Genomic DNA, 55,763 nt, shown 5'->3' with positions numbered 1-55,763 from the left:
TATCGAGAAACAGGAATTCGAAACGGCTGCTCAGCTGAGGGACCGCATTCGCGAACTCGAGCTGCAGCGGTCGCAGCGTTAAGGGAGGTTACGGGTCATGTCGGATTTTTCTTTTACGGAACATGCGCTCAGCAGTTGGATGAAAGCGGACGGAGACGAGTCCGATATTGTCATCAGCAGCCGGGTGAGAATTGCGCGCAACCTCAGAACATTCCCGTTTCCGCTTGTCGCCAATGAAGAGCAGGCCGAGCAGGTTCGCAACCGGGTCGTGGAAGCGGCCGGGCAGGCTTCGGAGGAGCTGGGACTGCTGTATCCGATCCGGCTCGACGAATTAAACGAAATCGAACGGCAGGTGCTGGTAGAAAAGCATTTGGTAAGCCCGACGCTTGCCAACGAATCGCAGGAAGCGGCGGTCGTCCTAAGCGAGGACGAATCGCTCAGTATCATGGTGAACGAAGAAGACCATATCCGGATCCAGTGCCTTTACTCCGGCTTCCAAGTCAAGCGGGCCTGGGAAAGGGCTACGCGGGTAGACGATGCGCTGGAAGCCCATATCGATTATGCTTTCGACGACCGGCGCGGCTATTTGACCAGCTGTCCGACCAACGTGGGTACGGGACTGCGGGCTTCGGTCATGATTCATCTGCCCGCCCTCGTGATGACACACCAGATCGGACGGGTTCTGAATGCCATTTCCCAGGTGGGACTTACCGTACGGGGCATCTATGGAGAAGGCAGTGAAGCCCAGGGGAACCTGTTCCAAATCTCCAATCAGATTACGCTGGGTCAAAGCGAGAACGAGATTGTGGACAACCTGGAAGGAATCGCGGCCCAGATTATCGAATATGAACGTCAGGCACGCAGCAAGCTTGTCGCCGAATCGAAGATTCGCCTCTATGACCGCGTAATGCGTTCGTACGGGATTCTGACCCATGCGGCGATCATCGACGGCAAAGAGGCGGCCCAACGGCTGTCCGATTTGCGGCTGGGGGTCGACCTGGGATGGATCGACAAGCTGACGACTACGCTGCTGAATGAACTTACGATTTTGACCCAGCCGAATTTCCTTCAGAAAACGTTCGGTGCTACAATGAATACAGCAGAGAAAGACATGTACCGGGCGCAGTTGATCCGGGACAGGCTGGTTAAAAACAAGGAATAACACCCCGTTCGGCGGCCGGATGCAGGTCCGGTCGTAAGGTTACTACTTTGTGGAGGTGCTTTGCATATGATGTTTGGCAGATTTACGGAACGCGCGCAAAAAGTTCTCGCTCTTGCTCAAGAAGAAGCGGTGAGACTCGGACATAACAATATCGGAACCGAGCATATCCTGCTGGGTTTGATTCGCGAAGGCGAAGGCATCGCAGCCAAAGCGTTGATCGGACTTGGCCTGGGTCTGGAACAGATCCAAAACGAGGTCGAGACGCTCATCGGACGGGGCCAAGAACAACCGACGAATATCGCCTATACCCCGCGCGCCAAAAAGGTCATCGAACTCTCGATGGACGAAGCGCGTAAACTCGGGCATACCTACGTGGGGACCGAGCATATCCTGCTTGGCCTGATTCGCGAAGGCGAAGGTGTGGCGGCTCGCGTACTGAACAACCTCGGGATCAGCCTGAACAAGGCCCGCCAGCAGGTTCTTCAGCTGCTGGGCAGCAGCGAAGCCGTTTCGAGCCATCACGGAACGCCTGCCAACGTCAGCACGCCAACGCTGGACAGCCTGGCGCGCGACTTGACGGCTTACGCCAAAGACGGCAACATCGATCCGGTTATCGGCCGCAGCAAAGAGATCGAACGCGTGATTCAGGTGCTCAGCCGCCGGACCAAAAACAATCCGGTTCTGATCGGCGAACCCGGCGTCGGCAAGACGGCGATCGCCGAAGGCCTCGCACAGAAGATCATCAACAACGAAATTCCGGAAACGCTGCGCGAAAAGCGCGTCATGACGCTCGATATGGGTTCGGTCGTGGCAGGTACCAAATACCGCGGCGAATTCGAAGACCGTCTCAAAAAAATCATGGACGAGATTCGCCAGGCAGGCAATGTCATTCTGTTTATCGACGAGCTGCATACGCTGATCGGCGCGGGCGGGGCGGAAGGCGCAATCGATGCGTCCAACATCCTCAAGCCGTCGCTGGCACGCGGAGAACTGCAGTGCATCGGAGCGACAACCCTGGACGAATACCGCAAATATATCGAGAAGGATGCCGCGCTTGAGCGCCGGTTCCAGCCGATCAAGGTAGAACCGCCTTCCGTGGACGAAGCCATTCAGATCCTGCACGGTCTGCGCGACCGCTACGAAGCGCATCACCGGGTGAAGATTACGGACGAAGCGATCGAACAGGCCGTCAAGCTGTCGGACCGTTATATCACGGACCGTTTCCTGCCGGACAAAGCGATCGATCTAATCGACGAAGCGGGTTCCAAAGTCCGCCTGAATTCGTATACGGTACCGCCAAACCTGAAGCAGCTGGAGAATCGTCTGGACGATATCCGCAAAGAAAAAGACTCGGCGGTTCAAAGCCAGGAATTCGAAAAAGCGGCCGCCCTGCGCGATACCGAGCAGAAGATTCGCGAAGAGCTGGAAATGACGCGCAACCAGTGGAAAGAGAAACAAGGACGTACCGATTCCGAAGTGACGCCCGAAGATATTGCGGACGTGGTCGGAAGCTGGACGGGCATTCCGGTCAACAAGCTCAAAGAAGAAGAGACCGACCGTCTGCTGAACATGGAAAACCTGCTGCATGAACGCGTAATCGGTCAGGAAGAAGCGGTTGTCGCCGTCAGCCGAGCCATTCGCCGCGCGCGTGCGGGGCTCAAAGATCCGAAGCGTCCGATGGGCTCCTTCATTTTCCTCGGTCCTACGGGCGTAGGTAAAACGGAGCTGGCCCGCGCGCTGGCCGAATCGATGTTCGGCGACGAGAACGCGGTCATCCGGATCGATATGTCCGAGTATATGGAGAAGCATTCGACTTCGCGTCTGGTCGGAGCGCCTCCGGGATACGTCGGTTATGAAGAAGGCGGTCAGCTCACCGAGAAAGTCCGCCGCAAGCCTTACTCTGTAGTGCTGCTGGACGAGATCGAAAAAGCGCATCCGGAAGTATTCAACATTCTGCTGCAGGTGCTGGAAGACGGACGCTTGACCGATTCCAAAGGCCGCGTGGTCGATTTCCGGAATACGCTGATCATTCTGACGTCCAATGTCGGCGCGGATGCGATTCGCCGCAACTCGACGCTCGGCTTCACGGCCGCGGTCGACAGCGGAGCGGAATATAAGAGCATGAAAGGCAAAGTCATGGAAGAACTCAAGAAAAGTTTCCGTCCCGAGTTCCTGAACCGGATCGACGAAACGATCGTCTTCCATTCGCTCGACGAGAAGCATATCGCCGAAATCGTAACTTTGATGTCGGAAGAGCTGCGTAAACGTCTCAACGAGTATGGCGTGAACTTCAAGCTCACGGACGAAGCCAAAGCTTTCCTGGCGAAGGAAGGTTATGATCCGGCTTACGGTGCCCGTCCGCTGCGCCGGGCGATCCAAAAGCATATCGAGGACCGTTTGTCCGAAGAACTGCTGACCGGAACGGTGGCTAAAGGCGATTACCTGCTGATCGACGAGAAAGACGGGGCTCTGTCTGTCGATAAAGCCGAAGAGCCGGCGGTATCGATCGAAAAGCCGGAATAAACAACACCCAAACTGTATAGAAGGCCCGGGCCGGGCAATGCTTCGCGCTTTTCCGGTCTGCCGGCCGCCCCTAGCCGGGCCGCGGAATTTCGTTTCCGCCGGTCCGGCTTTTTTCGCTTGACCCGCCGTTTTGCGGATGGAATGACCCTTACTTTTAACCGCAATAAATGATAAACTTTTAAGGAAGAGCTTTCCGTATTTGCCGGAGGCGAACGGACGGTTTCGGACTGCCGGAGAGCCGGTGAGAGAGGAGACCCATGGCCAAGACGAAAACCAAGTTTTATTGCACCGAGTGCGGCTACGAGTCGACCAAATGGTACGGAAAATGCCCCGGCTGCCAATCGTGGAACTCCATGGTGGAGGAAACGGTCAGCAATGTGAAAACCCAGGGAATGGGCGGCATGAATTCTTCCCTGCTGCAGGGAACGCAAAAACCCCAATCCATTGTCGATATCGAAGGCGGACAGGAACCGCGGGTAGATACGAAGATCGGGGAATTGAACCGGGTGCTCGGCGGAGGCATGGTGCCGGGTTCGCTGATTCTGGTCGGCGGGGACCCCGGGATCGGCAAATCGACGCTGCTGCTGCAGACGTCGCATTCGCTGGCCGCTTCGGGCCTGAAAGTGCTGTATATTTCCGGGGAAGAATCGGTCAAGCAGACCAAACTTCGTGCGGAGCGGTTGGGCGCTTTGTCGCCCCAGCTGTACGTGCTGTGCGAAAGCAATATGGAGCAGGTGGAGCTTGCGATCGAACAGATTGCTCCGGATTTTCTTGTGATCGATTCCATTCAGACGGTGTACCAGCCGGATGTGACGAGCGCGCCGGGCAGCGTCTCGCAGGTGCGGGAGTGTACGGCCCGCTTTATGCGGATCGCCAAGAACGGCGGCATCGCCACCGTGCTCGTCGGCCACGTGACCAAAGAAGGCGCGATCGCCGGACCGCGCATGCTGGAACATATGGTGGACTGCGTCCTGTATTTTGAAGGAGAACGCCATCATACCTACCGGATTTTGCGTGCGGTCAAAAACCGTTTCGGTTCGACGAACGAAATGGGCATTTTCGAAATGCGCGAAGAAGGGCTCGACGAAGTCACGAACCCGTCGGAACTGTTCCTGTCCGAGCGGGCCATGGGCGTGTCCGGCACGACCGTCGTCGCCAGTATGGAAGGGACAAGGCCGGTATTGGTCGAACTGCAGGCGCTGGTGGCCACGACGCATTTCCCTTCGCCCCGTCGAATGGGGACCGGCATCGATTACAATCGCTTGAACCTGATCATTGCCGTATTGGAAAAACGCATGGGCTTGTACATGCAGACGCAGGACGCTTACGTCAATGTGGCGGGCGGCGTACGACTGGACGAACCGGCGGTTGACCTGGCCGTAGCGGTCTGTCTCGCGTCGAGCGTTCAAGACAAGCCGACGCGCCCCTATGACGTCGTGTTCGGCGAGATCGGGCTCACCGGCGAAGTTCGGGCGGTATCGCGGGCGGAACAGCGCGTCAAGGAAGCGCTGAAACTCGGTTTTAAACGGGTCATTATGCCCACAAAGAGTTTAAAAGGTTGGAAGCATCCGAAAGGGATCGAACTGATTGGTGTCGAGACCGTTTCACAGGCGCTCAAAGCGGCGCTAGAGTAGGGCGTTAACCGGGAGTTGACGCAAGGGGAGGCAGGCAATGAAAGAATCGGAATCCGCAAAAATGAACGAACTGCTCAAACTCGTCGCGCCGGGAGCTCCTTTCCGGGACGGGCTTGAGAATGTGCTGCGCGCCAAGACCGGTGCTCTGCTCGTCGTCGGTTACAGTCCCGAAGTGATGGAAGTCGTCGACGGAGGATTCTCCATCAACTGCGATTTTTCGCCGAACTATTTGTACGAGCTGGCGAAGATGGACGGGGCGATAATTTTGAGCGAAGACCTCAAACGTATCCTGTATGCCAACACGCAGCTGATTCCGGACTCCGCCATATCGTCGTCGGAGACGGGAATCCGCCACCGGACAGCAGAACGCGTAGCCAAGCAGACGGGTAAGCTGGTCGTATCCATCTCGCAGCGCCGCAATATCATCACGCTGTATCTCGGCAATTTGCGTTATACGCTCAAAGAGATCGGCGTCATTCTCACCAAAGCCAACCAGGCGATCCAGACGCTGGAGCGGTACAAAGCCGTATTGACCCAGGCACTGACCAATCTGACCGCTTCGGAGTTCGAGGAACTGGTTACGCTGGCGGAAGTGGTCGGCGTCATTCGCCGCGTCGAAATGGTGCTGCGCATCAAGACGGAAATCCAACGTTATGTCAGCGAGCTCGGTAATGAAGGCCGCCTGATTTCCATGCAGATGGAAGAGCTGGTCGGCAATACCGAACGCGAAGTTCTGCTGCTGCTCAAAGACTACACGGCCCAGCCCGGCGACGAAAAAGCCAAAGAGATTCTGGCGTCGCTTCGCCGTTCGACCGACGATGAACTGCTGGATACGGCGCATATTGTGCGGCTGCTCGGCTACTCCGCTTCGCTGTCGGTCAGCGACGAGATGCTGATTCCGCGCGGTTACCGCGTATTGAGCAAGATTCCGCGTCTGCCCAATGTCATTGTGCATAATTTGACCGAACACTTCGGCAAATTGGCGGATGTAATGCGGGCGGAACTGGAAGAACTGGATGAAGTGGACGGCATCGGAGGAGCTCGCGCCCGTACGATCAAGGAAGGGCTGCGCCGTCTGCAGGATCAGGTGTTTATCGAACGCCAGGTTTAGGTTTAACGGCCGCGGCGTAAAAAGAGGCGTCTTCCCGCGGGAAGGCGCTTTTTTGATCTGTGTGCCGGCAAGTTTTCAAGAGCGATTGTAGTTTTCAATGTCTGCCGAGGGTATACTAAAGAGACGCGGGAATAGCGAAACGGGTATAAAGGCGGGTGTAGACGAATGGAGCGAAACTTGAGCGTAATCGTGGTTGCGGCCGGACGCGGCTCTCGTATGGGTACCAAAGAAAGCAAACAGTTCCTCGAGCTGGATGGACGTCCGCTGTTTCTTCGGGCGATCGAGGCGTTTGGACGTTTCGGCGCGACTGCCGAAATCATTGTGGTTACCGGGGAAGCCGATGTCGAGCGCTGCCGCCGTTATATCGAGGAGGCGGACTGTCCGCTTGTGAAAACGGTAGTGGCCGGAGGGAAGGAGCGCCAGCAATCTGTCCATGAAGGGCTTAAGGCGGTTTCCTGCCCCTGGGTCATGGTCCACGACGGCGTACGGCCGTTTGTCCGGGAGCCGGACATCGAAGCCTGCTACGACGAGATGCGGCGCAGTGGAGCGGCTGTGCTGGCCGTCCCGGTCAAAGATACGATCAAGACTGTCGGAAACGGCGGCCTGATCGTCGATACGCCCGACCGCAGTCTGCTGTGGGCGATTCAGACTCCGCAGGGGTTCCGCACGGAAGAGCTGCTGCGCGCGCATGAGCGCGCAGCGGCCGAAGGATTTCTCGGGACCGACGATTCGATGCTGGTCGAGCGTCAGGGAATCCGGGTAACCGTCGCCCGTGGGGATTATACGAATATCAAGATTACGACGCCCGAAGATCTGGATTACGCGGAGTTTTTGCTTCGGGCGAAGCCGAAGGAGAGAACATGATGATCAGAGTAGGACAAGGATACGACGTGCATCAGCTGGTGGAGGGAAGACCCTGCATCATCGGAGGCGTGACCATTCCGCATGAAAAAGGCCTGCTCGGGCATTCCGACGCCGACGTGCTGCTGCACACGATCAGCGATGCGGTTTTGGGGGCGCTTGCGCTGGGCGATATCGGCCGTCATTTTCCCGATACCGATCCGGAGTTCAAAGACGCCGACAGTCTGAAGCTGCTGCAGCACGTCTGGAAAATGGCGGAAGAACGCGGGTACGTGCTCGGCAATGTGGATGCGACAATCATTGCGCAGCAGCCGAAGATGGCGCCTTATATCCCGCAGATGGTTACCGTAATCGCGGGTGCGTTGGGTGCGGAGGAATCGCAGGTCAATGTAAAAGCGACGACCACCGAATGGCTCGGTTTCACCGGACGGGGCGAAGGCATCGCGGCACAGGCCATTGTCTGCTTGACGAAGGGTATGCTATCATCTTGAAAGAATTTTAGAAACGATACGGGAGGCACACAATCATGAGTCAGGAAATACGTGTACGCTATGCACCGAGCCCTACGGGCCATCTGCATATCGGCAATGCCAGAACGGCACTGTTCAACTATTTGTTCGCGCGCAGCCAAGGCGGCAAGTTCATCGTGCGGATCGAAGATACGGACGTCAAACGCAATGTGGCGGGCGGCGAAGAAAGCCAGCTCAACTACATGAAATGGCTCGGGATCGACTGGGACGAAAGTATCGACGTCGGCGGAGAGTACGGACCTTACCGCCAGACGGAGCGCCTCGACATTTACAAGAAATACTGGCAGGAGCTGCTCGATAAAGGTTTGGCCTATTTGTGCTACTGCACCGAAGACGAGTTGGAAAAAGAGCGCGAAGAACAGATGGCGGCCGGGCAAACCCCTCGTTATTCCGGCAAGCACCGCGATCTGACGCCGGAGCAGCGCGAAGCTTTTGCGGCGGAAGGCCGCGTGCCAAGCGTGCGTTTCCGCGTGCCGGAGAACAAGACGTACACGTTCGACGATATGGTCAAAGGCGAGATTTCCTTTACTACCGAAGACACGGGCGATTTCGTTATCGTGAAGCGGGACGGCATCCCGACGTACAACTTCGCCGTTGTGCTCGACGACCATCTCATGAAGATCAGCCACGTGCTGCGCGGCGAAGACCATATCTCCAACACTCCTCGCCAGCTTATGATCTACGAAGCGCTGGGCTTCGAGCCGCCGCGCTTCGGCCATATGACGCTGATCGTGGGCGACGACCACAAGAAGCTCAGCAAACGCAACGAGTCGATCATCCAGTTCATTTCGCAGTATGAAGAACTGGGTTATCTGCCGGAAGCGCTGTTCAACTTCATTGCGCTGCTCGGCTGGTCTCCGGAAGGCGAAGAAGAAATCTTTACGCGCGAAGAACTGATTTCGATTTTTGATGCCAAACGGTTGTCCAAAAGCCCTGCGGTGTTCGATCCGAACAAACTGGCGCACATCGACAACCATTACATCAAAAACGCCGATGCAAAGCGGATTGCCGACCTGGCGATTCCCCACTTGCAAAAAGCGGGCCTGCTGCCGGATACGCTCGATGCCGACCGTAGGGACTGGGCGGAACGGCTCGTGGAGCTGTATCGCGAGCAGATGAACGCCGCTTCCGATATCGTGGCGCTGTCCGAAATGTTCTTCCGCGACGAAGTGGAATTCGGCGATGAAGAACGCGAAGTGCTGGCCGACGAGAAGGCGCCGGTTGCGCTGTCCGCTTTCCTGGCCAAAGTCGAAGCTTCGGACGAGTTCTCGCCGGAACGCATGGCCGCGCTGATCAAGGAAGTGCAGAAGGAGAACGGCATCAAGGGCAAGCAGCTGTTCATGCCGATCCGCGTCGCGCTGACCGGGCAAATGCACGGGCGCGACCTGAACCGGACGATCTACCTGCTCGGCAAAGAACGGGTGATCGGACGCTTGAAGGCGCAGACGGTTTGAACCCCGCACGATTCGGATTGTCAGACCGCGCCGATTCGTTTATAATGGCTAAACAACATCTATCCAACTACGTCTTTAATCGAATATTTCTATAGCGAAGAACAGGAGAAGTACGTCGTACGCCGAATCCCCCAGAGAGGACGGCCGCGAACGGATGCCGGGTCGGCATCCGTTTGCAGGCTGGGAGCCGTCCGGGTTCGGCAGACGGAAATGCGCCTGGGAGCTGCGGATTCGAAGCCCGGCCCTCTCGAGGGAGGTCGGGGTCTAGAGTCCGCCGGCCGGTCCCCGTTACGGGCTTTGAACGAGATGGACGCCGATTGAAGGTTGTCCAAGCAGAGTGGAACCGCGGTCTAACGCCTCTGCAGCATAATGCTGCCGGGGCGTTTTTATTTTGGGCAATGGAAGCGAGGAAGCGTGATGTTCAAATCGGTCAAGTCCGATATCCGTGCGGTATTCGACAACGATCCGGCGGCGAGAAGTATGTTTGAAGTCGTTTTTACCTATTCGGGATTGCATGCGATTTGGGCTCACCGGATCGCGCACAAGCTGTACAAGTGGCGGCGTTTCACTTTGGCGAGAATCGTATCGCAGACCGGCCGCTTTTTCACGGGAATCGAGATTCATCCGGGTGCGACAATCGGACGCCGGCTGTTTATCGACCACGGGATGGGCATCGTAATCGGTGAGACCTGCGAGATCGGCGACGATGTGGTCATCTATCAGGGGGTCACGCTCGGAGGAACAGGGAAAGAAAAAGGAAAAAGGCATCCGACCATAGGCAATAACGTCGTCATCGGCTCGGGTGCGAAAGTGCTCGGTTCCATCACCGTCGGCGATCAGAGCAATATCGGTTCGAACTCCGTCGTGCTCAAGGAAGTGCCGACGAACAGCACGGTGGTGGGGATACCCGGTCAGATCGTACGCCAGCACGGCCGCAAGGTCGACAGGCTCAGCCATCAGATGCCCGATCCTTCGCACGATGCGCTCTGCGAGCTGCGCCGCCAGGTGGCGCAGCTGCAGCAGGAGCTCAGAGAGGTCCGCCGGGATGCGTCGTATGTAGAGCCGCCCCGTGCGGCAGGCCGCGGAGACAGCCAGCAGTAAGCAACGAGAACGAGAGAGGAAAGTGGACAAATGACCCTGCAAATTTATAATACGATGACGAGAGAAAAAGAAAAATTCGTGCCGGTGGAGCAAGGCAAAGTGAATATGTACGTGTGCGGTCCGACCGTATACGACTATATCCATATCGGAAACGCCCGGCCGGTGATTTTTTTCGACGTGGTACGCGCTTATTTGGAAGATCGGGGATACGCCGTCAATTACGTGGTTAACTTCACCGATGTGGACGACAAGCTGATCCGCAAAGCCGAAGCCTTGAATACGACGGTTCCCGAAGTAGCGGAGAAGTTTATCGCGGCGTATTACGAAGATCTCGAAGGACTCGGCGTCGAAAAAGCGACCCTGAATCCCCGTGTAACGGAGAATATGGACGATATCATCGCTTTTATCGGCGAATTGGTCGACACGGGCCATGCCTACCCGAGCGGCGGCGATGTGTATTTCCGTACCTCGAGTTTCGAAGAATACGGCAAACTGTCGCGTCAGAACCTGGAACAGCTGCAGTTCGGCATCCGGATCGAAGTCGACGCGCGCAAAGAAAACCAGGAAGACTTCGTGCTCTGGAAAGGCGTAAAGCCGGGCGAAATCTCCTGGGAAAGTCCGTGGGGAGAAGGGCGTCCGGGCTGGCATATCGAATGCTCCGCGATGGCCCGTCGTTATCTCGGCGACACGCTCGATATCCACGGAGGCGGCCAGGATCTTCAATTCCCGCACCATGAATGCGAGATTGCCCAATCCGAATGCCTGACCGGCCACCCGCTGTCCAACTACTGGATGCACAACGGCTACGTCAATATCGATAATGAAAAAATGTCCAAGTCGCTCGGCAACGGCATTACGGTGCAGGATCTGCGCAGCCGCTACAAAAAAGAAGCTCTCCGGTACTTCGTCTTGTCCACGCATTACCGGAACCCGCTCAACTTCAGCCAAGACAACATGGATCAGGCCCTGAACAGCGTCGAACGGATCGAAAATGCCGTCGGCGCCATCCATCATCGTCTGGGAGCGGCAACGGCCGGCAGCCGAAGGGTGACGGATGCGCTGCGGACGAAGCTTGATGCCGTATTGAACGATTTTTACGCGAAGATGGACGATGACTTCAATACGCCGGACGCGGTGACTTCCATGTTCGAATGGGTAAACGAAGCAAACCGCGTACTGCGGGAAGATATCGCTTATCAAGCCGATCTGGAAGCGCTGCTCGAAGTCTTTGCGAAGATGAACGGCGTACTGCGTATTGCGGCCGAGCCGGGAACCGGACTGCTGGACGAAGAAGTCGAGCAGCTGATCGCCGAGCGCACCGAAGCCCGCAAAGCGAAGAATTGGACTCGTTCCGACGAAATCCGCGACCTGCTGGCCGAGCGGGGCATTGCCTTGGAAGATACGCCGCAGGGCATGAGATGGCGGAGAAAATAAAATGACCGGACACGATAAGACGGAAGAGACGGGCGGAACGCCGGAAACGAATTGGAACGCCGGGCAGCCGGGCGGAATGCTGTTCGATTTCCCTCCTTCGAGGACGCCGGGGCTGCTGCCTCCGATCGTACTCGCTTATATCGGCGATGCCGTATTTGAAGTGGCGATTCGGCAGTATCTGATCGGTCATGCGAATCTGCGTCCGCACCATCTTCACCGCGAAGCGACCAAGCTCGTCTCGGCCGGCGCGCAGGCGCGGATGCTGTTTCGAATCGAAGGAGAACTGACGGAAGAGGAAGCGGATATCGTCCGGCGCGGCCGCAATGCCAAGTCGGGATCTATTCCCAAAAACGCCGACGCGCTTGAATACCGGCATGCGACAGCGCTTGAAAGCCTCGCCGGATACCTGTATTACAGCGGCCGCACGGGCCGTCTGCAGCAACTGATCCGTCTGGGCATCGAACTCGGCGAAGAAGCAAGCTCGGCCGGATCCACGGATAAGCCGGATTCACTTTCTTCGGCGGAACCGCCCGAACGGAAATGAACACAAAACCAACCAAGCGGCGGCCGAACGCCGCCGGCGGAAAGGAACAACCCATATGGAAGAAGAATTGATTGCCGGCAAGCACTCGGTCGTCGAGGCGCTTAAAGCCGGCCGCAGTATCAACAAGATCTGGATCGCGGAGGGAACGCAGCAAAAGCAGATGCAGCCGATCCTGACGGAAGCCAAATCGCGCGGAATCATCGTACAAACAGCCGACAAACGCAAACTCGACACGCTTGTGCCGGGAATCCAGCATCAGGGGGTTGTCGCCCAGGCCGCTCCTTACGTCTACGCGGAGGTCGAAGACCTGCTCGCGGCTGCGGCAGCCAAAGGCGAAGACCCGTTTCTGCTTATCCTGGACGAGATCGAAGATCCCCACAACCTGGGCTCGATTCTGCGTACGGCCGACTGCACGGGCGTACACGGCGTCATTATTCCGAAGCGCCGTTCGGCGCAGGTTAACGCAACCGTCTCGAAAACGAGTGCGGGCGCGGCGGAATACGTGCCGGTCGCACGGGTGACGAATCTTGTCCAGACGATGGAAAAGCTCAAAGAAGCCGGTGTGTGGATCGCCGGTACCGACGTGCGGGCCGAAGGCGAGATCTACGAGACGGACGTGTTCAAAGGACCGCTTGCGATCGTGATCGGCAACGAAGGGGAAGGCATGGGGCGGCTCGTCCGAGAGAAATGCGATGTGCTCATCAAACTTCCGATGCAGGGACGCATCAATTCGCTGAACGCTTCCGTTGCCGCAGGCGTCGTCATGTACGAAGTGCTGCGCCAGCGCGGCGGCAGAAAGTAGCGTGAACCATGGCCGATTTGCGGGACGTACTTCTGGTGGACGGCTACAACATGATCGGAGCCTGGCCCGACCTGGCTCCGCTGTCGCAAATCGACATGAACGAGGCCCGCGACCGCCTGCTCGAACGTTTGGCCGATTATCAGGCTTACACGGGGCGAAGGGTCATTGTGGTGTTCGATGCTTACCGGGTGCCGGGCAAAGGCAGGTCGCTTGAGCAGAGCCGGGTCGAGATTTACTTCACGCGGGAAAAGGAAACGGCGGACGAAGCGGTGGAGCGTTTTGCCGGGCAGTTCCGCAGAAAGCGGCGCGACGTTTATGTGGCTACGAGCGATTTTGTCGAGCAGAGCGTCGCTTTTGCGCAGGGCGCGCTACGGGTCCCCGCCTTGGAACTTCTGGTCGAAGTCGAACAGAGCGAGAAAGAAATCGGGAAAAGAATCGCGGAACAGGCTCAAAAAGAAAGCCGCAATACGATCGACGGCAAGCTTACCCCCGAGCAGCTGAGGTTGTTCGAGCGCTGGCGGCGGCAGTGAACGAAGCGCTGCGCGCCGCAAAAGTAAGCGTTTTTTTACAACTCCGTGTACAAAAAGGAATTATCCGGCACAGGGCCCCTCTTTTGGTCGTTCTGCGGTTGACGGTGTAAGGTGACATAATATATACTGAGGCTAACTTTTAAGACAGGCTCGAAACTTGCGCCGCGGCCGGAGGGATTGCTGGTGAGTGTAGATCTCAAAGACGTCACAGTTTCATCTTACGATTTCCAATGCGATGAAGAAGTCGTGGAAGCGGTTCGTGCCGGAGATAGTGAGGCACTGGAGTATCTGATCCACAAGTACCGGAATTTCGTGCGCGCGAAGGCCAGATCTTATTTCCTGATCGGAGCCGACCGCGAAGATATCATCCAAGAAGGCATGATCGGTCTGTACAAGGCCATACGCGATTTCCGCGGGGACAGACTCGCTTCGTTCAAGGCTTTCGCCGAGATCTGCATTACGCGTCAGATCATTACGGCGATCAAGACGGCGACTCGGCAGAAGCATATTCCGCTGAATTCTTACGTTTCTCTCGACAAACCGATTTATGAAGAAGATTCGGACCGTACGCTGCTTGACGTCATTTGCGTGTCCCAGGTATGCGATCCGGAAGAACTGGTTATCAATCGCGAAGAGTTTACCGGTCTTGAGAACAAGATGTCGGAGATCTTGAGCGAGCTTGAACGCCAGGTTCTGATGCTGTACCTGGACGGGCGTTCGTACCAGGAAATCGCCGTCGACCTGCGCAGACACGTGAAATCGATCGACAATGCGCTGCAGCGGGTGAAGCGGAAACTGGAACGGTATTTGGAAGTTCGGGATCAGATGTGACGGGAACAGGCAGGGATCTACATAAACAACAGGACTGCCCGCCAAACGGGCGGAACGCAAAGACTCCGTGAGCGGAGTCTTTTTTTGCGGAAAAGAAGAACGAAACCCCTTCAAGCTTTTCGTTGACAGCCAATACCAGCTATGCTAAAGTGTTTTAGGTAGGCCTAAAATCATGATTTTAGGCTCAATACGAGTTCTTCTTGATTGAAGGATATCTTCGGGAGGTGTAAATCTATGCGGGTTATTATCACGTTGGCGTGCACGGAGTGCAAACAGCGCAATTATACAACGATGAAAAACAAACGTAATCACCCTGACCGCATGGAGATGAAGAAGTATTGCAAGTACTGCAACTCGCAAACTCCTCATCGCGAAACCAGATAGTCTGTTGGAGGTGTCATGGGCGTGAAAAAAAGCTTCAAGTCTATGTTTTCCTTTTTCTCCGAAAGCTGGGCTGAACTTAAAAAGGTTCGCTGGCCCAATCGCAAAGAACTGACCAATTACACGCTTGTTGTTTTGGGAACGATTGTTGTGATGGCTGTATTCTTTTGGGTAATCGACATCGGACTCTCCTATGCGATTGAAGCGATAATTTAAGGAAGGGCCTGTAGGTGGCTTGATATGGAAAAAAGATGGTACGTCGTTCATACCTATTCCGGGTATGAGAACAAAGTCAAAGCCAATTTGGAAAAACGCGTAGAATCGATGGGCATGGAAGACAAGATTTTCCGGGTTCTTGTTCCTATGGAAGAAGAAGTGGTCGACAAAGACGGCAAGAAAAAAACCGTCATGCGTAAGGTCTATCCGGGATATGTCTTGGTGGAAATGATCCAGACCGATGACTCGTGGTATGTTGTCCGCAACACGCCGGGTGTCACGGGATTTGTAGGTTCGACGGGTTCCGGTTCCAAGCCGACAGCCCTGCTTCCGGAAGAGGTAGAACAAATTCTGAAGCACATGGGCATGTCCGAACCGAAACCGAAGATCGAATTCGATCTGAAGGAATCCGTGCGTATCAAAGTTGGTCCTTTTGCGAACTTTGTCGGAACAGTGGAAGAAATTCTGCTCGAGAAAAGCAAGCTCAAGGTTCACGTCAACATGTTCGGGCGGGAAACGCCGCTTGAGCTGGATTACACGCAAGTCGAGAAGATTTAACTAAGCGCAAGGAGGTGTTTCTCAATGGCAAAGAAAGTCATTAAAATGGTGAAACTTCAAATTCCTGCAGGCAAAGCTAACCCGGCGCCTCCGGTAGGTCCAGCACTGGGCCAAGCAGGTGTGAACATCATGGCATTCTGTAAAGAATTCAATGCTCGCACAGCTGACCAAGCAGGTCTGATCATTCCGGTCGAGATCTCCGTATTTGAAGACCGTTCTTTCACTTTCATCACGAAAACTCCGCCGGCTGCAGTTCTGCTGCGTGTCGCTGCGAAGATCGAGAAGGGTTCGGGCGAACCGAACAAAAAGAAAGTGGCTACCGTTAACCGCGATACTGTTCGTCAAATCGCCGAACAAAAAATGCCTGACCTTAACGCAGCGAGCGTAGAGTCCGCTATGCGTATGGTCGAAGGTACTGCCCGCAGCATGGGTATCACGATTCAAGACTAGTTCTTGATGCATCGTTCCAAAGCCGAGCCCCAAGGAAGTGCGGCATATGTGGGAGGGTAACCCGCTAACACCACAAAGGAGGAATACACAATGGCTAAACACGGTAAGAAATACGTAGAAGCTGCTAAGCTGTTCGACAGCGAAACAGTTTATGAACCAGCCGAAGCTGTGAGTCTTGTCAAAAAGACGGCAACAGCTAAATTCGACGAAACTGTCGAAGCGGCAGTGCGTTTGGGCGTAGACCCACGTAAGCAAGACCAAGCCGTTCGCGGCGTCGTTGTCCTGCCACACGGCACAGGCAAAACGCAGCGCGTACTGGTATTTGCAAAAGGCGAAAAAGCAAAGGAAGCGGAAGCTGCCGGAGCTGACTTCGTAGGCGATCAGGACATGATCAACAAGATCCAACAAGGTTGGTTCGAGTTCGACGTCTGCGTAGCAACGCCTGACATGATGAGCGAAGTCGGTAAACTGGGTCGTCTGCTCGGTGGTAAAGGCCTCATGCCTAACCCTAAAGCAGGTACAGTTACTTTCGACGTTACCAAGGCTGTGCAAGAAATCAAAGCCGGTAAAATCGAATACCGTCTGGACAAAGCGGGCCAAATCCATGCACCGATCGGCAAAGCGTCGTTCAGTGAGGATCAGTTGAACGAAAACTTGAAAGCACTGATGGAGGCGCTCAACCGCGCTAAACCTGCTGCTGCCAAGGGCGTTTACCTGAAAGGCGTAGCCGTGTCCGCAACGATGGGACCGAGCGTTCGCGTTAACACAACTTCTTACAAATAAAAAAAGTGTTGACTCCGGTCGGCATTTTCGATACATTGTAGAAGCTGTTTCATTCCGTTACTCGTAACGGTCTGGTAAATTTGAATATGCTTACCGTAGACAGTAGGTGCTTTCGGGCTTAATTTCCTACCGAGGTGTGTGATAGAATGTCAGCTCTGCTGATTTCAGTCAAGCCTTCGTACTTCTGCGGAGGCTTTTCTTATTGCATGCGCCGCACGTTAAGTTTGACTTGAATGTGGCAAAAGTGGGAGCGGCCGGCTCGTCCGCAGCGGCGGTCCGGCGTTTCACTCGAATTCAACAGGAGGTGTACGATTTGGCTAACGCAAAAGTGATTCAAACGAAACAAGAAGCGGTAGACGTAATCGCCGGAAAACTGCGCGAAAGCGTATCGACCGTCGTTGTCGACTATCGTGGTCTGAACGTTTCTCAAGTTACCGAGCTGCGTAAGCAGCTGCGCGAAGCGGGCATCGAGTTCCAAGTTCTCAAAAACTCGCTGGTTCGCCGTGCGACTGCAGCTGCCGAACTGAGCGAGCTCGACGCAGTCCTTACAGGACCTACGGCGATCGCTTTCGGAACGGAAGACGTAGTAACTCCAGCCAAGATCCTGAACGACTTCGCAAAAGCGAACGAAGCTCTGGAACTTAAAGGCGGAGTTGTAGAAGGCCGTGTAGTGGGTGCCGACGAACTGAAAGCACTGGCTTCCCTTCCTTCCCGCGAAGGTTTGCTGTCCATGCTCCTCAGCGTGCTCCAAGCTCCAGTGCGCAACTTCGCGCTGGCAGTCAAAGCCGTTGCAGACAAAGACGAGCAGCAATCCGCGTAACAAGCTCCGAGAATCGCATAGGCGTACCGAAAAGATCGCATAGGCGTGCCGAAGCGAATCTTGAGGTCGAATGGAGCGGACGAAGTCTGAAACGTTCGTGCGTGCCGAAGCGATTGGAGGAACCGAATATTCGGGTTTGCTTGGATATTCGACGTTTTTACCCAGATTCAAAACCGACAGCCTTAACCGGCTGATCCCACATACCCTAACGGAGGTTCAATCATGAGTAACGAGCAAATCCTTGAAGCCATCAAAGGCATGACTGTATTGGAACTGAACGACCTGGTTAAAGCAATCGAAGAAGAATTCGGCGTAACTGCAGCAGCTCCAGTAGCAGCAGCAGGCGGCGCAGTAGCAGCAGAAGCTGAGCAAACTGAATTCGACGTTATCCTGACAGGCGCTGGCGCTTCGAAGATCAACGTTATCAAAGTTGTTCGCGAAATCACAGGTCTCGGCCTGAAAGAAGCAAAAGAAGTTGTAGACAACGCTCCAAAAGCAATCAAAGAAAAAGTATCCAAAGAAGAAGCAGAAGCAGTTCAAGCGAAACTGTCTGAAGCTGGCGCTTCCGTAGAAGTTAAGTAATTTCTTTTCAAATTAGCATTACACAGGGCAGACCCTCGAAGTTATCCTGCTTCGGGGGTCTGTTCTCGTATTTAAGCCTCGGACCAACGGCAAAGGGGTGGAAACAGTTGTCGGATCATTATTACGCCAACCGTCCTTCTGCGGCACATGACCGCAAGACGGTCGAAGTCGATCTGCGCGGCAGAAAAGTTCGACTCGTTACCGACGCAGGAGTGTTTTCCAAAAACGGCCTGGACTACGGAAGCCGTGTGCTGATCGAAGCGCTGGAGTTCCCGGCAGGCGCGGGCGTTTTGGACGTGGGATGTGGTTACGGACCGATCGGAATTGCCGCCGGAATCATGGGAGCCTCAAGTGTCGTAATGCTGGATGTCAACGAGAGAGCCGTAGAGCTTGCGCGTGAGAATGCGGCGGCCAACGGCCTGCTGCAGATCCAAGCGATGCAGAGCGATCTGCTGGAAGCAGTGGCGGAAAAGCGTTTCGATATCATCATCAGCAATCCTCCGATTCGAGCCGGCAAGGAAACGGTGCACCGGCTGTTCGAACAGGCTTTTTCCTGTTTGAAAGCAAACGGTTCGTTGTGGATCGTCATTCAAAAAAAGCAGGGTGCCGCATCGGCAAAAGCCAAGCTGGAAACGATGTTCGAACGGGTAGAGGAAATCACGAAAGACAAAGGGTACCGGATCTATAAAGCGTCCAAAGGAAGCGGAGCGGGGAATTGAAATTTTTCGCGGAAAAACGAAGAAGGTATTGACCTGCCCGGAACACCGTGTTATAGTTACAAAATGTCAGTATAGAATGCCCTACGTGGCTTTAGCATATTAAAACGTTGAGAGGCTCCGCAAAACAGCAAAGGAAGCGCGGTTTTGTTTGGGGCTTACTATTTTGATGTGCCGAGGTGCGTATATGGACATTTCTGAAGACAGCGTGAAAGACACGCAGCGACGTTTCAGTATCCAGCATTGATTCATTTGATCCGGCCATGCGACGCTCTTTTTTCGAATAAACTCGATAAGGGCTTTTCTGCATGTAAGGGGCGTGCCCGTTTTGAGTTCATTATACGTGATTCAAAGTGTGGGCCGCAATGGAATTTTTAAACTCGGCATTTTCATCCAAAAAGTGCCTAAAGTTGAGTAGACATTGAGGGGTGAGTATAGTTGACGGGACATCTTGTTCGATATGGTCGACGCACTCGGCGGAGTTATTCGCGAATTCATGAGGTGCTCGAAGTTCCGAATCTGATCGAGATTCAGCAGAAATCTTACGGTTGGTTTCTTGAGGAAGGACTTCGGGAAATGTTTCATGACATTTCGCCGATCCAGGACTTCACCGGAAATCTGATTCTGGAATTTATCGATTACAGCCTCGGGGAACCGAAATACACGACGGACGATGCCAAAGAGCGTGACGTGACGTACGCGGCGCCGCTTCGTGTGAAAGTCCGCCTGATTAACAAGGAAACGGGCGAAGTCAAAGAGCAGGAAGTGTTTATGGGTGACTTCCCGCTGATGACCGAAACCGGTACGTTTATCATAAACGGTGCGGAACGGGTTATTGTCAGTCAGTTGGTTCGCTCTCCAAGCGTCTACTTCAATAATAAAGTGGACAAAAACGGAAAGAAAACATACAGCGCGACTGTAATCCCGAACCGCGGCGCTTGGCTCGAGCTCGAGACGGACGCCAAAGACATCATCTACGTCCGGATCGACCGCACACGCAAAATTCCGGTAACGGTACTGCTGCGTGCACTCGGTTTTGGCAGCGATGCCGAAATCCTGGATCTGCTCGGCAACGACGAGTACATCCGCAATACGCTCGACAAAGACAATACGGACTCGACAGAGAAAGCGCTGATCGAGATCTACGAACGCCTGCGTCCGGGCGAACCGCCTACGCTGGATAACGCGAGAAGCCTGCTTATCGCGCGTTTCTTCGATCCGAAGAGATACGATCTGGCAAGCGTAGGCCGCTATAAAATGAACAAAAAGCTTCATATCAAAAACCGCTTGTTCAACCAAAAACTTGCCGAAACGCTGATCGATACCGTAACGGGTGAAATCATCGCGGAAGCGGGACAGATGGTAGACCGTCGTCTGCTTGACGAAATTCTGCCGTATCTGGAAGGCGAACACAGCGTGAAAACTTATCATGTCGCGGGCGGCGTTCTCGACGCCAACGATATTCCGATGCAATCGATCGAAGTGTTCTCTCCGATCGAAGACGGAAAAGTCGTTAAAGTCATCGCCAACGGCTTGATCGACAAAGGCGTCAAAAACATTACCCCGGCCGACATCATTGCATCGATCAGCTACTTTATCGATCTGCTGCACGGTATCGGCGATACCGACGATATCGACCATCTGGGCAACCGTCGTCTGCGTTCCGTCGGCGAACTGCTGCAGAACCAGTTCCGTATCGGTTTGTCCCGCATGGAGCGCGTCGTACGCGAACGGATGTCGATTCAGGATTCGAACGTGATCACGCCGCAGGCTTTGATCAACATTCGTCCCGTTATCGCATCGATCAAGGAATTCTTCGGCAGTTCGCAGCTCTCCCAGTTCATGGACCAGACGAACCCTCTGGCTGAACTGACGCACAAACGCCGTCTGTCCGCACTCGGACCCGGCGGTCTGACACGCGAACGCGCCGGTTTCGAAGTTCGAGACGTTCACGCCAGTCACTACGGCCGGATGTGTCCGATCGAAACTCCGGAAGGACCGAACATCGGTCTGATCAACTCCTTGTCCACGTTCGCGCGGATCAACGAGTACGGATTTATCGAAGCGCCTTACCGCCGCGTCGATCCGAAGACCAACAAAGTAACGGAACATATCGATTACCTGACAGCAGACGAAGAAGACAACTATGTGGTCGCACAGGCAAACGCCCAACTGACCGAAGATGATGCCTTCGCCGACGATATGGTTATCGTTCGTTACAACAAACAGGCCGACAATATCCTGCCGATGCCGAGCGATCGCGTCGACTACATGGACGTTTCGCCGAAACAGGTCGTATCCGTCGCGACGGCGCTCATTCCGTTCCTCGAGAACGATGACTCCAACCGCGCACTGATGGGATCGAACATGCAGCGTCAGGCCGTTCCTTTGCTGATTCCGAAAGCGCCGCTCGTCGGCACCGGCATGGAACACAAATCGGCCAAAGACTCCGGTGTATGTATCGTAGCCAAGCATGACGGTTACATCGAACGTTCGACCGCCAGCGAAATCACGCTGCGCCGCGTCGAAATGGTTGACGGCCAGGAAGTCAAAGGCGACCTGGTTACTCATAAATTACACAAATTCATGCGTTCCAACCAAGGAACGTGCATCAACCAACGTCCGATCGTACGTGCGGGCGACATCGTGAAAAAAGGCGACATCCTGGCGGACGGCCCTTCGACCGAAATGGGCGAATTGGCTCTGGGCCGCAACGTTGTCGTAGCCTTCATGACTTGGGAAGGTTACAACTACGAGGATGCGATCCTGCTGAGCGAGAAGCTCGTTAAGGAAGACGTATATACTTCGATCCATATCGAAGAATACGAATCCGATGCGCGCGATACGAAGCTCGGACCGGAAGAAATCACGCGCGACATCCCGAATGTCGGCGAAGAAGCGCTGAAGAACCTCGACGATCGCGGCATTATCCGCATCGGCGCGGAAATCGCTGCCGGCGATATCCTCGTAGGCAAAGTAACGCCGAAAGGCGTGACGGAGCTGACGGCGGAAGAACGCCTGCTGCATGCGATCTTCGGTGAAAAAGCACGCGAAGTGCGCGACACTTCCCTGAGAGTGCCTCACGGTACGGACGGCATTGTCGTGGACGTCAAAGTCTTTACCCGCGAAAACGGAGATGAGCTGCCTCCGGGCGTTAACCAGCTCGTACGTGTTTATATCGCGCAGAAACGGAAAATCTCCCAAGGCGACAAGATGGCCGGACGTCACGGTAACAAGGGTGTCGTATCGCGCATCATGCCTGAAGAAGATATGCCGTTCCTGCCGGACGGCACGCCGGTTCAGATCGTACTGAACCCGCTGGGCGTACCTTCGCGGATGAACATTGGACAGATCTTGGAAGTCCACCTGGGCATGGCGGCGCAGCGTCTCGGTATCCACGTAGCCACTCCGGTATTCGACGGAGCGAACGAGTATGACGTATTCGATACGATGGAAGAAGCCGGCATGCAGCGCAACGGCAAAACGATTTTGTATGACGGACGTACCGGCGAGCGTTTCGAACGCGAAGTTACGGTCGGCGTTATGCATATGATCAAGCTGGCGCACATGGTCGACGACAAAATCCACGCCCGTTCCACGGGTCCTTACTCGCTCGTTACGCAGCAGCCGTTGGGCGGTAAAGCCCAGTTCGGCGGACAGCGCTTCGGGGAAATGGAAGTATGGGCACTGGAAGCCTACGGCGCGGCCTATACGCTGCAGGAAATCCTGACAGTCAAGTCCGATGACGTGGTGGGCCGCGTGAAGACGTACGAATCTATCGTTAAAGGCGAGAACGTACCGGAACCTGGTGTGCCGGAAGCCTTTAAGGTTTTGATCAAAGAACTGCAAAGCTTGGGCATGGACGTCAAAATCCTTGGCGAAGACGAGCAGGAGATCGAAATGAAAGAACTGGACGACGAGGAAGAACCGACTGGCGGCGACAAACTGGGCCTCAATCTGGAAGGTTCGGAAGTCGGCGCGGAACAATAAGTTTTAAAAATCAGGAACCGCATATAGGGAGGGTTGCTCCTTGTTGGATGTAAACAACTTCGAGTTTATCAAGATCGGGCTCGCTTCGCCGGACAAGATTCGTTCTTGGTCCCGCGGCGAGGTGAAGAAGCCGGAAACGATCAACTATCGTACGCTCAAACCGGAGAAAGAAGGTCTGTTCTGCGAAAAGATCTTCGGACCGACCAAAGACTGGGAATGCCACTGCGGCAAGTACAAACGGGTACGTTATAAAGGCGTCGTCTGCGATCGCTGCGGCGTTGAAGTTACCCGCGCGAAAGTACGCCGCGAGCGGATGGGCCATATCGAGCTCGCCGCTCCGGTTTCCCACATCTGGTACTTCAAAGGGATTCCGAGCCGTATGGGCCTGGCGCTGGATATGTCGCCGCGCTCGCTCGAAGAAGTCATTTACTTCGCTTCTTATGTCGTAACCGATCCGGGCGAAACGCCGCTGGAAAGAAAACAGCTCCTGTCCGAAAAAGAATACCGCAGCTACCGTGAAAAATACGGCTACGGATTCCATGCCGGAATGGGTGCCGAAGCGGTAAAAAAACTCCTTCAGGATATGGATATCGACAAAGAACTGGAGTTCCTCAAAGAGGAGCTTCGCACGACGCAGGGGCAGCGCAGAAGCCGGGCGATCAAACGTCTGGAAGTCATCGAAGCTTTCAAAAGCTCGGGTAACAACCCGGACTGGATGATTCTCGATGTGCTTCCGGTCATTCCGCCGGAACTGCGTCCGATGGTACAGCTGGACGGCGGCCGCTTCGCGACCTCCGACCTTAACGATCTGTACCGCCGCGTCATCAACCGGAACAACCGTCTGAAAAGACTGCTCGATCTGGGCGCTCCGGACATTATCGTACAGAACGAAAAGCGCATGCTGCAGGAAGCGGTAGATGCCTTGATCGACAACGGCCGTCGCGGTCGTCCCGTCACCGGTCCGGGTAACCGCCCGCTCAAATCCCTCAGCCATATGCTTAAAGGCAAACAAGGACGTTTCCGCCAGAACTTGCTCGGTAAACGGGTCGATTACTCCGGCCGTTCGGTTATCGTCGTAGGTCCTAACCTGAAGATGTACCAATGCGGTCTTCCGAAGGAAATGGCGCTGGAATTGTTCAAACCTTTCGTTATGAAAGAACTGGTCAATAAAGGTCTTGCCCATAACATCAAGAGTGCAAAGCGCAAAGTCGAACGCGTGAGTGCCGAAGTATGGGACGTTCTTGAAGAAGTGATCAAGGAGCATCCGGTTCTCTTGAACCGTGCCCCTACGCTTCACCGTCTCGGTATTCAGGCATTCGAACCGATTCTGGTCGAAGGCAAAGCGATTCGTCTTCACCCGCTCGTATGTACGGCTTACAACGCCGACTTCGACGGCGACCAGATGGCCGTGCACGTTCCGCTGTCTGCGGAAGCACAGGCGGAAGCCCGCATTCTGATGCTAGCATCCGGCAACATCCTGAACCCGAAAGACGGCAAGCCTGTCGTTACTCCTTCGCAGGATATGGTTCTCGGTGTGTATTACCTGACCATGGATAATAATCAAGCCATGGGTGCAGGCATGATCCTGCGGAACGTCAACGAAGCCGTGTCCGCTTATCAGCGCGGCACAGCCGAGCTGCATGCTCGCGTAGCGATTCCGGTCAAAGCTCTCAACAAAACGAGCTTTACCGACAAACAGCAGGGCGCAATGCTGATTACGACGATCGGCCGGATTATCTTCAACGAGATTTTCCCGGCAAGTTTCCCGTATATCAACGATGCGACCCGCGCCAACCTGTTCGACGGCGTGGCAGAAGACTTCTTTATCTATGAAAAAGGGGAAAATGTCACCGACCGCATCATGAATGCTCCGCAAACAAAAGGGATCGGCAAAGAGTATTTGGGCGAAATCATCGGACGCTGCTTCGAGGTTTACCAAACGACTCAAACTTCGATGATCCTCGACGAAATCAAACAGCTCGGGTTTACGTATTCGACTCGTTCGGGCGTAACCGTAGCCGTTTCCGATGTTGTCGTACCACCGGAGAAAAAAGCGCTGATGGAAGAGTCGGACAAGAAAGTCGCGGTTATTACCAACCAGTATCGCCGCGGTTTGATTACCAACGAAGAACGGTATGACCGGGTTATCGAAATCTGGTCGCACGCCAAAGATCAAATCAGTGATATCCTGATGAAATCGATGGACCGTTATAACTCCATTATGCTCATGGTCGATTCCAAAGCACGGGGCAACAAATCGCAGATCACCCAGTTGGGCGGTATGCGTGGACTGATGGCCAACCCATCGGGTCGGATCATCGAGCTCCCGATCAAGTCCAACTTCCGCGAAGGCCTTACGGTCCTCGAATACTTCCTGTCCACGCACGGTGCGCGTAAAGGTCTGGCCGATACCGCGCTTCGTACCGCCGACTCGGGTTACCTGACCCGTCGTCTGGTTGACGTGGCCCAGGACGTAATCGTCCGCGAAGATGACTGCGGCACGGATAAAGGCTTCAGCGTAAGCCGGATCCAAGATGGCAAAGAAGTCATCGAAGATCTGTACGACCGTATTGAAGGCCGCTACTGCTTCGAGACCGTTCGTCATCCGCAAACCAAAGAAATCATTGCAACCCGCAACGAATTGATCACTTCCGACAAAGCGGAAGAAATCATCAAAGCGGGTGTTGAAAAACTGCAAATCCGTTCCGTACTCAGCTGCCGCGCCCGTCATGGCGTATGCAAAAAGTGCTACGGACGAAACCTGGCGACAGGCAAACACGTCGAAATCGGCGAAGCGGTCGGCATTATTGCGGCTCAATCGATCGGTGAACCGGGAACCCAGCTTACCATGCGTACGTTCCACACCGGCGGCGTTGCCGGCGATGACATCACGCAGGGTCTGCCGCGTATCCAGGAGTTGTTCGAGGCCCGTAACCCTAAGGGTCAGGCCACGATCAGCGAAATCGACGGCGTCGTGAAAGAAATCCGCGAAGCGAAAGACCGTCGCGAGATCGAAATTCAGGGCGAAGCCGAAAGCAAAACGTATCTGGTTACCTACGGTTCCCGTCTGCGCGTACGCGAAGGTGTGACTGTAGAAGCCGGCGACGAGCTGACGGACGGTTCGATCGATCCAAAAGAAATGCTGCGCATCAAGGGAATCCGCGGCGTGCAGAACTATATCCTTCAGGAAGTTCAGCGCGTATACCGGAACCAGGGCGTAGAAATCAACGACAAGCACGTCGAAGTCATGATTCGTCAGATGCTGCGCAAGATCCGCATCGTCGATGCAGGCGAAACGACACTGCTGCCGGGATCGTTCGTGGAAATCCACGAGTACGAAAAAGCAAACAAAGAAGCGATGCTGAACGGCAAGGATCCGGCTGTAGCCAAACCGATCCTGCTCGGTATTACCAAAGCGTCCCTGGAGACCGATTCTTTCCTGTCGGCCGCATCGTTCCAGGAAACGACACGCGTACTTACCGACGCTGCGATCAAAGGCAAGGTCGACCAACTGCTCGGCTTGAAAGAAAACGTGCTGATCGGTAAACTGATTCCTGCCGGTACCGGCATGAGTCGTTATCGCAACGTGCGTTTCGAAGATCCGGAAGGTACAAAAAGCGGGGAAAAGTCTCTTGAACCCGTGACTACCGAGTAACATTGGAGGAGAGAATCGGGGCGGAAGGGAAGAGTGATCTTCCCTCAAGTCCCGAAATTCTTTGCTTGACATAAAGCTCCGCCAAATGCTAATATAGCAAAGGTGCGTGAGCGGGTAGTACTGATCCTGTCTTTTGGAGGATATGCCGAATGTCTAATGATAAAGGACTCCAGGATGCTCATGTTAGAATCGGTACCAAGCAGACTGTGCGAGCGGTCGAACTTGGAGAAGCTTCCGAAGTTTATGTAGCCATGGACGCAGAGCAGCGGATGATCGCAAAGATCACATCGTTGTGCAGCAAGACCGGCGTGAAAATTACCGAAGTGGAAACGATGCGAGAGCTCGGCAAAGCTTGCGGGATTGAAGTCGGGGCGGCGATGGTTGCGGTTCTGAAGTGAGAAAGCCATAACGATGTAAGAACGTTTTTGTTTCGGGAGCGTCAAGCGGTCGAGACAAGAACTTTCATTTGTTCTTTTATGAACCGCCTGGGTCTGTGGACTTGGAAAACCGGTTTGTAACAAGGATGTTTACCAATATAGGAAGGGGGTGGCAATGACAATGCCAACTATTAACCAACTCGTCCGTAAAGGACGTCAAGCGAAAGTCGTGAAGTCGAAATCCCCAGCTCTGCAAAAGGGTTTCAACGCACTCAAACGTGAAGAAACGAACCTGAGCGCCCCGCAAAAACGCGGTGTCTGCACTCGTGTAGGTACGATGACTCCACGTAAACCAAACTCCGCGCTTCGTAAGTATGCCCGTGTTCGTTTGACGAACCGTATCGAGGTGACTGCTTACATTCCGGGTATCGGACACAACCTGCAAGAACACAGCGTCGTGCTGGTTCGCGGAGGTCGCGTAAAGGACTTGGCGGGTGTACGTTACCATATCGTTCGCGGTGCTCTTGATACTGCAGGCGTAAACGGACGTATGCAAGCCCGTTCGAAATACGGCGCTAAGCGTCCAAAAGAAAAGAAAAACTAATTTGAGCGCCTGAGGGCGTTCAACTATCGGAGAAAGGGGGATATCCATGCCACGCAAAGGTCCAGTTACCAAAAGAGACGTACTGCCGGATCCGGTGTACAACAGCAAACTGGTTACTCGTTTGATCAACCGCATTATGATCGACGGTAAACGCGGTGTAGCTCAAAACATCCTTTATAACTCGTTCAAATTGATTCAAGAACGTACGGGCAACGACCCGATGGAAGTCTTTGAAGCTGCAATCAAGAACATCATGCCGGTTCTCGAAGTTAAAGCCCGTCGTGTAGGCGGCGCCAACTATCAAGTGCCGATCGAAGTCAAGCCAGAAAGACGGACGGCTCTCGGTCTCCGTTGGCTCGTCAACTACTCCCGCAACCGCGGCGAGAAGACGATGGAAGAGCGTTTGGCGGCTGAAATCATCGATGCATCGAACAACACAGGCGCATCCGTGAAGAAACGCGAAGACACGCACAAAATGGCTGAAGCGAACAAAGCGTTTGCTCACTACCGCTGGTAGGATTTCGGCTTAGCAACCAAAACTGATTTTGAAGGGAGAATCCCATTCATGGCAAGAGAGTTCTCCTTGAAAAATACACGTAACATCGGGATCATGGCGCATATTGACGCTGGTAAAACGACGACTACGGAACGGATTCTGTTCTACACGGGCATCACGCACAAAATCGGTGAAGTACACGATGGCGCAGCGACGATGGACTGGATGGAACAGGAGCAGGAGCGCGGAATCACGATTACTTCCGCCGCTACGACCGCTCAATGGCACGGTTACCGCGTCAATATCATTGATACCCCGGGACACGTCGACTTCACGGTTGAAGTCGAACGTTCCCTTCGTGTATTGGACGGGGCAGTAGGCGTATTCAGTGCCAAAGAAGGTGTCGAGCCTCAGTCGGAAACCGTATGGAGACAGGCTGACCGTTACGGCGTTCCTCGGATCGCGTACGTCAACAAAATGGACATTATCGGTGCGGACTTCCTGAACGTTGTCAAAGATATGGGTGAGCGTCTCCAAGCCAACGCGGTAGCGATCCAGCTGCCAATCGGTGCGGAAAACGACTTCACGGGTATCATTGACCTCGTCGAGCAAAAAGCTCACATGTACAAAGACGATCTCGGTCAGAACATCGACGTTGTCGACATTCCGGAAGAATATCTGGCTCAAGTCGAAGAACTTCGCGCGATCCTGATTGAGAAAGTTTCGGAACTGGACGAAGATTTGACAATGAAATACCTGGAAGGCGAAGAAATCTCGGTTGACGAGATCAAAGCCGCTCTGCGTAAAGGCGTTGTCGATGTTAAGATTTTCCCGGTTATCTGCGGATCTTCTTACAAAAACAAAGGTATTCAGCTTATGCTGGACGCTGTTGTTGACTATCTTCCAGCTCCAATCGATGTACCTGCGATTCAAGGTACGCTTGAAGACGGTACGGAAGCGATTCGTCATTCTTCGGATGAAGAGCCGTTCTCCGCGCTTGCTTTCAAGATCATGACAGACCCTTACGTGGGTAAACTGACGTTCTTCCGTGTATACTCCGGTACGCTTCAATCCGGTTCGTATGTACTGAATGCATCGAAAGGCAAACGTGAGCGGATCGGTCGTATCCTGCAAATGCATGCCAACAGCCGTCAAGAAATCAGCGTTGTATACTCCGGTGACATCGCTGCAGCCGTTGGTTTGAAAGATACGGGTACAGGTGATACACTGTGTGATGAGAAGAACCCGGTCATTCTCGAGTCGATGAACTTCCCGGATCCCGTTATCGAGATCGCCGTGGAACCGAAAACCAAAGCCGACCAAGATAAATTGGGCGTCGCTCTTGGTAAATTGACAGAAGAAGATCCGACCCTTCGTGCCCACACGGACGAAGAAACCGGCCAGACGATTCTGGCAGGTATGGGTGAACTCCACCTTGATATCATTATCGACCGGATGCGTCGGGAATTTAAGGTAGAAACCAACGTGGGTAAACCACAGGTTGCTTACCGCGAAACTTTCCGTCAAGCAGCCCGCGTAGAAGGCAAGTTCGTTCGTCAATCCGGCGGCCGTGGTCAATACGGTCACGTATGGGTTGAATTCGAGCCGCTGGAACCGGGTACAGGCAGCCAATTCGAAAGCAAGGTAGTCGGCGGTTCGGTTCCTCGTGAATACGTACAGCCAGCACTTGCCGGTATCGAAGAACAGATGAAGAGCGGCGTTATCGCGGGCTTCCCGCTGGTAGACGTTAAAGCGACAATCGTCGACGGCTCTTATCACGATGTCGATTCCAACGAAATGGCGTTCAAAATTGCCGGTTCGATGGCACTCAAAGCAGCGAAGGAAAAGTGTAACCCTGTCCTGCTTGAGCCAATCATGAAAGTCGAAGTAACGGTTCCCGAGGAGTACATGGGCGACGTTATGGGTATGCTGAGTTCCCGCCGCGGCCGTATCGAAGGTATGGATTCCCGCAGTGGCGCTCAAATCATCCGTGCGAAGGTGCCTCTCTCCGAAATGTTCGGTTACTCGACGACTCTGCGCTCCGGTACGCAAGGACGCGGCGTGTTCTCGATGGAACTTTCTCATTATGAAGAAGTGCCTAAGACAATCGCCGAAGAAATCGTATCGAAGAACAAAGCAGGGGAGTAATCCTCGTTTTCACCGCCGGTCGACGGACTCTTTCGGGAATTCGTCTTCCGGATTCAGTTTAACCCAAATAATCTTTCTACATTAAGGAGGAACTGTTTCAAATGGCAAAAGCTAAATTTGAACGTAATAAGCCGCACGTCAATATCGGTACTATCGGTCACGTCGACCATGGTAAAACGACTCTGACTGCCGCAATCACGACTGTACTGTCCAAAACCTACGGCGGTGCCGCTGTAGCCTTCGACCAAATTGACAAGGCTCCGGAAGAAAGAGAACGTGGTATCACGATCTCGACGGCTCACGTTGAATACGAAACTCCAGCTCGTCACTACGCACACGTAGACTGCCCAGGACACGCCGACTATGTTAAAAACATGATCACCGGCGCTGCCCAAATGGACGGAGCGATCCTGGTTGTATCCGCAGCTGACGGCCCTATGCCGCAAACTCGCGAACACATCCTTCTCTCCCGTCAAGTAGGCGTTCCTTACATCGTCGTATTCCTGAACAAATGCGACATGGTTGAAGACGAAGAGCTGTTGGAACTGGTTGAAATGGAAGTACGTGACCTGTTGAGCGAATATGACTTCCCAGGCGACGACACTCCAATCATCCAAGGTTCCGCTCGTGAAGCGCTGCAAAACCCTGATGGCGAATGGGCTCAGAAGATCGTTGAAATGTTCAACATCATCGACGAGTACATCCCGACTCCAGAGCGCGACACTGAGAAGCCTTTCCTGATGCCAGTCGAGGACGTGTTCTCGATCACTGGCCGTGGTACGGTAGCAACAGGCCGTATCGAACGCGGTACAGTTAAGATCGGCGACGAAATCGAAATCGTTGGTATTGCTGAAGAATCCAAAAAATCGGTTGTTACGGGCGTAGAAATGTTCCGTAAACTGATGGATTCCGCTCAAGCCGGCGACAACATTGGCGCCCTGCTGCGCGGTGTAGACCGTCAGCAAATCGAGCGTGGACAAGTTCTGTCGAAACCAGGTTCGGTTAAACCGCACACTGAGTTCACAGCTCAAATCTACGTTCTGACTAAAGAAGAAGGTGGCCGTCACAAGCCTTTCTTCACAGGATACCGTCCTCAGTTCTACTTCCGTACAACTGACGTAACGGGCATCATCAACCTGCCAGAAGGTACGGAAATGGTAATGCCGGGCGACAACATCACAGTTACGGTTTCCCTGATCGCTCCGATCGCTATCGAAGAAGGAACTAAGTTCTCCATTCGTGAAGGCGGCCGTACAGTAGGCGCCGGTGCCGTAGCAACAATCCAAAAATAATACGGTGAAAAACCGTTTATAAAGCAACAGTGTACTGGAACGAGCAACATTGTACTGTAAACGAAAGCGCGAAAGCGGGGCGATTATCCCGGTGTCGGGATAATCGCTCCGCTTTATTTTTGTGTAATTTTAAAAAAGTATTGCATTGTCGCGACTTCTTTTATATAATAATGAATGTTGTTCTGCGACGTTGCGATGATGCGAGAGGTTACCGACACACCCGGCTCCTTTGCCATAGTAAGTGTGAGCGGAAAATTTTCGCGGAGTATGTCCGATACCAAATTGGGCGATAGAAGGAGGGAATTTGAAATGGCAAAGCAAAAAATCCGTATCCGTTTGAAAGCATATGATCACAGAGTTCTGGATCAATCTGCAGAAAAAATTGTTGAAACAGCAAAACGTTCGGGTGCCGGTGTTTCCGGACCGATCCCGCTGCCAACTGAAAAACAAATCATTACCGTTCTTCGTGCGGTGCACAAGTACAAGGATTCGCGTGAACAGTTCGAACAGCGCACACACAAGCGTCTGATCGACATCGTGAACCCAACTCCACAAACCGTGGACGCTTTGATGCGTCTGGACCTGCCGTCCGGTGTGGATATCGAAATCAAACTGTAAGACTCCTGAATAAGGACATAAATGAAAAGAGGTGTCAACATGACTGGTATCTTAGGGAAAAAACTGGGTATGACCCAAGTGTTCACCGCTGAAGGTAACGTCGTTCCGGTAACGGTTATCGAAGCAGGCCCATGTGTGGTTCTGCAGAAGAAAGACCTGGAAAATGACGGTTATGAAGCGGTACAAATCGGTTTCGCGGACAAGAAAGCTAGCCGTTCCAACAAACCGGAGGCAGGCCACGCCAAAAAGGCTGATACTGCACCTAAGCGCTACATTCGCGAACTTCGCGGTGTTGACCTCGGAAGTTACGAGGTTGGACAAGTGCTTAAAGCGGACGTGTTTGCCGAAGGGCAATTCGTTGACGTAAGCGGCGTATCCAAAGGTAAAGGTTTTGCCGGCGTTATCAAACGTTGGGGACAAAGCCGCGGACCAATGGCGCACGGCTCGCGTTACCACCGCAGACCGGGTTCGATGGGTTCCATCCAGGCTAACCGTGTACCGAAAGGCAAACGCCTGCCAGGACACATGGGCCATGACTCGATCACTGTTCAAAACCTCGAAATCGTAAGAGTCGATACGGAACGCAACGTACTGCTGGTTAAAGGCTCCATTCCGGGTCCTAAAAACGGCTTCGTAAAAGTTCGTGCATCGATCAAGAAATAATAAACCTTTAGAAGAAAGGAGGAACATGAAATGCCTAAAGTAGCAGTCTACAATATCGAAGGCAGCCAGGTCGGCGAGATCGAACTGAGCGATTCGGTATTCGGTATTAACCCTAACGGACACGTGCTTCACCAAGCGGTTGTGATGCAGCAAGCATCGCTGCGCTCCGGTACGCACAAAGTCAAAGGACGTTCGGAAGTTCGTGGCGGCGGTCGTAAACCTTGGAAACAAAAAGGTACAGGACGCGCTCGTCAAGGCTCTATCCGTTCTCCACAGTGGAGAGGCGGCGGTATCGTCTTCGGACCGACTCCGCGCAGCTACTCCTACAAACTGCCTAAAAAAGTTCGTCGTCTGGCGATCAAATCGGCACTGTCTTCGAAAGTGATCGCGAACGAAATCATCGTTCTGGATACACTGAACCTGAGTTCGCCGAAGACAAAAGAATTCGCGGGAATCCTGAGCAAATTGAACGTAGACCGTAAAGCCCTCGTAGTGGCTCCGGAATACGACAACAATGTAGCTTTGTCCGCACGTAACATCCCGGGCGTGAAATTCGTCCAGGCTGATGGCATCAATGTTCTTGACGTTCTTGTGCATGATAAACTTATCATCACTAAGGACGCAGTTCAAAAGGTAGAGGAGGTATTCGCATAATGAAAGATCCTCGCGACCTTATCAAACGTCCGATCATCACGGAACGTACGGCTGAAGCAATGAGCCAGTCTAAATATGTGTTTGAAGTTCAAATGAACGCAAACAAAACGGAAGTGAAAAAAGCGGTAGAATCGATCTTCGGCGTGAAAGTGTCGAAAGTCAACGTTCTGCGTGTTCCGGCTAAGCCGAAACGCTACGGCCGTCACTCCGGTTATACGAGCGAATGGAAAAAAGCGATCGTAACGCTGACTCCTGACAGCAAATCGCTCGAATTCTTTGAATCTGCAGAGTAAGGAGGGAAACTAACGTGCCAATCAAAAAGTACAAACCTACATCCCCGGCTCGACGCGCGATGAGCGTATCGACTTTCGAAGAATTGACAACGAATCAGCCGGAGAAATCGTTGCTCGCGCCGCTCTTCAAAAAAGCGGGTCGCAACAACCAAGGTAAAATTACGGTTCGCCATCACGGCGGCGGACACAAACGTAAATACCGGATCATCGACTTCAAACGTACCAAGGACGGAATTCCTGGTCACGTTGCTACAATCGAGTACGATCCAAACCGGACTTCGAACATCGCACTGATCAACTATGCGGACGGCGAGAAACGCTACATCATCGCGCCTAAAGGTCTGAAAGTCGGCGATACGATCTACTCCGGCCCTGAAGCCGACATCAAGATCGGTAACGCACTCCCACTGGAAAACATTCCGGTAGGTACAGTTATCCACAACATCGAGCTTAAACCTGGCAAAGGCGGCCAAATGGTCCGCGCAGCCGGCACAGAAGCTCAGCTGCTGGGTAAAGAAGAGCGTTACGTATCGATCCGCCTGTCTTCGGGCGAAGTTCGTCGCGTTCTGAAAGTTTGCCGCGCTACAATCGGTTCGGTAGGCAACCAGGATCACGAGCTCGTGAAGATCGGTAAAGCAGGACGTAACCGCTGGTTGGGCAACCGCCCTCAAGTCCGCGGCGTAGTCATGAACCCTAACGATCACCCACACGGTGGTGGTGAAGGTCGCGCTCCAATCGGACGGAAATCCCCGCTGTCGCCATGGGGCAAACCGACGCTTGGTTACAAAACACGCAAGAAAAACAAATCTTCGGATCAATACATCATCCGTCGCCGCACGAAGTAATGCGCTTATCCCGCATTGCTTCGCCGGCTAGGATTATGGAACAAGCCAGCTGAAGGGAGGACTACAATCGATGACACGCAGTCTCAAAAAAGGCCCTTTCATTGACGGATACCTGCTCAAAAAGGTAGAAGTACTGAACGAAGCCAGCAAAAAGGCCGTTATCAAAACTTGGTCCCGACGCTCTACGATCTTCCCACAATTCATCGGACACACTTTCGCCGTTTATGACGGACGCAAGCACGTGCCGGTATACGTGACGGAAGACATGGTCGGACACAAACTGGGTGAGTTCGCGCCGACGCGCACTTACAAAGGCCACACCGACGACGACAAGAAAACAAGACGCTAAAACGGACATCATTAAAGTCCGAAGGGAGGTTATGATAGCATGGAAGCACAAGCGCATTTGAAATATTCCCGCATTTCTCCACGTAAAGCGCAACTGGTCGCTGACCTGATTCGCGGCAAACACGTGGGTGAAGCTATCGCAATTCTGCGCCACACTCCGAAAGCGGCATCCCCGCTCATGGAGAAGCTGCTGAACTCGGCGATTGCCAACGCAGAACATAATCATTCGCTGGACGTCAGCAAATTGGTTATCTCGCAAGTTTACGTCAACCAAGGACCGACTCTGAAACGTTTCCGCCCTCGGGCAATGGGACGCGCAAGCCGGATCAATAAACGCACCAGCCATATCACTTTGGCTGTATCCGAAAAGTAAGGAGGGACAACTGTGGGACAAAAAGTAAATCCGGTCGGACTCCGCGTAGGGATCATCCGTGACTGGGAATCCAAATGGTACGCCGGTAAAGACTTCGGCACACTGCTGATGGAAGACGTGAGAATTCGCGAATACCTGAAAGCTAAACTTAAAGAATCCGCTGTCTCCAAGATCGAGATCGAAAGAGCGGCTAACCGCGTAAACGTGACGATCCACACTGCTAAACCGGGTATGGTAATCGGACGTGGCGGCGCAGAAGTTGAAGTACTGCGCGGAGAGATCACTAAGATCTCGAACGGCAAAAAAGTACACATCAACATTGCGGAAATCAAGAACCAAGAACTCGACGCTATTCTGGTTGCAGAAAGCATCGCACAACAGCTGGAACGTCGCGTATCGTTCCGCCGTGCTTTGAAACAATCGATGCAACGTACAATGCGTTCGGGCGCTAAAGGAATCAAAACTGCGGTTAGCGGACGTCTCGGCGGCGCGGAAATCGCTCGTTCGGAAGGCTACAGCGAAGGAACTGTTCCACTTCATACCCTGCGTGCCGACATCGATTACGGTACAGCTGAAGCGCACACGACTTATGGTCGTATCGGCGTTAAAGTATGGATCTATCGTGGAGAGATTCTTCCGCCAGCTAAGAAACAAGCTGCTCAGGAAGGAGGCAACTAATCATGTTGGTACCTAAACGTGTAAAACACCGTAAACAGCAACGCGGCAGTCTGGCCGGGCGTGCTAAAGGCGGTACTGAATTGAACTTCGGCGAATTCGGCCTGCAGGCGACTGAACCTTCTTGGATCACGAACCGTCAGATCGAAGCTGCTCGTATCGCCATGACCCGTTACATCAAACGGGGCGGTAAAGTCTGGATTAAGATTTTCCCTGACAAGCCGATTACTCAAAAGCCTCTCGAGGTTCGGATGGGTAGCGGTAAAGGTAACGTTGAGAAATGGGTAGCGGTTGTAAAACCGGGCAAGATCATGTTCGAACTTGCTGGCGTATCCGAAGAAATCGCTCGTGAAGCGATGCGTCTTGCTTCTCACAAACTGCCTGTCAAAACCAAGTTTGTGAAACGTGAAGAAGTGGGTGGTGAAGCAAATGAAGGCTAAGGAACTGCGTGACCTGACTACTGCCGAAATCGAACAGAAGGTCTCCGGATTTAAAGAAGAACTCTTTAATCTGCGCTTTCAGCTCGCTACCGGTCAGCTCGATAACCCGACTCGCATCAGCGTTGTCCGCAAGGAAATCGCTCGTGCCAAAACGGTTCTGCGTCAAAGAGAACTCGGGATCACTTCGTAATTCTTTTTAACCCTCCGGGTATAGACCCGTTATTCAGGAAGGAGGCTAACCATGACCGAACAACGCAACTCGCGTAAAGTGTTGGTGGGTAAAGTCGTAAGCGACAAAATGGACAAGACGATCGTCGTTGTTGTAGAAACTTACAAAAAACACGAACTCTATCATAAACGTATCAAATCGACTAAGAAGTTCAAAGCGCATGATGAGAACAACGAAGCTAAAATCGGCGATACGGTAAGAATCGTTGAAACGCGTCCGTTGTCGAAAGACAAGCGCTGGAGACTGGCTGCAATCACTGAAAAAGCAATCATCATCTAATGAACGATAAGCTCGTCCGAAAGGAGGAAATATAAATGATTCAACCATTTACACGTTTGGCTGTAGCCGATAACTCCGGTGCGAAGGAACTGATGTGTATCCGCGTCCTCGGCGGTACGGGACGTCGTACGGCTAACATCGGCGACCTGATCGTTTGCTCGGTAAAACAAGCAACACCAGGAGGCGTTGTCAAAAAAGGCGACGTAGTTAAAGCGGTAGTTGTTCGCACGAAGCGTTCGGTACGTCGTAAAGACGGATCGTACATCGCATTCGACGAAAACGCAGCAGTTGTGGTAAAAGACGATCGCGGCCCGCGCGGCACGCGTATCTTCGGACCAGTAGCCCGTGAACTTCGTGACAAGGACTTCATGAAAATCGTTTCCTTGGCCCCGGAAGTTATCTAATATAATGCACGATTTTCTTAGCGGCCTGCCGGCCGGTAAGTCATAGGAGGTGTACCTGATGGCAAGAGTTAAAAAAGTTCTGGAATCCCATAACAACAAACTTCACGTGAAAAAAGACGATGTCGTTATCGTGATCAGCGGTAAAGACAAAGGCAAAAAAGCGCGTGTAATCGCCGCTTATCCTCGTGAAAACCGCGTGTTGGTCGAAGGCGTGAACATGGTGAAGAAACACCAGAAGCCAAGCCAAACGAACCCGCAAGGCGGAATCGTGGAACAAGAAGCTTCGATCCACGTATCGAACGTGATGCACGTTGATCCTAAAGACGGTGGCAAAGTAACCCGCGTAGGTTACAAGACACTGGATAACGGTAAAAAAGTGCGCGTTGCGAAACGGTCCGGAGAAATCATCGAATAATATCATTTTTATGGAAAGGAGGTTCATCTTTCATGGTAACAAGACTGAAAGAACGTTATTTGAACGAAAGCACTCCTGCTCTCATGCAGAAGTTCAACTACACAACGGTAATGCAGGTTCCTAAGCTGGAGAAAGTTGTCATCAACATGGGTGTCGGCGAGGCCGTATCCAACTCCAAGATCCTTGACACTGCCGTAGCTGAACTTGAGCAGATCGCAGGTCAAAAGCCTGTAATCACTCGTGCCAAAAAATCGATCGCAGGTTTCAAACTGCGTGAAGATATGCCGATCGGAACAAAAGTTACACTGCGCGGCGAGCGCATGTACCAGTTCCTCGACAAATTGTTCAACGTTGCGCTTCCACGCGTACGTGACTTCCAAGGTGTATCCAACAAAGCCTTCGACGGCCGCGGTAACTACACACTGGGTCTGAAAGAACAGTTGATTTTCCCTGAAATCCAATACGATCAAGTGGACAAAGTCCGCGGTATGGATATCGTCATCGTAACTACGGCGAAAACGGACGAAGAAGGCCGCGAGCTGCTCGCAGGTCTCGGAATGCCTTTCGCAAAATAATATCGGCCAGTATCTAGGGCCATGATCCATGACCCTGTTCTTCCGAAACTATCCAGGAGGTGTCAGGCTAAAGTGGCAAAAACTTCGATGAAAGTTAAACAGCAACGTACACCTAAATTCAAAGTGCGTGCTTACACGCGCTGCGAACGTTGCGGTCGTCCACACTCGGTGTTACAAAAGTTCAAGATCTGCCGTATTTGCTTCCGCGAATTGGCTCATAAAGGCCAGATTCCTGGCGTTAAAAAAGCAAGCTGGTAATTACCGCATAACAAGGAAGGAGGTTCACATATTATGACTATGTCCGATCCGATTGCAGATATGCTGACACGCATTCGCAATGCGAACGTGGTACGTCACGAGAAAGTCGAAATGCCGGCTTCCGCGATGAAAAAGCAAATTGCCGAGATCCTCAAACGCGAAGGTTTTATCCGCGACGCGGAATTCGTACAGGATAACAAACAAGGCATGATTCGTATTTTCCTGAAATACGGTCAAAACAACGAACGCGTCATTACTGGTCTGAAAAGAATCAGTAAGCCTGGTCTGCGCGTGTACACGAAGAGCAACGAAGTTCCTCGCGTACTGGGCGGCCTGGGTATCGCGATTATCTCCACATCTAAGGGAGTTATGACCGACAAAGAAGCTCGTCAAGCGAAAGCTGGCGGCGAAGTAATCTGCTACGTTTGGTAATTACGTCAGAACACAAGGAGGTGCAACACATATGTCGCGTATTGGTCGCAAACCAATCGAAGTACCGGGCGGCGTTGAAGTAACGCTGAACAACACGGCGATTACGGTCAAAGGTCCTAAAGGTACTCTCACTCGTGAACTTCATAGAGATATGAAAGTAACGGTGGAAGCCAACACAATTACGGTAGAACGTCCTTCCGACAACAAAGAGCACCGTTCCCTTCACGGAACGACCCGCAGCGTTGTCAGCAACATGGTAAGTGGTGTAACGGAAGGATTCTCCAAGTCGCTTGAACTGGTCGGGGTCGGATACCGTGCCAGCAAGTCCGGAGAGAAGATCGTCCTGAACGTAGGCTACTCCCACCCGGTTGAAATCACGCCGGAATCGGGAATCGAGTTCGAAGTTCCTTCGAACACGAAAATCATCGTTCGCGGAATTGACAAAGAGCGCGTAGGCGCTTATGCTGCTCAAATCCGTAAAGTACGTGAGCCTGAGCCGTATAAAGGCAAAGGTATCAAGTACGAAGGCGAACGCATCATCCGTAAAGAAGGTAAAGCCGGCAAGAAGAAATAAGCCGACGCCTTTCGAAATACCCTTAGCTTGTTCATGTGAAGCTGCTTAAATAAGCAGATCGGGAAGGAGTGAAAGTACTCATGATTACCAAAGGTGATAAAAATAAAGCTCGCTTGAAAAGACACTTGCGTGTACGCAAGAAAATTCAAGGTACGGTTGAGCGCCCTCGTCTGAACGTATACCGTTCGGAAAAACACATCTATGCCCAACTGATCGACGACGTGAACGGTGTAACCATCGTTTCTGCATCGACTATGGACAAAGAGCTGAAGAGCGAAATCACAAACGGCGGCAACGTTGAAGCTGCTGCTAAGGTTGGCACACTGGTTGCAAACCGTGCCAAGGAAAAAGGTCATGCCGTTGTCGTCTTCGACCGCGGAGGATACCTCTACCATGGACGGATTCAAGCACTGGCCGACGCAGCCCGCGAAGCCGGACTGGAATTCTAAAACGAAAAAAGGAGGTTAACCACTTGCGTGTAGATATGAGCACTGTAGGAGAACTGACGGAACGCGTTGTACACATCAACCGCGTTGCTAAAGTTGTAAAGGGCGGTCGCCGTTTCAGCTTTAGTGCACTGGTTGTCGTAGGCGACGGCCAAGGCAACGTTGGAGCAGGAATTGGCAAAGCCGGAGAAGTTCCGGATGCGATCCGTAAAGGTATCGAAGATGCCAAGAAAAACCTGATTCACGTTCCTCTCGTCGGAACAACAATTACTCACCTGGTCACAGGTAAATTCGGAGCGGGCAGCGTACTGCTGAAACCAGCATCCGAAGGTACCGGCGTCATCGCTGGCGGTCCTGTACGTGCAGTACTGGAACTGGCAGGCGTAGGCGACATCTTGACAAAATCCCTGGGTTCTTCGAACTCCATGAACATGGTCAACGCGACTTTGGAAGGATTGTCCCGTTTGAAGCGTGCCGAAGATGTGGCAAAGCTTCGCGGAAAATCCGTCGAAGAACTGAGAGGCTAAGGAGGGAACAACAATGGCTAAATTGGAAATTACCCTCGTACGCAGCCTGATCGGACGTCCGAAAAACCAACGCGCGACCGTTAACACGCTGGGACTGCGTAAAATGCATCAAGTCGTCGTTCAAAACGACAACGCCGCGATGCGTGGTATGGTTAACCAAGTCAAGCACTTGGTTTCCGTAAAAGAAATCGAAGCTTAATTCCATCGCTCCGCAAGGAGCGAATCAATAGAATGAATCAAGGAGGTGCAACGAACGATGAAGTTACATGAGCTTTCTCCTGCTCCAGGTTCCACAAAAGAGCGGAAACGCATCGGTCGCGGTACGAGTAGCGGTACGGGTAAAACAGCCGGACGCGGTCACAAAGGCCAAAACTCCCGTTCCGGCGGTGGTGTTCGTCCAGGTTTCGAAGGCGGTCAGAACCCACTGTATCGTCGTTTGCCGAAACGCGGATTTGTTAATCCGACCCGTAAAGAATATGCCATCGTGAACATCGAAGAACTGAACAACTTTGCAGAAAATACCGAAGTCACTCCTGAGCTGCTGAAGGAACAAGGTATCGTTAAAGATACCAAGAGCGGTATCAAGATCCTCGGCAATGGCGATGTGACGGTGAAGTTGACTGTCAAAGCAAACAAGTTCTCTCAATCTGCGGTGGAGAAAATCGAGGCTGCCGGCGGTAAAACCGAGGTGATCTAATGTTCAACACCCTGAAGAATATATGGCGGGTCGACGACCTCCGTAAACGTCTCCTGTTTACGCTGATGGTTCTGGTGATCTACCGTATCGGTACGTTCATCCCGGTTCCGGGAGTAAACACGGACGTGCTTCAGTCGGCTAACGAAGCCGGCAGCCAGTTGATGGGACTGCTTAACACCTTCTCCGGAGGGGCGCTCATGCAGTTCTCGATCTTTGCGCTCAGCATCTACCCGTACGTTACGGCATCGATCATCGTACAGCTGCTGTCGATGGATGTCATTCCGAAATTCACCGAGTGGTCTAAACAAGGTGAACACGGGAAGAAAAAGCTAGCGCAGATTACTCGATACGGCACCATAGTTCTGGGTTTGGTTCAGGCGTTCGCCACAGCAATCGGCTTCAACCGCATTTATAATGCGGAAATGATTCCGAATGCTACGACCGTCGATTATATTCTGATTGCGATTGTCCTGACTGCGGGTACATCCCTCCTGATGTGGATGGGTGAACAGATCACGGAAAAGGGCATTGGCAACGGGATTTCGATTCTCATTTTTGCCGGGATTGTCGCAAACATTCCAGGTTACATCTCGACAACGGCTCAATCCGATTTCATTGTGGACGGTCAAACGTTCCTTAACGTAATGAAAACCGTGATTATCGCTCTCGTCTTGATCCTGATCATTGTCGGTGTTATCTTTATTCAGCAGGGGATCCGGAAAGTTCCGGTCCAATATGCGAAGCGGGTAGTCGGCAATAAAATGTACGGCGGTCAAAACACTCACATTCCGTTGAAAGTTAACGCTGCGGGTGTCATTCCGGTCATCTTCGCCGTATCCCTGCTGCAGTTCCCGGTTATCCTTGCAAACTTCTGGGCAGGCTATGCCTGGGCAGAGTGGGTGCAAGCAAACCTGAACTACAGTCAGCCGCTTGGCATGGTCCTCTATGCGGTCATGATCATCGGCTTCACGTTCTTCTACACCTTCGTGCAGATCAATCCGCAGCAGATGGCGGAGAACATGAAGAAAAACGGCGGATATATCCCTGGGGTTCGCCCGGGTAAAGCAACCGAGAAGTACATCACTCGCGTGATGTCGCGTCTCACCGTTACCGGTGCGGTATTCCTCACAGTCATTTCTCTGCTGCCGATCGCGTTCGGTTCGCTCTCCGGTCTTCCCCAATCGGTTCAAATCGGCGGCACTTCGCTGCTGATCGTTGTCGGGGTTGCGCTGGATACGATGAAAACGATCGAAAGCCAACTGATTAAACGGCATTATAAAGGTTTTATCAATAAATAGCTCAGGTTCCGGACGGGTCCGACTCCATGCGCTCGCCCGGCGCCTTTTGTGCGGTTAGGCATGGGTAAGACGTAAGGAGTGGACATGACGTGAACATTCTATTCATGGGGCCTCCCGGGGCAGGTAAAGGAACACAGGCGCAGGTCATTGTCGATGCATTTGGGCTTCCACACATTTCGACAGGCGATGCATTTCGTCTGGCGATCAAAGAAGGAACTCCGATTGGTGTCAAAGCCAAAGAATACATCGACCAGGGACTGCTCGTACCGGATGACGTAACGAACGGTATCGTCCGCGAACGGCTGAGCCAGCCGGATTGCGAAAAAGGTTTCTTGCTCGACGGATTTCCGAGAACTCTGCTGCAGGCCGAAGCTTTGGATACACTTTTGCTCGAGTCTGGCCGTAAGCTTGATCATGTTATCAACCTGAATGTCGATCCGGAGAAGCTTCTTGTCCGGATTACGGGTCGTCGGATCTGCAGAACTTGCGGAACGACTTATCATGTGATCTTCAACCCGCCAAAGCAGGAAGGCGTGTGTGACAAAGACGGCGGTGAGCTTTACCAACGTCCGGATGACAATGAAGAGAGCGTACGCACGCGGCTTGAGGAATATGCAAGCAAAACGGCGCCTCTGATCGATTACTATGCAAACAAAGGCTTGCTGCGGCAGATCGACGGAGACCAGGAGATCGGTACGGTATCGGAAGGTATCCTATCCGTACTGCGAGGTTAACTGTAATGATCATTTGCAAGTCCGAAACGGAGCTCGGCTTTATGAGAGAAGCGGGACGGATTGTGGCTGAGACTCACCGTGTGTTGGCAAAAGCGATCAAGCCGGGCGTTACGACGGCCGAACTTGATGCGCTGGCCGACACAACCATCCGCAGCCAGGATGCGGTGCCGTCTTTCAAGGGCTATAATGGTTTTCCGGCCAGCATATGTGCGTCGGTCAACGACCAGCTGGTTCACGGATTCCCCAGCGAGCGCAAGCTTCGGGAAGGCGATATCGTCACCCTCGATATCGGCGCGCAGTACCGCGGTTATCACGGCGATTCCGCCTGGACCTACCCGGTAGGGCGAATTTCCGATCAAGCCCAGCGGCTGCTGGACGTTACGGAAGGCTCCCTGTACGCAGGACTGGCGCTTATTAAGCCGGATGTGCGTCTGTTTACCATTTCGCATGCGATTCAGCGATACATCGAAGCATCCGGAATGTCGGTTGTTCGCGAATTCTCGGGTCACGGCATCGGCCGGAACCTGCATGAAGAACCGAATATACCGAACTACGGCATCGAAGGTCGCGGTCCCCAACTGAAACCCGGTATGGTGCTGGCTATCGAACCGATGGTCAACCTCGGCGGAAGACAAGTTCGGACGCTCGAGGATCAATGGACAGTCGTGACGGTCGACGGCTCGCTGTGTGCTCATTTCGAGCATACGGTGGCGGTCACCTCGAACGGATTGGAAATTTTCACAAAATTGAGCGCGTAGGTGATAAACTTGAAAAAGGAACATCCCCTGCAGATCGGTCAACTCGTGAAGATCCGGAAAGGCCGCGATGCGGGGCAGGCGGCGGTGGTTGTAAGGCTGGACGAAGAACAAGGGATTTGGATTGCGGACGGATACAAACGCAAGTTTGACCGCCCGAAGAAAAAAAACCGGCTTCATCTCGAGCCCCAGGCCACGATCAGCAGCGAAGTCGTAAACAGTTTGCAGGAGAGCGGCAGGGTTACGAATGCGAAGCTGCGTCATGCAGTTAACGTATTTCTGGAATCCGACGCACACAATGTTAAGCAGAAAGGAGAATGATTATGGCCAAGGAAGATGTCATTGAAATCGAAGGCGTGGTTATCGAACCACTGCCGAATGCGATGTTCAAGGTGGAACTCGAGAACGGTCATCAAATTCTCGCTCACGTTTCCGGAAAGCTGCGCATGCACTTTATCCGTATTCTGACGGGAGATAAAGTGGTCGTACAGTTATCGCCTTACGATCTGACTCGCGGCCGTATCACTTACCGTAAATAAGGATACGTCGCTTTTTGGATATACAACGTTCTGGTGCAGGGAACGCTTCCGGTCAGGCCGGCACGTTCCGGCACGATCAAACCGAATGCTTTTGAGGAGGTAATAATCATGAAGGTTAGACCGTCGGTCAAACCAATGTGCGAGAAATGCAAAGTCATTCGTCGCAAAGGGAATGTCATGGTAATCTGCGAAAATCCGAAACACAAACAAAAACAAGGATAAATTAGAAGGGGGTGTAGCGTAATGGCTCGTATTGCTGGTGTGGATTTACCACGTGACAAACGCGTTGAGATCGCCTTGACTTATATTTTTGGAATCGGTAGAACGACTTCCCAAAAACTCCTGAGCCAAACAGGAATCAGCTCCGAGACTCGTGTTCGCGATCTGACTGAGGATGAGGTAGGCAAGCTGCGTGAAGCGATTGACGCTGATGTAAAAGTAGAGGGCGATCTTCGCCGCGAAGTTTCTCTGAACATCAAACGTTTGATCGAGATCGGTTCTTACCGCGGTATCCGTCATCGTCGTGGGTTGCCCGTTCGTGGACAACGTACGAAGACGAATGCCCGTACTCGTAAAGGCCCTCGTCGTACCGTAGCGAACAAGAAGAAGTAAGAAAGGGGGATAACTGACAATGGCTAAACCGAAAAAAGTCGTACGTACGAAACGTCGCGACCGTAAAAATATCGAATCCGGCGTGGCACACATTCGTTCCACGTTTAACAATACGATTGTCACGATTACGGATCCGCACGGAAACGCGATCTCCTGGGCAAGCTCCGGCGGTCTCGGTTTCAGAGGTTCCCGTAAATCGACTCCATTCGCTGCTCAGCTCGCTGCCGAAACAGCTGCTAAAGCTGCAATGGAGCACGGCCTGAAAACCGTTGAAGTTATGGTTAAAGGTCCTGGCGCAGGCCGGGAAGCGGCTATCCGCTCCCTGCAAGCTACGGGTCTGGAAATCAACCTGATCAAGGACGTAACACCGGTTCCTCACAACGGATGCCGTCCTCCTAAGCGTCGCCGCGTATAGTATTCATAAGCATTGTGCATTCAGTATGCTTGGTTTCACGGAAGCGACGTTTTGAAGGAGGGGTATTGTAGTGATAGAAATCGAAAAGCCGAAAATCGAGACCGTCGAGATCAACGACGGAGGCACGTACGGTAAGTTTGTCGTTGAGCCTCTGGAACGTGGATACGGTACGACGCTTGGAAACTCGCTTCGTCGCATCCTGCTGTCGTCGCTTCCCGGCGCAGCGGTCAATTCGGTTCAAATCGACGGCGTTTTGCACGAGTTCTCGACGATCCCCGGCGTTACGGAAGACGTAACGGAAATCATTCTGAATCTGAAGGCTTTGTCGCTGAAGATTCATTCCGATGAAGAAAAGGTACTGGAAATCGACGCGGAAGGCGAAGGCCTGGTAACGGCTGGAGACATCCGCGCCGATAGTGATGTGGAGATCCTGAATCCGGATCTTCATATCGCCACTCTGGCACCGGGATCGAGATTGCATGTGCGCATCTTCGCAGGCCGCGGCCGCGGATATGTTCAATCCGTCAAAAACAAACGTGACGATCAGCCGATCGGTGTGATTCCGATCGATTCGATCTACACCCCGATTTCCCGCGTGAACTACGCGGTTGAAAATACGCGGGTCGGACAAGTCACAAACTACGACAAGCTTACTTTGGAAGTCTGGACCGATGGCAGCATTCGTCCAGAAGAAGCAGTAAGCCTTGGCGCCAAAATTTTGACCGAGCACGTGCTGCTCTTCGTAGGTCTGACCGACGAAGCCCGCGACGCGGAGATCATGGTCGAAAAAGAAGAAGACAAAAAAGAGAAGGTATTGGAAATGACGATCGAAGAACTCGATCTTTCCGTACGCTCTTACAACTGTCTGAAACGTGCCGGTATCAATACGGTACAAGAGCTGACCACGAAATCGGAAGAAGACATGATGAAAGTCCGCAACCTGGGCCGCAAGTCTTTGGAAGAAGTTCAAGAGAAGCTCGAAGAGCTGGGCCTCGGTCTTCGTCAAGAAGACTAAGAACGAAGAGCATGATGTAGAAGGAGGGAAAACAATGGCATACCAAAAGTTGGGACGTAACTCCAGCGCTCGTAAAGCACTGCTTCGCGACCTGGTAACCGACCTGTTCCTGTACGAGCGCATCGAAACAACGGAAGCGAAAGCAAAAGAAGCTCGCTCCGTTGCCGAGAAACTGATTACCCTTTCCAAACGCGGAGACCTGCATGCACGCCGTCAAGTGGCTGCATACGTTCGTCGCGAAACGATCGACGGTGAACAGGATGCAATCCAAAAACTGTTCGCAGATCTGGCACCGCGCTACGCGGACCGTCCGGGCGGATACACGCGTATCCTTAAACTGGGACCACGCCGCGGAGACGCAGCGCCTATGGTTTACCTGGAACTGGTTGACCGCGCCTAGTTAGCAGCCGGTTAAACCGTTTATGGCAGGGGTAACCCTGCCTGCGGGATTCCGAGAAACGTATGCCGCCTGTCCAAGGCGGCAGAGCCGTTTCTTTTTTTTTGAACTTCGAAGAGATATGGAGGCGATTCCTTGCGCAATTTGTGCATGACCGTCGCCTACGACGGCACGAATTACAATGGATTTCAGACGCAGCCGATCGGGAGCACCGTTCAGGACGAGCTGGAAGCATCTATCTTGTCTCTGACGGGCGACAAGCCCAAGATCATTGCTTCGGGCCGTACGGACGCCGGTGTGCATGCCTATGCCCAAGTATTCAACTTTCATACGACTTCGCAGATCCCCGCGGATCGCTGGCCGCTCGCGCTTAATGCCCGACTGCCGCAGGATATCGTCGTGACCCGCTCTTGGGAAGTTTCGCCGGAATTCAATTCCCGCCATGCGGCTAAGCGCAAAACGTATCGCTATACGATTAACGCCAACCGTCATCCGGACGTATTCCAGCGGCATATGCAGTTTCATCATCCGGCTCCCCGGCTTGATATCGGGGCAATGGAAGAAGCGCTGCAGCATCTGGTAGGCACGTACGACTTCACGTCGTTCGCCTCCACGCAATCCCAGAAAACGGATCACGTACGGACGCTGCTCGAAGCGCATATCGAGGTGGATGTCAGCACCTGCCGGCCGGGAACGGTCGACCAGGGATTCATTCATATTTTCCTGACCGGTACCGGGTTTTTGCAGCATATGGTTCGCATTATTACGGGGACGCTGCTTCAAGTGGGGGAAGGCAAGCGTAAACCCGATGAAATGAAAAACATTTTGCTGGCTTGCGACCGTGCGGCGGCAGGACCGACCGCGGTGGGGAAAGGCCTCGCGCTGTGGAATGTCGATTACGGCGATCTGCTGCCCGAGTAGCCGAAAGTTCTTTTGAGAATCGTTTCAAAATCTATTGCAGTTTGAACAAGGATCATGTAGAATAAAAGTTGTGTTTTCTTGAAGGCTTCCCACGGCCCCCAATCAAGAAAAACGCGTAGAATCAACCGATTTAACTTTTACTATCCATGATCGCAAACATACATCGTTCCGGCAGCCCCGGATCTTAGCCCGGCGGCATGGAACGTTTTGACACCGAAAATGAATTTATTGCAAAGATTAGAAGGAGGAACTTATTCATGCGTACTACCTACATGGCTAAGCCGAGCGAAGTTGAGCGCAACTGGCATATCATCGACGCCGAAGGCAAAACGCTGGGCCGTCTGGCCAGCGAAGCGGCCGCCCTCATCCGCGGCAAGCACAAAGTCCAATTCACTCCACACGTTGACGGCGGCGATTTCGTTGTTGTAATCAATGTAGAGAAGATTCACCTGACAGGCAACAAACTGCAGGACAAGAAGTACTATCGTCACTCGATGCACCCGGGCGGTCTGAAAGTAACAAGCGCGGGCGAAATGATCAAAAACAAACCTGAACGGATCCTGGAACTCGCCGTAGCCGGCATGCTTCCTAAGACTCGTATGGGCGACAGAATGAAACTCAGACTCAAAGCGTATGCCGGAGCAGAGCATCCACATGCAGCCCAAAAACCGGAAGTTTACGAACTTCGCGGCTAAATAAAAGGAGGACCCTTTCATGGCAACTGTACAATACTATGGGACTGGTCGTCGTAAACATTCGGTAGCACGTGTTCGTCTCGTACCGGGTGAAGGACGCATCGTCATCAACAAACGTGAAATCGACGAATACTTCGGTCTGGAGACGCTCAAACTGATCGTCAACCAACCGCTGAACCTGACTGAAACGGTTGGCAAGTACGATGTAATCGTACTCGCACACGGCGGCGGCACTTCGGGCCAAGCCGGCGCGATCCGTCACGGTATCTCGCGTGCTCTGCTCAAAGCAGATCCTGAGCTGCGCGGTTCGCTGAAAAAAGCGGGCTTCCTGACTCGTGACCCACGTATGAAAGAACGCAAAAAGTACGGTCTCAAAGCCGCACGTCGCGCTCCACAGTTCTCGAAACGTTAAGAGATTTCTCTTATTACCAAAACAGCCTGCTTCCGATATCGGAGGCAGGCTGTTTTTTTGTTTTCCTGAGTGCTTACAATTCGAATTTGGCGATCGTTTTTTCAAGACTGGAGCTGCTCTGTTCGAGATGTTTGGTAGTGTCCGAGATCGCTTTGGAAGCTTCCCACTACTGGAGCGCCAACTGCTGCAGAGAGTCGCTGTAATCGGAAGCCGCTTTGGAAGTTCGGGAAATCTCCTGAATGGAAGAAGAGACTTCTTCGGAACCGGCGAGAATTTCTTCGGCAGAAGCCGAGAGTTCCTCCATGTGAAGAGCGATTTCGTTGAAACGGACGACGTTATGTTCAAACAACTGGCCGACCCGGGTCGAAAGCTCGCTGCTTTTCTTTATCTCGGCACTTTCTTCATTCATGCGTTCTCCGATCGTCGAGGTTTCCTGGCCGATCTTGGTCAGCAGCCCGGCAACATGGGAAGCGGAGGTCGAAGACAATCCGGCAAGCTTGCGAATCTCTCCGGCCACTATGGCGAACCCGGCTCCTTCTTCTCCGGCTCTGGCGGCTTCGATCGAAGCATTTAAGGCCAGAAGGTTAGTTTGGTCCGCGATGCTTGTGATAGCCTGCAGTACAGGTTCGATCTCTTTCATGTAATCGTGGAGCGTTTCGACGGAAGCTGTCGTATGTGCGACGAGCTGCGACATTTCCGTAATTTGCCGCTGCAGGCTGTCCATCGAAGTTTTGCCCTGCACGGCAGCTTCCAGCACTTCCGCAGAAACGGAGGACACATTGGCTGAAGAATGCGTGACACGTTCGATAGCGGAAGTGATTTCCTGCATCGAGCGGGCAGACTCTTCGGCACCTGCGTATTGACTGCGCGCTTCCAGAGTCAAAGTGCCGGCGGATTCATTCAGCTGATGGTTCATATGCAGCAGCAGATTCGCCTCCGACGTAAAACGCTGCGAAGATTGAACAAGGGTCTGTGTCGTATGCTGCATATCGTGCATCACATCGCCAAGTGTCACCCCAAGCCGGGCGCTCATTTTGACCATGGCTTCATAGGTTTGGCCGATTTCGTCTTTGGAAGGTTTGCCTACAGCGCTTAATACCTGATTGGCTCGTCCGATTTCTCCGTCGGCTATCGCCTGCGCTCCCTGCACGATGAAGCTCAGAGGCCGCAGCGCCCGGTAAAGGAACCAAGCAATGACAGCAAAAACGATCAACGTTAAAGTCCCCATCAGCAGATAGAACAAAAAGCTGCTGTCGATAAACTGTTTGGAGATTTGATTGGCCACGGCCACGTCGGTGTCGATTCCCAAAATACCGATCATGGTGCCGCTGGCATTGCGCAAAGGAACATAGGAAGAGATGTAGCTTCCGTAGTCGGGATGAACGAGGATGCCGGTTTTGGCCGCATTTCCTTTGAGCAGCTCTACGATCGCTTCATCGGGAATATCCGTGACTTCCCCGATCGGCGAAGCGGTCTGCGAATCCGCGGGCTGTCCGTCGATAATCAGAATAGGCTGCTTGTTGGAATCGATACTGACCGTATATACATACATAGCCCCGATTTCCGTTCGATACCGGTCGAGTTTTTCACGCAGCTGCCAATACTGCTCGTTCTCCTGGGTGTCGGATAAATAGTCTTCATATTCCTTTACGTCGAACTGGGTAACAAACGCCTCGGCCATTTTCAGATTAAAGCTGCTGATCGTGTACTCGCTCGCTTTTTTGACGTTCTCATTTTGCATGTAGACGAATACCGAGAACAGCACCGCCAGTACAAGAAGAATGACCAACGCCAGCTTGAAGGCAAGTTTTTTAGTGATAATTGACATGAGTTCCACCTCTCTGATTTCTCTGTGTTCATTGTACTATGGCTGTATTTATTTAATAGGGGACCAAAAGTTTTTTTCATTTTGAAATAAAGAATTGATTGTTGCCGCGTAAAGTTTTATACTTATAAATAATTCAGATTAGAATAGTTGGTTTTATCCGTTAAAGTGCTGATTTGCCTGTATAAGTACTTCCTGCCCGGCTTCCTTCTTCCTATCCGCTGCCGCACGGGCGTTTCAATCCTTATTCAATTTGCCATTCAGAGATGGAGGGTTTTTAAGATGAACTTATTGGAAAAAGAAGAATTCGCGCGTGTAAAAGCCGAAGAGCTGGAACAGCTGAGCGCGGAAGAAGTAATCCGTTTCGCCGCGCAGCAGTATACAAGTTTGACGTTTGCCTGCAGCTTTGGAGCGGAAGATGTAGTAATTGTCGATATGCTGCAGCATATTAGTCCCTCTACGGATATTTTCTATCTGGATACGGACTTTCACTTCCAAGAAACCTATGAGACGAGAGACCGCATGGCAGACCGCTACGGTCTGGAGTTTGTCCGGGTCTCTCCGCTGCTGACGCCTGGGGAACAAGCTGTGAAGCATGCTCCCGAGCTGTGGACGTCCGATCCGAACCTCTGCTGCAATATCCGCAAGGTAGAACCGCTGACCCGCAATCTGTCACGTTACGAGGCCTGGATTACCGGAATCCGCCGCGATCAGGCTCCAACCCGGGCCAATTCCAAAAAGGTCGAGTACGACTACAAGTTCGGTCTGATGAAGTTCAATCCGCTCGCGGACTGGACCAGCGAAGACGTCTGGAAATATATCCGTGACAACGATGTGATCTATAACCCGCTGCACGACCGCAATTTCCCAAGCATCGGCTGCGAGCAGTGCACCCGCCAGGTTATGCCCGGCGAAGATCCGCGTGCAGGACGCTGGGCCGGCAACGACAAGACGGAATGCGGATTGCATAAGTAAGGCATAAGACCGGATTCAGTACTCTACCATTCGATAAAGGAGCGACTCCCCATTATGACTGCCATCAAGCCGCACGGCGGCACGTTGATCAACCGTCTCGCCGAAGGTGCGGAACGCGATACTCTTTTGGAAGAAGCGAAAAGCCTGCGTCAAATCCCGATTAATACGTGGGTGCTGTCCGACCTCGATCTGATCGCGGTAGGGGCCTTTTCCCCATTGACCGGATTCCTGAATGAAGAAGATTACCAAAGCGTGGTCCGGCGGATGAGATTGGCGGATGGCACGGTATGGAGTATTCCGATCACACTGCCGCTCGAAGGGGCGGACGCTGCGCTTCAGGGAGAACGAGTAGCGTTGATTGGCGAGAATGACGGTATCGTCTATGCCATCTTGGAGGTGGAGAGCGTCTACACGATCGATCGCCAGCAGGAAGCGGTCAATGTATTCAAGACGGACGATCCCGAGCATCCGGGCGTGAAAAAGCTCTTTGAGCGTCCGGTAGAGCGGATCGGCGGATCGGTACGTGTGCTCAATCGTCCGCAGCCGGAACGGTTTAATGAGTTTTACTTTGACCCTTCGGAGACGCGGCGTCTGTTTGCGGAAAAAGGCTGGAAATCGGTTGTAGGCTTCCAGACCCGCAATCCGGTACACCGCGCGCACGAGTATATCCAAAAGTCGGCGCTTGAGACGGTAGATGCGCTGTTCCTGAATCCGCTTGTGGGCGAGACCAAATCGGACGACGTGCCCGCCGACATCCGGATGCGCAGTTATCTGGTTCTGCTGGAAAATTATTATCCGTCTGCGCGGACGTTTCTGGGCGTCTTCCCCGCGGCCATGCGATATGCGGGACCCCGGGAAGCCATTTTCCATGCGATTGTCCGTAAAAACTATGGCTGCACCCACTTTATCGTCGGACGCGACCATGCGGGAGTCGGCGATTACTACGGCACCTATGAGGCACAGGAGATCTTCTCGAACTTCGAACCGGAGGAACTGGAGATCACACCGCTCTTTTTCGAACACAGTTTCTTTTGCACGCACTGCGGGAATATGGCGACAAGCAAAACCTGCCCGCATGGGAAGGAAAAGCATTTGACCCTGTCGGGGACCAAAGTGCGCGCCCTGCTGCGTAACGGGGAATGCCCGCCGCCGGAGTTCACCCGTCCCGAAGTGGCGCAGGTGCTGATTGAAGGCATGCGGGAACGGGCAGTGAAATAGGCGGCACCCATTTTGAACACCGGATCGTTTTCCTTGCGGGGAAGCGGTCCGGTGTTTTCGTTTCATGTATAATAAGAACAGATTTCCTTTACGGGTAAAAGAGAGGATGAACAGGATGGTAACAAGAGAAGAAGTTGTGGAAGCGCTTGAAGCGGTCATGGATCCGGTCTACCGTGTACGATTATCCGACCTGCGATTGATTCGCGACGTCGTGATTCGGGAAGGGCGGGTATCGCTGAGCGTGGTATGCCTGGATAGCGAAGAAGAGAACCGTCAGGGGATCGAGACGCAGATTCGTTCCGTGCTGCAGTCGCTAGAAGTGGAAGAAGTCCATATCCGCTTCAAGGAAGCGACGGAGTTGGAAAAAGAGCGCAGCCGTGCCATCATCGAAGACAGCCGGATCGACCGGGACGAACAGGAAGAGGACGACGATCCGGTACTGGTCAAAGGCCATGCGGCGGGATTGGAAAACCTGCCTATTCTGAGCCCCGACTCTCCGACCGTCTTCATCTCTATCGCCAGCGGCAAAGGCGGAGTAGGCAAGTCGACAGTCGCCGTCAATCTGGCCGTGGCGCTCGCGCGTGCAGGCAGGAAGGTCGGTTTGATCGATGCGGACATTTACGGCTTCAGCGTTCCGGATATGATGGGCATCGAAGAAGGGCCGGAAGTCGTGGACGGACTGCTGCGGCCGGTCGAACGTTTTGGAGTCAAAGTAATCTCGATGGGCTTCTTTATCCGCGAAAACAACCCGGTTGTATGGCGCGGCCCTCTCCTGGGACGGATGCTGAGACAATTCTTTGAAGAAACCGAGTGGGGAGAGATCGATTACATGCTGCTGGATCTTCCTCCGGGAACAGGGGATATCGCGCTGGACGTCCATCAGATGCTGCCTCAGAGCAAACAGATCATCGTGACGACCCCTCACGGTACGGCGGCCTTTGTCGCGGCGAGAGCGGGCGCTATGGCGCTTCAGACCGGACACGAGATTTTGGGCGTTGTGGAAAATATGGCGTATTACGAGAAAAACGGAGAGCGGGACTATGTATTCGGCCGCGGGGGCGGGGGACGCCTTGCGGAGACCCTGCATACCGAGCTGCTGGCCCAGATTCCGCTCGGTGTACCGGACAACCATGTCTCGGAACCCGACTTCTCTCCTTCGGTCTATAAAAAAGAAACGGTAGCCGGAGGCATGTACGACGAAGTGGCGCAGGCGGTTATCCGAAAAACCGTAAAGTCGCAGTAAGTCAGATGCGCGCAGCAAAGGGTAACCGTCCAATAGGAGGAGGGAATGGATGAAGATTCTGTCGTTCAGGCGTTTTATCAAAGGTCTGGCAGAGAACAAAGGGTATATGCTGACGGCGTCCGCTTTGTTTGTTGTGGCGATCGTTTTGGGCACGCTCAATGCGGACGGACTGCAGCGTCTGCTGATGTCCCAGCTGGAAGGCCTGAGAGGAGTCGCAGGAACTCTCGAAGATTCGGAGCATGTAGAGCTGAGCTTTTTTACTTTTATATTTCTGAACAATGCGATCAAGTCTCTGCTTGTCATACTTCTGGGTGCTTTTTTCGGGCTGGTCCCGCTTGTATTCCTTCTTCTCAACGGAATGGTATTGGGTTTTGTCGTAGGACTCGCGAACGAGCAGGGACAGAACGTGATGGAACTGATCTTCCTGGGATTGCTTCCTCACGGGATCATCGAACTGCCGGCCATCGTGATTGCCTGCGCGTACGGACTCAAATTCGGCGGGTTGGTACTGGGCAGCCTGTTCAGCCTCGGAGCGGACAAAAGGGAAAGACTGGGCGCACGCTGGGAGCACGGAATGAGACAAATGCTGAACGCCGCCATTTGGATCGTTATCCTCTTATTCGCAGCTGCGATTATCGAAAGTACGCTTACGTACCACCTCCTTCGCTAGTTTTGTAAAGTTTTAAGGGGCGAAGAGTTATCCCTACTCCGTTTTGGGTTAAATCAAAGTTGAAATAGCAATTCAATTTTGAGAAAGACCGGAGGCGGAAGGAGGGACTGAAATGCTTGGCATGATGTTTAATGAAATGGAATGCAAAGAATACGCTTATGTGCTGCGCAAGGAGCTGGATGAGATGTTATTCGATCTTGGCGACAAGCGTTTGGATAAAAATATGCGTCAGGCGATCTCAAAACGATACCAGACGATTTTTCGGATGTACGCGAGAGTGGCCCCTGCCAAAGAGCTTTCCAAATATGCAAGAGATAAAAGACACGGCGGAGAAAGATAACCTTTCTGCAAGCACTTTTAAAGAAACGGAAAGCGGTCGGAACATTCCGAACCGCTTTTGCTGTGTAAGGACTATTGCGTATTCAAGACCCGGAAATCATTTTTCAAAAAGGTATTGACTTGCTATGTTGCTGTGTGATAAATTATTAAACGGCTCTTCGAGAGAAGATCATCACAGCAAACCGGCAAATGAGCACTTAAAAAGAATTCAAAAAAAGTGCTTGACGAACCGCTTGCCACTGTGATAGGATATAAAAGTCGCCGCTGAGAAACACGGCGCTGAACGAAAGAAGCCGAATAACCGAGTTTGTTCCTTGAAAACTGAACAGTAAGTGAGTCGCGACGATGAAGATCGTCGTGAGAACGGATC

Annotated in this window: 69 protein-coding genes and 1 other annotated feature (1 of these 70 running past the window's edge); of the genes, 68 read left to right on the top strand and 1 reads right to left on the bottom strand. The window is 53.0% G+C overall.

Annotation, left to right across the window (positions count from 1 at the left end; all coding sequences use genetic code 11):
- The 63 genes from mcsA to rpsI form a co-directional block, all read left to right on the top strand.
- A protein-coding gene (mcsA, locus tag HOP44_RS22070; RefSeq protein WP_172199063.1) for a protein-arginine kinase activator protein McsA crosses the window boundary here: on the top strand, positions 1-82 show its 3' portion. The gene continues 443 nt to the left of window position 1, outside the view; 82 of the gene's 525 nt are visible here — the last part of the coding sequence; the start codon falls outside the window, past its left edge; the stop codon is at positions 80-82.
- 15 nt (positions 83-97) lie between these two features.
- A complete protein-coding gene (gene mcsB / locus HOP44_RS22065) occupies positions 98-1,162 on the top strand; it encodes a protein arginine kinase (protein WP_172257427.1) in 1,065 nt (354 codons plus the stop codon).
- A 66-nt stretch (positions 1,163-1,228) separates the two neighbouring features.
- Positions 1,229-3,685 (top strand): ATP-dependent protease ATP-binding subunit ClpC, encoded by a 2,457-nt coding sequence (gene clpC, locus HOP44_RS22060; RefSeq protein WP_172257425.1) that lies wholly within the window; start codon positions 1,229-1,231, stop codon positions 3,683-3,685.
- A 257-nt stretch (positions 3,686-3,942) separates the two neighbouring features.
- A complete protein-coding gene (gene radA / locus HOP44_RS22055) occupies positions 3,943-5,319 on the top strand; it encodes a DNA repair protein RadA (protein ID WP_172257423.1) in 1,377 nt (458 codons plus the stop codon).
- A 37-nt stretch (positions 5,320-5,356) separates the two neighbouring features.
- Positions 5,357-6,430: a DNA integrity scanning diadenylate cyclase DisA gene (gene disA, locus HOP44_RS22050; protein WP_172257421.1), complete on the top strand. Its 1,074-nt coding sequence runs from the start codon at positions 5,357-5,359 to the stop codon at positions 6,428-6,430.
- 165 nt (positions 6,431-6,595) lie between these two features.
- Positions 6,596-7,294, top strand: coding sequence for a 2-C-methyl-D-erythritol 4-phosphate cytidylyltransferase (gene ispD / locus HOP44_RS22045; RefSeq protein WP_172257419.1), 699 nt, complete (start codon positions 6,596-6,598; stop codon positions 7,292-7,294).
- A complete protein-coding gene (gene ispF / locus HOP44_RS22040) occupies positions 7,294-7,782 on the top strand; it encodes a 2-C-methyl-D-erythritol 2,4-cyclodiphosphate synthase (RefSeq protein WP_172257435.1) in 489 nt (162 codons plus the stop codon). The genes ispD and ispF overlap by 1 nt, the downstream gene beginning before the upstream one ends.
- A 35-nt stretch (positions 7,783-7,817) precedes the next feature.
- Positions 7,818-9,275, top strand: a complete 1,458-nt coding sequence (gene gltX, locus HOP44_RS22035; protein ID WP_172257417.1) for a glutamate--tRNA ligase — start codon at positions 7,818-7,820, stop codon at positions 9,273-9,275.
- 417 nt (positions 9,276-9,692) lie between these two features.
- Positions 9,693-10,376 carry a serine O-acetyltransferase gene (cysE, locus tag HOP44_RS22030; protein WP_172257433.1) on the top strand — a complete coding sequence of 228 codons (684 nt, stop codon included), beginning with the start codon at positions 9,693-9,695 and terminating at the stop codon, positions 10,374-10,376.
- Positions 10,377-10,406: 30 nt separating this feature from the next.
- The gene (gene cysS / locus HOP44_RS22025; protein WP_172257415.1) at positions 10,407-11,810 is read left to right on the top strand and encodes a cysteine--tRNA ligase; all 1,404 of its coding nucleotides are present in this window, start codon (positions 10,407-10,409) and stop codon (positions 11,808-11,810) included.
- Positions 11,811-11,886: 76 nt separating this feature from the next.
- Positions 11,887-12,354 (top strand): Mini-ribonuclease 3, encoded by a 468-nt coding sequence (locus tag HOP44_RS22020; RefSeq protein ID WP_172257431.1) that lies wholly within the window; start codon positions 11,887-11,889, stop codon positions 12,352-12,354.
- 55 nt (positions 12,355-12,409) lie between these two features.
- Positions 12,410-13,156, top strand: coding sequence for a 23S rRNA (guanosine(2251)-2'-O)-methyltransferase RlmB (rlmB, locus tag HOP44_RS22015; protein ID WP_172257413.1), 747 nt, complete (start codon positions 12,410-12,412; stop codon positions 13,154-13,156).
- Positions 13,157-13,164: 8 nt separating this feature from the next.
- Positions 13,165-13,686 carry an NYN domain-containing protein gene (locus HOP44_RS22010; RefSeq protein ID WP_172257411.1) on the top strand — a complete coding sequence of 174 codons (522 nt, stop codon included), beginning with the start codon at positions 13,165-13,167 and terminating at the stop codon, positions 13,684-13,686.
- 183 nt (positions 13,687-13,869) lie between these two features.
- Complete coding sequence (gene sigH, locus HOP44_RS22005) at positions 13,870-14,517, top strand: RNA polymerase sporulation sigma factor SigH (RefSeq protein ID WP_172199095.1); 648 nt, start codon at positions 13,870-13,872, stop codon at positions 14,515-14,517.
- A gap of 234 nt (positions 14,518-14,751) precedes the next feature.
- Positions 14,752-14,901, top strand: coding sequence for a 50S ribosomal protein L33 (rpmG, locus tag HOP44_RS22000; RefSeq protein WP_083923737.1), 150 nt, complete (start codon positions 14,752-14,754; stop codon positions 14,899-14,901).
- Between the two features lie 21 nt (positions 14,902-14,922).
- A complete protein-coding gene (secE, locus tag HOP44_RS21995) occupies positions 14,923-15,114 on the top strand; it encodes a preprotein translocase subunit SecE (RefSeq protein WP_026293958.1) in 192 nt (63 codons plus the stop codon).
- A 24-nt stretch (positions 15,115-15,138) separates the two neighbouring features.
- A complete protein-coding gene (nusG, locus tag HOP44_RS21990; protein WP_037291613.1) occupies positions 15,139-15,672 on the top strand; it encodes a transcription termination/antitermination protein NusG in 534 nt (177 codons plus the stop codon).
- A gap of 24 nt (positions 15,673-15,696) precedes the next feature.
- Complete coding sequence (rplK, locus tag HOP44_RS21985) at positions 15,697-16,122, top strand: 50S ribosomal protein L11 (protein WP_018978381.1); 426 nt, start codon at positions 15,697-15,699, stop codon at positions 16,120-16,122.
- A gap of 90 nt (positions 16,123-16,212) precedes the next feature.
- Complete coding sequence (rplA, locus tag HOP44_RS21980; RefSeq protein ID WP_172199097.1) at positions 16,213-16,905, top strand: 50S ribosomal protein L1; 693 nt, start codon at positions 16,213-16,215, stop codon at positions 16,903-16,905.
- A 75-nt stretch (positions 16,906-16,980) separates the two neighbouring features.
- Positions 16,981-17,115, top strand: a sequence feature (ribosomal protein L10 leader region).
- A 103-nt stretch (positions 17,116-17,218) separates the two neighbouring features.
- Entirely contained in the window at positions 17,219-17,725 is a 507-nt protein-coding gene (gene rplJ, locus HOP44_RS21975) for a 50S ribosomal protein L10 (RefSeq protein WP_172257409.1), read from the top strand.
- Between the two features lie 222 nt (positions 17,726-17,947).
- Positions 17,948-18,307 carry a 50S ribosomal protein L7/L12 gene (gene rplL, locus HOP44_RS21970; protein WP_172257407.1) on the top strand — a complete coding sequence of 120 codons (360 nt, stop codon included), beginning with the start codon at positions 17,948-17,950 and terminating at the stop codon, positions 18,305-18,307.
- Between the two features lie 107 nt (positions 18,308-18,414).
- A complete protein-coding gene (locus HOP44_RS21965) occupies positions 18,415-19,026 on the top strand; it encodes a class I SAM-dependent methyltransferase (protein WP_172257405.1) in 612 nt (203 codons plus the stop codon).
- Between the two features lie 435 nt (positions 19,027-19,461).
- Complete coding sequence (gene rpoB, locus HOP44_RS21960; protein WP_172257403.1) at positions 19,462-23,013, top strand: DNA-directed RNA polymerase subunit beta; 3,552 nt, start codon at positions 19,462-19,464, stop codon at positions 23,011-23,013.
- Between the two features lie 40 nt (positions 23,014-23,053).
- Entirely contained in the window at positions 23,054-26,668 is a 3,615-nt protein-coding gene (gene rpoC, locus HOP44_RS21955; RefSeq protein WP_172257401.1) for a DNA-directed RNA polymerase subunit beta', read from the top strand.
- Positions 26,669-26,817: 149 nt separating this feature from the next.
- A complete protein-coding gene (locus tag HOP44_RS21950; protein ID WP_172257399.1) occupies positions 26,818-27,066 on the top strand; it encodes a ribosomal L7Ae/L30e/S12e/Gadd45 family protein in 249 nt (82 codons plus the stop codon).
- A gap of 160 nt (positions 27,067-27,226) precedes the next feature.
- Positions 27,227-27,649: a 30S ribosomal protein S12 gene (gene rpsL / locus HOP44_RS21945; protein ID WP_026293957.1), complete on the top strand. Its 423-nt coding sequence runs from the start codon at positions 27,227-27,229 to the stop codon at positions 27,647-27,649.
- A 46-nt stretch (positions 27,650-27,695) separates the two neighbouring features.
- Positions 27,696-28,166 carry a 30S ribosomal protein S7 gene (rpsG, locus tag HOP44_RS21940; protein ID WP_018978372.1) on the top strand — a complete coding sequence of 157 codons (471 nt, stop codon included), beginning with the start codon at positions 27,696-27,698 and terminating at the stop codon, positions 28,164-28,166.
- 48 nt (positions 28,167-28,214) lie between these two features.
- Positions 28,215-30,293, top strand: a complete 2,079-nt coding sequence (gene fusA / locus HOP44_RS21935) for an elongation factor G (RefSeq protein WP_172257397.1) — start codon at positions 28,215-28,217, stop codon at positions 30,291-30,293.
- A gap of 101 nt (positions 30,294-30,394) precedes the next feature.
- Positions 30,395-31,585, top strand: a complete 1,191-nt coding sequence (tuf, locus tag HOP44_RS21930) for an elongation factor Tu (RefSeq protein WP_172257396.1) — start codon at positions 30,395-30,397, stop codon at positions 31,583-31,585.
- 309 nt (positions 31,586-31,894) lie between these two features.
- Positions 31,895-32,203 (top strand): 30S ribosomal protein S10, encoded by a 309-nt coding sequence (gene rpsJ, locus HOP44_RS21925; RefSeq protein WP_172199121.1) that lies wholly within the window; start codon positions 31,895-31,897, stop codon positions 32,201-32,203.
- 39 nt (positions 32,204-32,242) lie between these two features.
- Positions 32,243-32,866 (top strand): 50S ribosomal protein L3, encoded by a 624-nt coding sequence (gene rplC, locus HOP44_RS21920; protein WP_172199124.1) that lies wholly within the window; start codon positions 32,243-32,245, stop codon positions 32,864-32,866.
- 30 nt (positions 32,867-32,896) lie between these two features.
- Positions 32,897-33,520: a 50S ribosomal protein L4 gene (rplD, locus tag HOP44_RS21915; protein ID WP_172199127.1), complete on the top strand. Its 624-nt coding sequence runs from the start codon at positions 32,897-32,899 to the stop codon at positions 33,518-33,520.
- Positions 33,520-33,813 carry a 50S ribosomal protein L23 gene (rplW, locus tag HOP44_RS21910; protein ID WP_172257394.1) on the top strand — a complete coding sequence of 98 codons (294 nt, stop codon included), beginning with the start codon at positions 33,520-33,522 and terminating at the stop codon, positions 33,811-33,813. Before rplD ends, rplW begins: the two co-directional genes overlap by 1 nt.
- A 14-nt stretch (positions 33,814-33,827) precedes the next feature.
- A complete protein-coding gene (gene rplB, locus HOP44_RS21905; protein ID WP_172199130.1) occupies positions 33,828-34,658 on the top strand; it encodes a 50S ribosomal protein L2 in 831 nt (276 codons plus the stop codon).
- Positions 34,659-34,728: 70 nt separating this feature from the next.
- Positions 34,729-35,007, top strand: coding sequence for a 30S ribosomal protein S19 (gene rpsS, locus HOP44_RS21900; protein WP_141447287.1), 279 nt, complete (start codon positions 34,729-34,731; stop codon positions 35,005-35,007).
- Positions 35,008-35,046: 39 nt separating this feature from the next.
- Positions 35,047-35,379 carry a 50S ribosomal protein L22 gene (gene rplV / locus HOP44_RS21895; RefSeq protein ID WP_141447286.1) on the top strand — a complete coding sequence of 111 codons (333 nt, stop codon included), beginning with the start codon at positions 35,047-35,049 and terminating at the stop codon, positions 35,377-35,379.
- Between the two features lie 12 nt (positions 35,380-35,391).
- The gene (rpsC, locus tag HOP44_RS21890; protein WP_141447285.1) at positions 35,392-36,057 is read left to right on the top strand and encodes a 30S ribosomal protein S3; all 666 of its coding nucleotides are present in this window, start codon (positions 35,392-35,394) and stop codon (positions 36,055-36,057) included.
- Between the two features lie 2 nt (positions 36,058-36,059).
- Entirely contained in the window at positions 36,060-36,494 is a 435-nt protein-coding gene (gene rplP, locus HOP44_RS21885; protein WP_141447284.1) for a 50S ribosomal protein L16, read from the top strand.
- On the top strand, positions 36,484-36,684 hold the full coding sequence (rpmC, locus tag HOP44_RS21880; protein WP_018978360.1) for a 50S ribosomal protein L29: 201 nt from the start codon (positions 36,484-36,486) through the stop codon (positions 36,682-36,684). Before rplP ends, rpmC begins: the two co-directional genes overlap by 11 nt.
- Positions 36,685-36,735: 51 nt before the next feature.
- Complete coding sequence (gene rpsQ, locus HOP44_RS21875) at positions 36,736-37,002, top strand: 30S ribosomal protein S17 (RefSeq protein WP_172199136.1); 267 nt, start codon at positions 36,736-36,738, stop codon at positions 37,000-37,002.
- A gap of 35 nt (positions 37,003-37,037) precedes the next feature.
- On the top strand, positions 37,038-37,406 hold the full coding sequence (gene rplN / locus HOP44_RS21870; protein WP_018978358.1) for a 50S ribosomal protein L14: 369 nt from the start codon (positions 37,038-37,040) through the stop codon (positions 37,404-37,406).
- Positions 37,407-37,464: 58 nt separating this feature from the next.
- Positions 37,465-37,821, top strand: coding sequence for a 50S ribosomal protein L24 (rplX, locus tag HOP44_RS21865; RefSeq protein WP_172199139.1), 357 nt, complete (start codon positions 37,465-37,467; stop codon positions 37,819-37,821).
- A gap of 32 nt (positions 37,822-37,853) precedes the next feature.
- A complete protein-coding gene (rplE, locus tag HOP44_RS21860; RefSeq protein WP_172199142.1) occupies positions 37,854-38,396 on the top strand; it encodes a 50S ribosomal protein L5 in 543 nt (180 codons plus the stop codon).
- A gap of 72 nt (positions 38,397-38,468) precedes the next feature.
- Positions 38,469-38,654, top strand: a complete 186-nt coding sequence (locus HOP44_RS21855) for a type Z 30S ribosomal protein S14 (protein WP_037291562.1) — start codon at positions 38,469-38,471, stop codon at positions 38,652-38,654.
- A gap of 33 nt (positions 38,655-38,687) precedes the next feature.
- The gene (gene rpsH / locus HOP44_RS21850; RefSeq protein WP_141447280.1) at positions 38,688-39,086 is read left to right on the top strand and encodes a 30S ribosomal protein S8; all 399 of its coding nucleotides are present in this window, start codon (positions 38,688-38,690) and stop codon (positions 39,084-39,086) included.
- 31 nt (positions 39,087-39,117) lie between these two features.
- Positions 39,118-39,660 (top strand): 50S ribosomal protein L6, encoded by a 543-nt coding sequence (gene rplF / locus HOP44_RS21845; RefSeq protein ID WP_141447279.1) that lies wholly within the window; start codon positions 39,118-39,120, stop codon positions 39,658-39,660.
- 80 nt (positions 39,661-39,740) lie between these two features.
- Positions 39,741-40,109, top strand: coding sequence for a 50S ribosomal protein L18 (rplR, locus tag HOP44_RS21840; protein ID WP_141447278.1), 369 nt, complete (start codon positions 39,741-39,743; stop codon positions 40,107-40,109).
- 23 nt (positions 40,110-40,132) lie between these two features.
- Positions 40,133-40,633 carry a 30S ribosomal protein S5 gene (gene rpsE, locus HOP44_RS21835; protein ID WP_037291553.1) on the top strand — a complete coding sequence of 167 codons (501 nt, stop codon included), beginning with the start codon at positions 40,133-40,135 and terminating at the stop codon, positions 40,631-40,633.
- A gap of 13 nt (positions 40,634-40,646) precedes the next feature.
- On the top strand, positions 40,647-40,832 hold the full coding sequence (rpmD, locus tag HOP44_RS21830; protein ID WP_172199145.1) for a 50S ribosomal protein L30: 186 nt from the start codon (positions 40,647-40,649) through the stop codon (positions 40,830-40,832).
- Positions 40,833-40,889: 57 nt separating this feature from the next.
- The gene (rplO, locus tag HOP44_RS21825; protein WP_037291547.1) at positions 40,890-41,330 is read left to right on the top strand and encodes a 50S ribosomal protein L15; all 441 of its coding nucleotides are present in this window, start codon (positions 40,890-40,892) and stop codon (positions 41,328-41,330) included.
- The gene (gene secY, locus HOP44_RS21820) at positions 41,330-42,628 is read left to right on the top strand and encodes a preprotein translocase subunit SecY (protein ID WP_172257392.1); all 1,299 of its coding nucleotides are present in this window, start codon (positions 41,330-41,332) and stop codon (positions 42,626-42,628) included. Before rplO ends, secY begins: the two co-directional genes overlap by 1 nt.
- 89 nt (positions 42,629-42,717) lie before the next feature.
- Positions 42,718-43,362, top strand: coding sequence for an adenylate kinase (locus HOP44_RS21815; protein WP_141447275.1), 645 nt, complete (start codon positions 42,718-42,720; stop codon positions 43,360-43,362).
- A 5-nt stretch (positions 43,363-43,367) separates the two neighbouring features.
- Positions 43,368-44,120, top strand: coding sequence for a type I methionyl aminopeptidase (map, locus tag HOP44_RS21810; RefSeq protein WP_172257390.1), 753 nt, complete (start codon positions 43,368-43,370; stop codon positions 44,118-44,120).
- 9 nt (positions 44,121-44,129) lie between these two features.
- Positions 44,130-44,438 carry a KOW domain-containing RNA-binding protein gene (locus HOP44_RS21805; protein ID WP_172257388.1) on the top strand — a complete coding sequence of 103 codons (309 nt, stop codon included), beginning with the start codon at positions 44,130-44,132 and terminating at the stop codon, positions 44,436-44,438.
- Positions 44,439-44,440: 2 nt separating this feature from the next.
- Entirely contained in the window at positions 44,441-44,656 is a 216-nt protein-coding gene (gene infA / locus HOP44_RS21800) for a translation initiation factor IF-1 (protein ID WP_018978345.1), read from the top strand.
- 108 nt (positions 44,657-44,764) lie between these two features.
- The gene (rpmJ, locus tag HOP44_RS21795) at positions 44,765-44,878 is read left to right on the top strand and encodes a 50S ribosomal protein L36 (RefSeq protein WP_037291536.1); all 114 of its coding nucleotides are present in this window, start codon (positions 44,765-44,767) and stop codon (positions 44,876-44,878) included.
- A gap of 21 nt (positions 44,879-44,899) precedes the next feature.
- Positions 44,900-45,268: a 30S ribosomal protein S13 gene (rpsM, locus tag HOP44_RS21790; RefSeq protein WP_141447272.1), complete on the top strand. Its 369-nt coding sequence runs from the start codon at positions 44,900-44,902 to the stop codon at positions 45,266-45,268.
- A gap of 19 nt (positions 45,269-45,287) precedes the next feature.
- Positions 45,288-45,683 carry a 30S ribosomal protein S11 gene (rpsK, locus tag HOP44_RS21785; protein ID WP_037291530.1) on the top strand — a complete coding sequence of 132 codons (396 nt, stop codon included), beginning with the start codon at positions 45,288-45,290 and terminating at the stop codon, positions 45,681-45,683.
- Between the two features lie 70 nt (positions 45,684-45,753).
- Positions 45,754-46,698, top strand: a complete 945-nt coding sequence (locus HOP44_RS21780; RefSeq protein ID WP_172199163.1) for a DNA-directed RNA polymerase subunit alpha — start codon at positions 45,754-45,756, stop codon at positions 46,696-46,698.
- Between the two features lie 34 nt (positions 46,699-46,732).
- Entirely contained in the window at positions 46,733-47,098 is a 366-nt protein-coding gene (gene rplQ / locus HOP44_RS21775) for a 50S ribosomal protein L17 (RefSeq protein WP_018978341.1), read from the top strand.
- Positions 47,099-47,230: 132 nt separating this feature from the next.
- The gene (truA, locus tag HOP44_RS21770) at positions 47,231-48,016 is read left to right on the top strand and encodes a tRNA pseudouridine(38-40) synthase TruA (protein WP_172257386.1); all 786 of its coding nucleotides are present in this window, start codon (positions 47,231-47,233) and stop codon (positions 48,014-48,016) included.
- 257 nt (positions 48,017-48,273) lie between these two features.
- Positions 48,274-48,711 (top strand): 50S ribosomal protein L13, encoded by a 438-nt coding sequence (gene rplM / locus HOP44_RS21765; protein WP_172199169.1) that lies wholly within the window; start codon positions 48,274-48,276, stop codon positions 48,709-48,711.
- Between the two features lie 19 nt (positions 48,712-48,730).
- Entirely contained in the window at positions 48,731-49,123 is a 393-nt protein-coding gene (gene rpsI, locus HOP44_RS21760; RefSeq protein ID WP_172257384.1) for a 30S ribosomal protein S9, read from the top strand.
- A gap of 166 nt (positions 49,124-49,289) precedes the next feature.
- Here rpsI and HOP44_RS21755 read toward each other — a convergent pair whose 3' ends face one another.
- Positions 49,290-50,951 (bottom strand): methyl-accepting chemotaxis protein, encoded by a 1,662-nt coding sequence (locus HOP44_RS21755; RefSeq protein ID WP_172257382.1) that lies wholly within the window; start codon positions 50,949-50,951, stop codon positions 49,290-49,292.
- 279 nt (positions 50,952-51,230) lie between these two features.
- Between HOP44_RS21755 and HOP44_RS21750 the strand changes: the two genes are divergently transcribed.
- The 5 genes from HOP44_RS21750 (at position 51,231) to HOP44_RS21730 (ending at position 55,394) form a co-directional block, all read left to right on the top strand.
- Positions 51,231-51,923 carry a phosphoadenylyl-sulfate reductase gene (locus HOP44_RS21750; protein ID WP_172257380.1) on the top strand — a complete coding sequence of 231 codons (693 nt, stop codon included), beginning with the start codon at positions 51,231-51,233 and terminating at the stop codon, positions 51,921-51,923.
- 54 nt (positions 51,924-51,977) lie between these two features.
- Positions 51,978-53,141: a sulfate adenylyltransferase gene (gene sat, locus HOP44_RS21745; protein WP_172257378.1), complete on the top strand. Its 1,164-nt coding sequence runs from the start codon at positions 51,978-51,980 to the stop codon at positions 53,139-53,141.
- A gap of 115 nt (positions 53,142-53,256) precedes the next feature.
- Positions 53,257-54,384: an Mrp/NBP35 family ATP-binding protein gene (locus HOP44_RS21740; protein WP_172257376.1), complete on the top strand. Its 1,128-nt coding sequence runs from the start codon at positions 53,257-53,259 to the stop codon at positions 54,382-54,384.
- A 49-nt stretch (positions 54,385-54,433) separates the two neighbouring features.
- The gene (locus HOP44_RS21735; RefSeq protein WP_172257374.1) at positions 54,434-55,054 is read left to right on the top strand and encodes a stage II sporulation protein M; all 621 of its coding nucleotides are present in this window, start codon (positions 54,434-54,436) and stop codon (positions 55,052-55,054) included.
- A 112-nt stretch (positions 55,055-55,166) separates the two neighbouring features.
- Positions 55,167-55,394 (top strand): hypothetical protein, encoded by a 228-nt coding sequence (locus tag HOP44_RS21730; protein WP_172199182.1) that lies wholly within the window; start codon positions 55,167-55,169, stop codon positions 55,392-55,394.
- The last annotated feature ends 369 nt before the right edge of the window (positions 55,395-55,763 follow it).

Source organism: Saccharibacillus deserti, from assembly GCF_013618475.1.
GTDB lineage: Bacteria > Bacillota > Bacilli > Paenibacillales > Paenibacillaceae > Saccharibacillus > Saccharibacillus deserti.
The sequence above is the reverse complement of the archived record's forward strand: the minus strand, read 5'-3'. Positions and strand labels throughout refer to the sequence as shown.

Bases quoted from the DNA above. Each gene is read 5' to 3' on its own strand.
- mcsB (WP_172257427.1), top strand. From the start codon at position 98: ATGTCGGATTTTTCTTTTACGGAACATGCGCTCAGCAGTTGGATGAAA.
- clpC (WP_172257425.1), top strand. From the start codon at position 1,229: ATGATGTTTGGCAGATTTACGGAACGCGCGCAAAAAGTTCTCGCTCTT.
- radA (WP_172257423.1), top strand. From the start codon at position 3,943: ATGGCCAAGACGAAAACCAAGTTTTATTGCACCGAGTGCGGCTACGAG.
- disA (WP_172257421.1), top strand. From the start codon at position 5,357: ATGAAAGAATCGGAATCCGCAAAAATGAACGAACTGCTCAAACTCGTC.
- ispD (WP_172257419.1), top strand. From the start codon at position 6,596: ATGGAGCGAAACTTGAGCGTAATCGTGGTTGCGGCCGGACGCGGCTCT.
- ispF (WP_172257435.1), top strand. From the start codon at position 7,294: ATGATCAGAGTAGGACAAGGATACGACGTGCATCAGCTGGTGGAGGGA.
- gltX (WP_172257417.1), top strand. From the start codon at position 7,818: ATGAGTCAGGAAATACGTGTACGCTATGCACCGAGCCCTACGGGCCAT.
- cysE (WP_172257433.1), top strand. From the start codon at position 9,693: ATGTTCAAATCGGTCAAGTCCGATATCCGTGCGGTATTCGACAACGAT.
- cysS (WP_172257415.1), top strand. From the start codon at position 10,407: ATGACCCTGCAAATTTATAATACGATGACGAGAGAAAAAGAAAAATTC.
- HOP44_RS22020 (WP_172257431.1), top strand. From the start codon at position 11,887: ATGCTGTTCGATTTCCCTCCTTCGAGGACGCCGGGGCTGCTGCCTCCG.
- rlmB (WP_172257413.1), top strand. From the start codon at position 12,410: ATGGAAGAAGAATTGATTGCCGGCAAGCACTCGGTCGTCGAGGCGCTT.
- HOP44_RS22010 (WP_172257411.1), top strand. From the start codon at position 13,165: ATGGCCGATTTGCGGGACGTACTTCTGGTGGACGGCTACAACATGATC.
- rpmG (WP_083923737.1), top strand. From the start codon at position 14,752: ATGCGGGTTATTATCACGTTGGCGTGCACGGAGTGCAAACAGCGCAAT.
- nusG (WP_037291613.1), top strand. From the start codon at position 15,139: ATGGAAAAAAGATGGTACGTCGTTCATACCTATTCCGGGTATGAGAAC.
- rplK (WP_018978381.1), top strand. From the start codon at position 15,697: ATGGCAAAGAAAGTCATTAAAATGGTGAAACTTCAAATTCCTGCAGGC.
- rplA (WP_172199097.1), top strand. From the start codon at position 16,213: ATGGCTAAACACGGTAAGAAATACGTAGAAGCTGCTAAGCTGTTCGAC.
- rplL (WP_172257407.1), top strand. From the start codon at position 17,948: ATGAGTAACGAGCAAATCCTTGAAGCCATCAAAGGCATGACTGTATTG.
- HOP44_RS21950 (WP_172257399.1), top strand. From the start codon at position 26,818: ATGTCTAATGATAAAGGACTCCAGGATGCTCATGTTAGAATCGGTACC.
- rpsL (WP_026293957.1), top strand. From the start codon at position 27,227: ATGCCAACTATTAACCAACTCGTCCGTAAAGGACGTCAAGCGAAAGTC.
- rpsG (WP_018978372.1), top strand. From the start codon at position 27,696: ATGCCACGCAAAGGTCCAGTTACCAAAAGAGACGTACTGCCGGATCCG.
- fusA (WP_172257397.1), top strand. From the start codon at position 28,215: ATGGCAAGAGAGTTCTCCTTGAAAAATACACGTAACATCGGGATCATG.
- tuf (WP_172257396.1), top strand. From the start codon at position 30,395: ATGGCAAAAGCTAAATTTGAACGTAATAAGCCGCACGTCAATATCGGT.
- rpsJ (WP_172199121.1), top strand. From the start codon at position 31,895: ATGGCAAAGCAAAAAATCCGTATCCGTTTGAAAGCATATGATCACAGA.
- rplC (WP_172199124.1), top strand. From the start codon at position 32,243: ATGACTGGTATCTTAGGGAAAAAACTGGGTATGACCCAAGTGTTCACC.
- rplD (WP_172199127.1), top strand. From the start codon at position 32,897: ATGCCTAAAGTAGCAGTCTACAATATCGAAGGCAGCCAGGTCGGCGAG.
- rplW (WP_172257394.1), top strand. From the start codon at position 33,520: ATGAAAGATCCTCGCGACCTTATCAAACGTCCGATCATCACGGAACGT.
- rpsS (WP_141447287.1), top strand. From the start codon at position 34,729: ATGACACGCAGTCTCAAAAAAGGCCCTTTCATTGACGGATACCTGCTC.
- rplV (WP_141447286.1), top strand. From the start codon at position 35,047: ATGGAAGCACAAGCGCATTTGAAATATTCCCGCATTTCTCCACGTAAA.
- rplP (WP_141447284.1), top strand. From the start codon at position 36,060: ATGTTGGTACCTAAACGTGTAAAACACCGTAAACAGCAACGCGGCAGT.
- rpmC (WP_018978360.1), top strand. From the start codon at position 36,484: ATGAAGGCTAAGGAACTGCGTGACCTGACTACTGCCGAAATCGAACAG.
- rpsQ (WP_172199136.1), top strand. From the start codon at position 36,736: ATGACCGAACAACGCAACTCGCGTAAAGTGTTGGTGGGTAAAGTCGTA.
- rplN (WP_018978358.1), top strand. From the start codon at position 37,038: ATGATTCAACCATTTACACGTTTGGCTGTAGCCGATAACTCCGGTGCG.
- rplX (WP_172199139.1), top strand. From the start codon at position 37,465: ATGGCAAGAGTTAAAAAAGTTCTGGAATCCCATAACAACAAACTTCAC.
- rplE (WP_172199142.1), top strand. From the start codon at position 37,854: ATGGTAACAAGACTGAAAGAACGTTATTTGAACGAAAGCACTCCTGCT.
- rpsH (WP_141447280.1), top strand. From the start codon at position 38,688: ATGACTATGTCCGATCCGATTGCAGATATGCTGACACGCATTCGCAAT.
- rplF (WP_141447279.1), top strand. From the start codon at position 39,118: ATGTCGCGTATTGGTCGCAAACCAATCGAAGTACCGGGCGGCGTTGAA.
- rplR (WP_141447278.1), top strand. From the start codon at position 39,741: ATGATTACCAAAGGTGATAAAAATAAAGCTCGCTTGAAAAGACACTTG.
- rpmD (WP_172199145.1), top strand. From the start codon at position 40,647: ATGGCTAAATTGGAAATTACCCTCGTACGCAGCCTGATCGGACGTCCG.
- rplO (WP_037291547.1), top strand. From the start codon at position 40,890: ATGAAGTTACATGAGCTTTCTCCTGCTCCAGGTTCCACAAAAGAGCGG.
- secY (WP_172257392.1), top strand. From the start codon at position 41,330: ATGTTCAACACCCTGAAGAATATATGGCGGGTCGACGACCTCCGTAAA.
- map (WP_172257390.1), top strand. From the start codon at position 43,368: ATGATCATTTGCAAGTCCGAAACGGAGCTCGGCTTTATGAGAGAAGCG.
- infA (WP_018978345.1), top strand. From the start codon at position 44,441: ATGGCCAAGGAAGATGTCATTGAAATCGAAGGCGTGGTTATCGAACCA.
- rpmJ (WP_037291536.1), top strand. From the start codon at position 44,765: ATGAAGGTTAGACCGTCGGTCAAACCAATGTGCGAGAAATGCAAAGTC.
- rpsM (WP_141447272.1), top strand. From the start codon at position 44,900: ATGGCTCGTATTGCTGGTGTGGATTTACCACGTGACAAACGCGTTGAG.
- rpsK (WP_037291530.1), top strand. From the start codon at position 45,288: ATGGCTAAACCGAAAAAAGTCGTACGTACGAAACGTCGCGACCGTAAA.
- rplQ (WP_018978341.1), top strand. From the start codon at position 46,733: ATGGCATACCAAAAGTTGGGACGTAACTCCAGCGCTCGTAAAGCACTG.
- rplM (WP_172199169.1), top strand. From the start codon at position 48,274: ATGCGTACTACCTACATGGCTAAGCCGAGCGAAGTTGAGCGCAACTGG.
- rpsI (WP_172257384.1), top strand. From the start codon at position 48,731: ATGGCAACTGTACAATACTATGGGACTGGTCGTCGTAAACATTCGGTA.
- HOP44_RS21755 (WP_172257382.1), bottom strand. From the start codon at position 50,951: ATGTCAATTATCACTAAAAAACTTGCCTTCAAGCTGGCGTTGGTCATT.
- HOP44_RS21750 (WP_172257380.1), top strand. From the start codon at position 51,231: ATGAACTTATTGGAAAAAGAAGAATTCGCGCGTGTAAAAGCCGAAGAG.
- sat (WP_172257378.1), top strand. From the start codon at position 51,978: ATGACTGCCATCAAGCCGCACGGCGGCACGTTGATCAACCGTCTCGCC.
- HOP44_RS21740 (WP_172257376.1), top strand. From the start codon at position 53,257: ATGGTAACAAGAGAAGAAGTTGTGGAAGCGCTTGAAGCGGTCATGGAT.
- HOP44_RS21735 (WP_172257374.1), top strand. From the start codon at position 54,434: ATGAAGATTCTGTCGTTCAGGCGTTTTATCAAAGGTCTGGCAGAGAAC.
- HOP44_RS21730 (WP_172199182.1), top strand. From the start codon at position 55,167: ATGCTTGGCATGATGTTTAATGAAATGGAATGCAAAGAATACGCTTAT.